39 protein-coding genes (2 of these 39 running past the window's edge) are annotated in these 57,671 nt (G+C 41.0%); 26 read left to right on the plus strand and 13 right to left on the minus strand.

The genetic code is table 11. The features are described 5' to 3' along the window. On the minus strand, nucleotides 1–767 hold the 5' portion of the coding sequence (gene yaaA, locus CIK00_RS07525) for a peroxide stress protein YaaA (RefSeq protein WP_101768283.1). Its footprint begins 7 nt before the window's first position; only the first 767 of its 774 coding nucleotides appear in the window; its start codon is at nucleotides 765–767; its stop codon lies off the left edge, out of view. A gap of 144 nt (nucleotides 768–911) precedes the next feature. Continuing rightward, a complete protein-coding gene (locus tag CIK00_RS07530) occupies nucleotides 912–2,327 on the minus strand; it encodes an alanine/glycine:cation symporter family protein (RefSeq protein ID WP_101768284.1) in 1,416 nt (471 codons plus the stop codon). A 463-nt stretch (nucleotides 2,328–2,790) separates the two neighbouring features. On the opposite strand from CIK00_RS07530, the gene CIK00_RS07535 reads away from it, so the two are divergent. After that, nucleotides 2,791–2,973, plus strand: a complete 183-nt coding sequence (locus CIK00_RS07535) for a DUF3545 family protein (protein WP_101768285.1) — start codon at nucleotides 2,791–2,793, stop codon at nucleotides 2,971–2,973. Between the two features lie 70 nt (nucleotides 2,974–3,043). Here the strand turns inward: CIK00_RS07535 and ung are convergent, their stop codons facing one another. Both ung and nfo read right to left on the minus strand, forming a co-directional pair. Continuing rightward, entirely contained in the window at nucleotides 3,044–3,706 is a 663-nt protein-coding gene (gene ung, locus CIK00_RS07540; protein WP_101768286.1) for a uracil-DNA glycosylase, read from the minus strand. 3 nt (nucleotides 3,707–3,709) lie between these two features. Then, complete coding sequence (nfo, locus tag CIK00_RS07545) at nucleotides 3,710–4,558, minus strand: deoxyribonuclease IV (RefSeq protein ID WP_101768287.1); 849 nt, start codon at nucleotides 4,556–4,558, stop codon at nucleotides 3,710–3,712. A gap of 362 nt (nucleotides 4,559–4,920) precedes the next feature. Here nfo and grcA point away from each other — a divergent pair, with 362 nt between their 5' ends. Beyond that, entirely contained in the window at nucleotides 4,921–5,298 is a 378-nt protein-coding gene (gene grcA / locus CIK00_RS07550) for an autonomous glycyl radical cofactor GrcA (protein ID WP_045039507.1), read from the plus strand. Nucleotides 5,299–5,396: 98 nt separating this feature from the next. Here grcA and thrC read toward each other — a convergent pair whose 3' ends face one another. From thrC to thrA, 3 genes are read right to left on the minus strand one after another with little or no spacing between them, the layout of a single operon-like run. Then, the gene (thrC, locus tag CIK00_RS07555) at nucleotides 5,397–6,689 is read right to left on the minus strand and encodes a threonine synthase (RefSeq protein ID WP_101768288.1); all 1,293 of its coding nucleotides are present in this window, start codon (nucleotides 6,687–6,689) and stop codon (nucleotides 5,397–5,399) included. A 2-nt stretch (nucleotides 6,690–6,691) separates the two neighbouring features. Next, nucleotides 6,692–7,648 (minus strand): homoserine kinase, encoded by a 957-nt coding sequence (thrB, locus tag CIK00_RS07560; RefSeq protein WP_101768289.1) that lies wholly within the window; start codon nucleotides 7,646–7,648, stop codon nucleotides 6,692–6,694. Between the two features lies 1 nt (nucleotide 7,649). Beyond that, a complete protein-coding gene (gene thrA, locus CIK00_RS07565) occupies nucleotides 7,650–10,109 on the minus strand; it encodes a bifunctional aspartate kinase/homoserine dehydrogenase I (RefSeq protein ID WP_101768290.1) in 2,460 nt (819 codons plus the stop codon). Between the two features lie 430 nt (nucleotides 10,110–10,539). Here thrA and aceK point away from each other — a divergent pair, with 430 nt between their 5' ends. Both aceK and CIK00_RS07575 read left to right on the plus strand, forming a co-directional pair. Then, nucleotides 10,540–12,270, plus strand: a complete 1,731-nt coding sequence (aceK, locus tag CIK00_RS07570; protein WP_101768291.1) for a bifunctional isocitrate dehydrogenase kinase/phosphatase — start codon at nucleotides 10,540–10,542, stop codon at nucleotides 12,268–12,270. Between the two features lie 152 nt (nucleotides 12,271–12,422). Then, on the plus strand, nucleotides 12,423–12,896 hold the full coding sequence (locus CIK00_RS07575; protein WP_101768292.1) for a hypothetical protein: 474 nt from the start codon (nucleotides 12,423–12,425) through the stop codon (nucleotides 12,894–12,896). On the opposite strand, the gene CIK00_RS07580 is transcribed toward CIK00_RS07575, so the two are convergent. Beyond that, the gene (locus tag CIK00_RS07580) at nucleotides 12,879–13,382 is read right to left on the minus strand and encodes a putative 4-hydroxy-4-methyl-2-oxoglutarate aldolase (protein WP_101768293.1); all 504 of its coding nucleotides are present in this window, start codon (nucleotides 13,380–13,382) and stop codon (nucleotides 12,879–12,881) included. The two genes, CIK00_RS07575 and CIK00_RS07580, sit on opposite strands and share 18 nt — an antisense overlap. A gap of 610 nt (nucleotides 13,383–13,992) precedes the next feature. Here CIK00_RS07580 and arcA point away from each other — a divergent pair. Beyond that, on the plus strand, nucleotides 13,993–14,712 hold the full coding sequence (gene arcA, locus CIK00_RS07585; protein ID WP_101768294.1) for a two-component system response regulator ArcA: 720 nt from the start codon (nucleotides 13,993–13,995) through the stop codon (nucleotides 14,710–14,712). Between the two features lie 61 nt (nucleotides 14,713–14,773). Here arcA and arcB read toward each other — a convergent pair whose 3' ends face one another. Beyond that, entirely contained in the window at nucleotides 14,774–17,131 is a 2,358-nt protein-coding gene (gene arcB / locus CIK00_RS07590) for an aerobic respiration two-component sensor histidine kinase ArcB (RefSeq protein WP_101768295.1), read from the minus strand. 142 nt (nucleotides 17,132–17,273) lie between these two features. After that, nucleotides 17,274–18,221 carry a TIGR01212 family radical SAM protein gene (locus CIK00_RS07595; protein WP_101768296.1) on the minus strand — a complete coding sequence of 316 codons (948 nt, stop codon included), beginning with the start codon at nucleotides 18,219–18,221 and terminating at the stop codon, nucleotides 17,274–17,276. A 519-nt stretch (nucleotides 18,222–18,740) separates the two neighbouring features. Between CIK00_RS07595 and gltB (CIK00_RS07600) the strand changes: the two genes are divergently transcribed. From gltB (CIK00_RS07600) to CIK00_RS07635, 7 genes are all read left to right on the plus strand, one after another. After that, a complete protein-coding gene (gene gltB, locus CIK00_RS07600; protein WP_101768297.1) occupies nucleotides 18,741–23,288 on the plus strand; it encodes a glutamate synthase large subunit in 4,548 nt (1,515 codons plus the stop codon). Continuing rightward, a complete protein-coding gene (locus CIK00_RS07605) occupies nucleotides 23,281–24,747 on the plus strand; it encodes a glutamate synthase subunit beta (RefSeq protein ID WP_101768298.1) in 1,467 nt (488 codons plus the stop codon). Before gltB (CIK00_RS07600) ends, CIK00_RS07605 begins: the two co-directional genes overlap by 8 nt. Nucleotides 24,748–25,146: 399 nt before the next feature. After that, on the plus strand, nucleotides 25,147–29,610 hold the full coding sequence (gene gltB / locus CIK00_RS07610; protein ID WP_101768299.1) for a glutamate synthase large subunit: 4,464 nt from the start codon (nucleotides 25,147–25,149) through the stop codon (nucleotides 29,608–29,610). Nucleotides 29,611–29,624: 14 nt separating this feature from the next. Then, nucleotides 29,625–31,034 carry an FAD-dependent oxidoreductase gene (locus tag CIK00_RS07615; protein ID WP_101768300.1) on the plus strand — a complete coding sequence of 470 codons (1,410 nt, stop codon included), beginning with the start codon at nucleotides 29,625–29,627 and terminating at the stop codon, nucleotides 31,032–31,034. 176 nt (nucleotides 31,035–31,210) lie between these two features. Further along, nucleotides 31,211–31,909 (plus strand): 5'-methylthioadenosine/S-adenosylhomocysteine nucleosidase, encoded by a 699-nt coding sequence (gene mtnN / locus CIK00_RS07620; protein ID WP_045039538.1) that lies wholly within the window; start codon nucleotides 31,211–31,213, stop codon nucleotides 31,907–31,909. 327 nt (nucleotides 31,910–32,236) lie between these two features. Continuing rightward, nucleotides 32,237–33,073, plus strand: coding sequence for a vitamin B12 ABC transporter substrate-binding protein BtuF (gene btuF, locus CIK00_RS07630; RefSeq protein WP_101768301.1), 837 nt, complete (start codon nucleotides 32,237–32,239; stop codon nucleotides 33,071–33,073). 124 nt (nucleotides 33,074–33,197) lie between these two features. Further along, nucleotides 33,198–33,809, plus strand: coding sequence for a trimeric intracellular cation channel family protein (locus CIK00_RS07635; protein WP_101768302.1), 612 nt, complete (start codon nucleotides 33,198–33,200; stop codon nucleotides 33,807–33,809). 96 nt (nucleotides 33,810–33,905) lie between these two features. On the opposite strand, the gene CIK00_RS07640 is transcribed toward CIK00_RS07635, so the two are convergent. Continuing rightward, nucleotides 33,906–34,526 (minus strand): DedA family protein, encoded by a 621-nt coding sequence (locus CIK00_RS07640; RefSeq protein ID WP_101768303.1) that lies wholly within the window; start codon nucleotides 34,524–34,526, stop codon nucleotides 33,906–33,908. A gap of 332 nt (nucleotides 34,527–34,858) precedes the next feature. On the opposite strand from CIK00_RS07640, the gene CIK00_RS07645 reads away from it, so the two are divergent. Then, a complete protein-coding gene (locus CIK00_RS07645; RefSeq protein ID WP_233426544.1) occupies nucleotides 34,859–36,148 on the plus strand; it encodes a peptidoglycan DD-metalloendopeptidase family protein in 1,290 nt (429 codons plus the stop codon). Nucleotides 36,149–36,245: 97 nt separating this feature from the next. Here the strand turns inward: CIK00_RS07645 and erpA are convergent, their stop codons facing one another. Continuing rightward, nucleotides 36,246–36,587, minus strand: a complete 342-nt coding sequence (gene erpA, locus CIK00_RS07650) for an iron-sulfur cluster insertion protein ErpA (protein WP_045036017.1) — start codon at nucleotides 36,585–36,587, stop codon at nucleotides 36,246–36,248. A 62-nt stretch (nucleotides 36,588–36,649) separates the two neighbouring features. Continuing rightward, nucleotides 36,650–38,065, minus strand: a complete 1,416-nt coding sequence (clcA, locus tag CIK00_RS07655; RefSeq protein WP_101768305.1) for a H(+)/Cl(-) exchange transporter ClcA — start codon at nucleotides 38,063–38,065, stop codon at nucleotides 36,650–36,652. A gap of 318 nt (nucleotides 38,066–38,383) precedes the next feature. Between clcA and hemL the strand changes: the two genes are divergently transcribed. The 13 genes from hemL to CIK00_RS07725 all read left to right on the plus strand — a co-directional run. Further along, entirely contained in the window at nucleotides 38,384–39,688 is a 1,305-nt protein-coding gene (gene hemL, locus CIK00_RS07660; RefSeq protein ID WP_101768306.1) for a glutamate-1-semialdehyde 2,1-aminomutase, read from the plus strand. Nucleotides 39,689–40,073: 385 nt separating this feature from the next. Beyond that, complete coding sequence (locus CIK00_RS07665; protein ID WP_101768307.1) at nucleotides 40,074–41,159, plus strand: AI-2E family transporter; 1,086 nt, start codon at nucleotides 40,074–40,076, stop codon at nucleotides 41,157–41,159. Nucleotides 41,160–41,314: 155 nt separating this feature from the next. Beyond that, nucleotides 41,315–42,334, plus strand: coding sequence for a 16S rRNA (guanine(1207)-N(2))-methyltransferase RsmC (gene rsmC / locus CIK00_RS07670; RefSeq protein ID WP_101768308.1), 1,020 nt, complete (start codon nucleotides 41,315–41,317; stop codon nucleotides 42,332–42,334). 269 nt (nucleotides 42,335–42,603) lie between these two features. Then, on the plus strand, nucleotides 42,604–45,981 hold the full coding sequence (locus tag CIK00_RS07675; protein ID WP_193435459.1) for a response regulator: 3,378 nt from the start codon (nucleotides 42,604–42,606) through the stop codon (nucleotides 45,979–45,981). Between the two features lie 746 nt (nucleotides 45,982–46,727). Beyond that, nucleotides 46,728–48,404: an ABC transporter substrate-binding protein gene (locus tag CIK00_RS07685; RefSeq protein WP_101768310.1), complete on the plus strand. Its 1,677-nt coding sequence runs from the start codon at nucleotides 46,728–46,730 to the stop codon at nucleotides 48,402–48,404. Nucleotides 48,405–48,550: 146 nt separating this feature from the next. Then, complete coding sequence (locus tag CIK00_RS07690) at nucleotides 48,551–49,537, plus strand: ABC transporter permease (RefSeq protein ID WP_101768311.1); 987 nt, start codon at nucleotides 48,551–48,553, stop codon at nucleotides 49,535–49,537. A gap of 2 nt (nucleotides 49,538–49,539) precedes the next feature. Then, a complete protein-coding gene (locus CIK00_RS07695; protein ID WP_101768312.1) occupies nucleotides 49,540–50,568 on the plus strand; it encodes an ABC transporter permease in 1,029 nt (342 codons plus the stop codon). Further along, nucleotides 50,568–51,542 carry an ABC transporter ATP-binding protein gene (locus CIK00_RS07700; protein ID WP_101768313.1) on the plus strand — a complete coding sequence of 325 codons (975 nt, stop codon included), beginning with the start codon at nucleotides 50,568–50,570 and terminating at the stop codon, nucleotides 51,540–51,542. Before CIK00_RS07695 ends, CIK00_RS07700 begins: the two co-directional genes overlap by 1 nt. A gap of 41 nt (nucleotides 51,543–51,583) precedes the next feature. Next, entirely contained in the window at nucleotides 51,584–52,579 is a 996-nt protein-coding gene (locus tag CIK00_RS07705) for an ABC transporter ATP-binding protein (protein WP_101768314.1), read from the plus strand. A 132-nt stretch (nucleotides 52,580–52,711) separates the two neighbouring features. Further along, the gene (locus CIK00_RS07710) at nucleotides 52,712–54,448 is read left to right on the plus strand and encodes a glycoside hydrolase family 9 protein (RefSeq protein ID WP_101768315.1); all 1,737 of its coding nucleotides are present in this window, start codon (nucleotides 52,712–52,714) and stop codon (nucleotides 54,446–54,448) included. Beyond that, the gene (locus CIK00_RS07715; RefSeq protein ID WP_101768316.1) at nucleotides 54,441–55,331 is read left to right on the plus strand and encodes a glucosamine kinase nucleotide-binding domain-containing protein; all 891 of its coding nucleotides are present in this window, start codon (nucleotides 54,441–54,443) and stop codon (nucleotides 55,329–55,331) included. Before CIK00_RS07710 ends, CIK00_RS07715 begins: the two co-directional genes overlap by 8 nt. Nucleotides 55,332–55,341: 10 nt before the next feature. Continuing rightward, nucleotides 55,342–57,270, plus strand: coding sequence for a beta-N-acetylhexosaminidase (locus tag CIK00_RS07720; RefSeq protein WP_101768317.1), 1,929 nt, complete (start codon nucleotides 55,342–55,344; stop codon nucleotides 57,268–57,270). A gap of 41 nt (nucleotides 57,271–57,311) precedes the next feature. Next, nucleotides 57,312–57,671 carry the start of a GH36-type glycosyl hydrolase domain-containing protein gene (locus CIK00_RS07725; RefSeq protein ID WP_101768318.1) on the plus strand. The gene runs 2,046 nt beyond the window's last position, so only the first 360 of its 2,406 coding nucleotides appear in the window; the start codon lies at nucleotides 57,312–57,314; its stop codon lies off the right edge, out of view.

A 57,671-nucleotide genomic window follows, 5' to 3' on the forward strand; every position in this document is an offset into this window, starting at 1 on the left:
TGTTCACGCTTAAACACTAACTCTGTCGATGTTGATTCTGCAGCAACAAAATAATAGCCGGCACAATCAAACTGTTGTAATTGAGCGATAGACGTTAATTGATTATCCAAAATATAACGTGCCATCATTCCACGGGCTCTTTTGGCATAGAAACTGATGACTTTATACGTCCCATTTTTACAATCTTTAAAAATAGGAGTAATTAATTGAGCGTTGAGTTTTTTGGGTTTAACTGCTTTAAAGTATTCATTGGATGCCAAATTAACCACAATATCATCGCCTTGTTCAGCGACGGCTAAATTAAGCTTCTCGGTAATAATATCACCCCAGAATTGATACAAATTACTGCCACGAGAGTTCGCTAAACGGGTGCCCATCTCTAAACGGTATGGCTGCATCAAATCCAGCGGCCGCAACACGCCATAAAGTCCAGATAACATTCGCAAATGCTGCTGTGTATAGGCAAACTGCGATTCGGTCATGGTTTCAGCTGCTAAGCCTGTATAAACATCACCTTTAAATGCCAAAATCGCTTGGCGAGCATTATCAACGGTAAATATTGGCTGCCATTCAGCAAAACGAGCCGCATTTAATCCTGCAATTTTATCACTAACCTTCATTAAGCTCGCAATACCCACAGGTGTGAGCTCTCGACAAACATCAATCAATTCAGCTGAATCAACGGTTAATTCAGGTAACGTGTAAGTTGTTGTCGCTAACGGGGAGGTATAATCTAACGTTTTTGCTGGTGATACCACGATTAACATAAGGCTTTTTCCTTTAAAGTCTGACCTATTTAGACTAACACCATCAATAACAAAAACCACGCATAACTGCCATGATTATGGCTATTTCATTAATAGATATAACAACGGTTAACGCACTCGATCTTGTGTTGATAATAATGGTAATTAATCCCAAATACCCGCTTCAAGTTGAGCGTGTAATTCAGGATAATCTTGACTATTAAACGTCGGCGTTTTACCTAATGCTAACTGCTTATTATAATCTTGTGCCAACTTAACCACCGTACCGGAAAGAAGCACTATTGCAACTAAGTTGATCATCACCATCATTGCCATTGAAATATCAGCCATTGCCCATACGGTAGGTAAATCAGCCAATGCACCAAACATCACCATGCATAACACTACGATTCGGAATATATTCAAACCCAATTTATGGTGCTGCTTTAAAAAAATCAGATTAGTTTCAGCATAAGAATAGTTTGCAACCAATGATGTAAAAGAAAAGAAAAAGATAGCAATCGCAATAAAAATCCCACCCCAATCACCCACTTGTGAGCTAATGGCTTTTTGAGTTAATTCAATACCCGTAATACTGCTATGTGGCTCATATTCGCCAGACATTAAAATAATCGCAACCGTTGCAGAACAAATAACAATGGTGTCTATAAATACCCCCAGCATCTGCACATAACCTTGTGACGCAGGATGTGGAGGATAAGGTGTTGCTGATGCCGCAGCATTAGGTGCCGATCCCATACCTGCTTCATTAGAAAACAACCCTCGTTTGAGACCATTAATCATTCCTTGAGCAATGGTATATCCCAACGCACCAGATGCAGCTTCTTCAAACCCAAACGCACTCCGGAAAATAAGCATTAAAATATGCGGTAACTGTTCAATATTACTGAGCATAATAAACAGTGCCAACGCCAAATAACATAGCGCCATGGCTGGTACTAAAATTTCAGCTGTTCGTGCAATTGTGCGCATGCCACCAAAAATAATAATGCCCGTTAATACCACTAAACCAAGGCCAACATATTGCGGTTGCCATCCAAAAGCGACATGCGTTGCTTGAGTAATAGAGTTAGCCTGCACGGCATTAAAGACTAAACCAAAAGCAATGATCAGACAGATGGAAAACATCACCCCCATCCACCGCATATCGAGGCCGCGCTCCATATAATAAGCGGGGCCGCCACGATAATTACCATCACCATCTCGAGTTTTATACAACTGTGCTAATGTACTTTCGGCAAAAGCCGTCGCCATACCTAGCATCGCAATTAGCCACATCCAAAAAATAGCACCAGGGCCACCTAATGTTAACGCAACAGCGACTCCTGCCATATTACCAGTGCCAACTCTTGCAGCAAGACTGGTACACAATGCTTGAAAAGATGAAATACCCGACGAGTCTGACTTACGGCTATTTTTCATCACTGCAAACATATGTTTAAAATGACGAAACTGAATAAAATTAAGACGATAAGTAAAATAAATGCCAATACCAATCAGCAAATATATCAATATCGACCCCCACAACAAATCATTGATAAAGTTAATTTGACTGGCCATATTCACACCTTTACAAATCGATAATTAGCAAAAAAAATAGCGCCAACATTGGCAATAATACGTTACAGGTATTTTTTATAATCTTATAAAATTCAAACTATAAGCTCAGTCACAAGGTACAAAGTTGTTATAAAAATAATAATCATCCAATTATCAGCATTTTTACAGTGTGTTACAAAACTTACAACCTTATATATTTACGGATTATCACCCGTTAAAAATTGATTTTATTTATACAATTAACCGTCTTAACGCAATATCGATAACTAAAACTATAAAAGCCCTATTTAACACTAATAATGGTTTGTTTTTTAATCTTTCACTCAACAACTGTGATATCAAGCACACAAAAAATTCATCTCTCAGTAACAAATGAGAAACAGTTCAATTTTATTGTTAGTCATTCTATGGTAATAAATACTCACATCGCTTACACCAAGCGAAAAGTAGGAATAGGTGCTTTATGGATAGCTTTGCATTCGATGATATGATGATAACGGATACAATTTCTCGTCGCTCTCGTGCTAAACCAGAAAAACGAAAGTGGCGCGAAATTGAAGCGTTGAAAGACCGTCAAAGACTACGTCGAGAACTACAAGATATGGATATGTGCGGTAGTTTCAAAAGTGATGATTTTGATTTTTAAATATATTATTAAAACGGCCAGCATTTATGCTGGCCGTTTTATTCCTAAAAACAATACTTTTCAAGATGGCTTATAATTGCCAATCAACTGATGATTTATTCATCATAGTCAATAAAGCATTGGTCTCTGAAAAATGCTTACAACCAAAAAAGCCACGATAAGCTGATAATGGCGATGGATGTGCAGATGTTAATACATGGTGCCGCTCAAGATCTATTTTTTTGCATTTCTTCTGTGCATGCGCGCCCCACAATAAAAAAATCACCCCTTCAGTATTGTCATTAATATATTCAATAGCGCGATCGGTAAACGTTTCCCAGCCAATTTTAGCGTGAGAATGGGCATTGCCTTGCTCAACTGTTAATACCGTATTAAGCAATAGTACCCCTTGCTGTGCCCATGATTGTAAATAGCCATGTTCAGGAATAGTAAAGCCTTTGATATCAGTAGCTAATTCCTTATACATATTAACCAATGATGGCGGCGTTTTTACACCGGGTAATACCGAAAAACTAAGACCATGAGCTTGATTAGGGCCATGATAAGGATCTTGGCCTAAAATCACGACTTTTGTCGCCATTAATGGCGTACTGAAAAAAGCATTAAACACATCATCTTGGGGAGGAAAAACAGTTTTACCCTCTGCACGAGCCGTAGCAACTGCTTGTTCAATATCATTAAAGTACGGTAATTGTTGTTGCTGCTCGATAAATGTTTGCCAGCTTGCCGTCATCGGTTAACCCTCTTGTTCAAAACTACGTAAAGTCGTAATTTCATGATGCCAGATATCAGGATTAATAGTTTCCAATATCAACGGCATATTATTAAATCGATTATCTTGCATTAAGAATCGAAAGCAATCCCATCCAATCATCCCTTCACCTAGACTATGATGACGATCCAAATGACTACCTAAATCCCCTTTAGAATCATTTAAATGCATTGCTCGCAAATATTGCATACCAACCACTTGATCAAATTCAGCAAACGTCGCTGCAGTCGCTTCCATAGTCCGTAAATCATATCCAGCGGCAAAGGTATGGCAAGTATCAATACAAACACCCACTCGATCTTTATCGTCAACTTGAGCAATAATTTCAGCCAAATGTTCAAAACGCCAACCTAAGTTAGATCCTTGACCTGCCGTATTCTCAATCACGGCGATCACATCATCCACTTGTTGATGAGCTAAATTAATCGATTCAGCAATCAGGGCTAAACAGGCCGTTTCTGATATTTTTTTTAAATGACTGCCTGGGTGAAAATTTAACAAATGTAACCCTAACTGCTGACAACGTTGCATTTCATCAACGAAGGCCAAACGTGATTTTTGTAACTTTTCGGCATCCGGTGATCCTAAATTAATCAAGTAAGAATCATGCGGTAAAATCGCGGTCGCATCAAAATTTAACTGCTGACATCGCGTCTTAAACGCCATAATAGCATCAGCATCTAACGGCTTAGACAGCCATTGGCGTTGATTCTTCGTAAACAATGCGAATGCATTTGCACCAATAGCCGTAGCATTTGAAGGGGCATTGTATACACCACCAGCAGCTGATACATGTGCACCAATTAGTTTCATAATAACTCCTACAAATAATAACCAAACAACATATTAATAACACTAATAGCAATGGTGATACTTAACATATAAATCCATAAAAAGTGACGCTTTATTCACCTTTTGCATATAAGCACACACTGTAATGTTGTTATTTTACAACAAAATAACATTCAACTTATTTTTTAAATTTGATATTTTTAGTTGATTCCCCAGTAAAATGCAGTTAGATTGACCTAGCTCAATAAAACAGCCCTATTATATTTAAGGTTTTTTGTTGTAACTTGATCTAGATCAATACACAAACATGCATTGAACGCTATATAATAGAAAGCTCAATACTAAAACGAATAAATTAACAACCATTTTCTTGGAGAAAAGTTATGATTACTGGTATTCAAATTACTAAAGCAGCAAACGATGATCTACTAAACTCAATCTGGATCCTAGATAGCGAGTCTAATGAAGCACGTTGTGTTTGTGCACCTGGCAGCTACGATGCTGACCAAATTATTGCACAAGCAGATCTTGGTGACATTGAGTACCGTGAACTAGCTATCGAAGCACCAACTAAAATTGAAGGTGGTCAACACTTAAACGTTAACGTTCTTAAGCGTGAAACACTACAAGATGCTGCTGCTCACCCAGAAAAATACCCACAGCTAACAATCCGTGTATCGGGTTACGCTGTACGTTTCAACTCACTAACAACAGAACAACAGCAAGACGTTATCGCTCGTACTTTCACTAGCAGCCTATAATTTTTAGCCTAGTGTAAGTGTCTTGATTTGAGCAAGATGCTGTCATAAAAAAGGAGCCCTGAGGCTCCTTTTTTGTATTATTTTGCACTTCAAGCTTATTATAATAATGGCTGAACAGAATACAAAACAGCCTTAATCGCAGCAAAATTATTAGCAGCATCTAAAGATAATAGCGGCAATGCATTATGTTTAGAGAGTGGCGCAGGCAGTGGCAGATCAGTACCAAGAATGTCATCAACCACGTCTTTAAACTTTGCCGGATGCGCGGTACACAAGAATAAACCCGTTTCACCTTCTGCTAATTGTTGCTCAAGCACATTATAAGCAATCGCACCATGTGGCTCACACAAATAACCATCGGCATACATTTGCTTTAATGTCACCGCCGTTTGTTGGTCATCAACCACGCCATAGCCTAGCTCGTCTAATCCCCACCCTTTAAGCTGACATAACTCTTCAATACGTGGCCAGTTATTGGGCTGACTAACGTCCATCGCATTTGAAATCGTGGCAACGGTCGCCTTTGGTATCCACTCTCCGGTTTGTAAATAACGTGGAACCGTATCATTAACATTCGTCGCCGCAATAAAGCGTTTAACCGGTAAACCTAATGATTTAGCTAATAGACCCGCAGTTAAATTACCAAAATTACCACTAGGTACGGAAATAACGAGTTGCTTACGCTCTGCTTTTGATAATTGTGAGACCGCCTCAAAGTAATAACAAATTTGTGCCATTAGACGACTAATATTAATTGAGTTTGCGGAATTTAAACCAATATCAGCCCGTAACGCTGCATCATCAAAAGCTTGTTTTACCAATGCCTGACAATCATCAAAAGTACCATTCACCGCCACAGTGGTAATGTTATGACCTAATGTACAAAATAGCTTTTCTTGCAGTGGGCTGATTTTGCCTTTGGGGTACAAAATCACCACTTGAATATTATCCATACCATAAAAAGCATGAGCAACCGCAGCGCCTGTATCACCAGAGGTTGCCGTTAGAATGGTAATGTTACCGTCACTATCGGTTACCGCCGCTAAAGATTGCGCCATAAAACGGCCACCAAAGTCTTTAAAAGCTAATGTCGGACCATGAAACAGTTCCAATGCATACACACCAGATTTAACCTGTTTAATTGGCGCAGGAAACTGAAACGCACTATCAACCATTTGAGTCACAGTTTCGCAGCTTAGCTCTTCGCCAATCAATGCCGATAAAATCTTGCTGCTGCGGCTCACAAAATCCATCGCGAGCAACGCATCAATGTCACCCAGTTGTGGTAATTGTGCTGGAAAAAATAACCCTTGTTGACGACCTAAACCTTGTCGCACTGCCTGACTAAATGACACTTGCTGTTGGTGTTCTTTCAAATTATATAACTTCATCGCTATAATTCACTCCCTGTGACTTTTGCACCTTGTTTATCTAGCTGACAAACATGCACAAATCCTTGATCATTTTGAATATAATTATCAGCTAGCCATTTAGCTAACCGCTGTGCGACCTCAAGATTAGTACAAACACTAAACATCGTTGGTCCAGAACCTGAGATACCACTCGCAATCGCACCCGCTTCTAACGCATATTTTCGAGCTTGATTAAAACGTGGTAATAACTTTTCACGATAAGGCTCTGCCACAACATCATGGATCATTTTGGCGGCTAACAAGGGTTGTTGTGAGTGGCAAGCATGGATAAACCCCCCCAGATAACGTCCATGTGCAATCACATCTTGGCGACGATATTGAGCAGGTAAAATTGCCCGCGCTTCTGCGGTCGGCACTTTAATCCCCGGATATGCCATCACCCAATACCAATCATCAAAACAAGGGATCTCTTGGCTGATAATATCCATTTCTTGGACCATAAATTGCAACCCACCGAGAAAGCAAGGCGCAACATTATCGTAATGAACACTGCCAGAAACTTCGCCTTCCATCTCCCCCATTAAGGTCAGCAATTCATTACTGGTTAATGGTTGTTGATGATATTGATTTAAAGCATCAAGCGCCGCCACAATGGAACATGCACTTGAACCTAAGCCAGAACCAATCGGCATGTTCTTTTCTAATGTGACAGCCACTGGCAATAACGTAATACCTTTATAATCCAATTCACGAGCAAACACTTGCCAACAGCGATACACAATATTGTCTTGTGCTTGTGGCGGTAACTTATCCACAAAAGCGCCGACACATCGCAAACTAAATGCCGACGTTCCCGCTGCAACTTCAACCCGATCCCCTAATAACGAACCATCAATAGGAGAAACTGCCGCACCTAACACATCAAAACCAACACTGACATTACCAATAGATGCTGGCGCATAAACAACAACACTCATGTTATATACCTCGCTTCCAACCTAAAGTACGCATTAGATCGGCAAATACACCGGCGGCAGTCACTTCAGTACCCGCGCCATAACCACGTAGCACTAAAGGAATCGGTTGGTAGTAACGGCTGTAAAACGCTAATGCATTTTCACCATCTTTAATTTTAAACATCGGATCATCAGGATTCACAGCTACAATCTTGACGTTACACTTACCATGATCAATCTCACCCACATAACGTAATACTTTATCTTCTTTTGCGGCAGTCGCAGCCAGTTCAGAGAAATACGTATCCGCTTCGGGTAAACGAGCCATAAATTCATCAACAGAACCCGAAGCATCAAAACCTGGTGGTAATGCTTGTTCTACCACTACATCGTCAAGCTCTAATTCTAATCCGGCTTCACGAGCTAAAATCAGTAGCTTACGCGCAACATCCATACCAGAAAGATCATCTCGCGCATCAGGCTCAGTAAAGCCATTATTACGCGCTACCGTGGTCGCTTCACTGAAACTCATGCCATCATCTAGCTTACCGAAAATATAAGATAAAGAGCCAGATAAAATCCCCGAGAAACGCATTAACTCATCACCCGCAGCCAGCAAGTTTTGCAGATTTTCAATCACCGGCAAACCTGCACCAACCGTGGTGTCATACATAAACTTACGATGACCCACTCGCGCAGCTTGACGCAATTGTTGGTAGTACGCCATGCTGGCAGTATTGGCTTTTTTATTCGGTGTAATAACGTGGAAACCCGTCGCTAGATAATCAGCATATTGCTCAGCAATGGTTTGATCAGACGTACAATCAATAATAACCGGATTAATAATATGGTTATGGCGCACTAACTCAACCATGCGTTGTAATTGCAATGGCTCATTAATCGCCCCCATCAAATCACGCCAGCTATCCAATACAAAACCATTACTGTTAAGTAATAACCCTTTACTGTTCGCCACACCACAGACACGGATCACAATCCCTTTTTGAGCTAATTTTTGTTGCTGGCGGTGGATTTGGTCAATCAATTCACCCCCGACGCCACCAACACCAACAACAAACACATCTAACGTATGTTGACTATTGAATAAATTCTCATGACAGGCTTTAACCGCTTCTGATACTTTATTTTGAGGAATAACCGCAGAAATAGCGCGTTCAGAAGAACCTTGTGCAATCGCTACAATATTGACATCGACTTCCGCTAATGCCGTAAAGAATCGCGATGCCACACCGTGTGACGTTCGCATACCATCACCGACTAACGTTACAATCGATAAATCATCACTGAACTCAACCGGTTCTAATAAACCTTCTTTTAATTCAAGTTCAAAACTGGCAATTAACGCTTTTTTTGCCACAATCTTATCGGCCGTTTCAATACAAAAACTAATGCTATATTCAGATGAGGATTGCGTAATCAGAACGACGGACACACCAGCCGTCGACATCGCACCAAACACACGCGCAGCCATGCCAACCATGCCTTTCATTCCCGGACCGGAAACGTTAACCATGGTCAAATCTTTTAAAGTAGTAATGCCTTTAATATCGAGCTGATCTTCACCCGTATCTTGACCAATGAGCGTGCCAGCACCTTGAGGGTTAAAACTGTTTTTAATTAAACACGGAATTTGAAATTGAGCGATCGGAGCAATGGTTTTGGGATGTAATACTGACGCGCCAAAATAAGAGAGCTCCATAGCTTCTTGATAGCTTAATGATTTCAATAAGCGAGCATCAGGCACTAAACGCGGATCACAGCTATAAACACCATCAACATCAGTCCAAATTTCACAACAATCGGCCCGTAAACAAGCCGCTAACACTGCCGCTGAATAGTCAGAACCATTACGACCTAAAGTCACTAACTCACCTTGAGCGTTACCCGCAGTAAAGCCCGGCATAATACAAACGTGACCAGTGGGTAGTGGGTTATTAAGAAAATGCTGTGTTGAAACTTCAATATCAACATGCGCTTCAAGGTAATCACCGTCAGCATGTAAATACTGTATCGGATCAATCAAACTTGCCGCCTGACCTTTAGCTTCTAATAATGATTTCATTGTTGCAATCGATAACCGCTCACCTTTACTGATCACTTTGGCGTACACGTTATCAGGGCATAACCCTAACAGTCTAATTCCATGAACATATTGCTGTAATTGCTCAATAGTCGTTGCTAATTTAGCCATTAATAATGGTTGTTCAAAAGCAGGTTCAAGTGCTTTAAGCCCATTAAAAAGATCATTAAAAACGGTTTCTAATGTCACTATTTGCTGAGTAGCAATGCCTGAAGTTACCGCACTTTCAATCACAGCAACCAAATTATTAGTAACCTTACCTGGTGCTGATAGCACCACCGCAACTTCACCTTGTTTGGCATTACTGGCAATAATATCTGCTGCTCTTAAAAATCGCTCTGCATCTGCTAGTGACGATCCGCCAAATTTAAATACTCGCATTCCCTACTCCCGAGTGACTATCCTGAACTACTTGCCTACCGACAAATATTACTCAATTGATGAATTTAAATTTAAAAAAAACCCGCAGCTCTTTATGAGTTGCGGGCTTGTTGTAATTCTGCGCATATCAGCCCGCACCAACACCGGTAATGTTAATGGTCATAATCGTGGTTGTGATGCTAGTGATACGGGATAGATTTACCATTATTGTCATTTCTCTTTACATGCTGTTACCTTACGATTGCATGAATAACAACATAGAGTCAATAAAGTTTTTACAATTATCACATAAAAATTACGTTATCGCATTCTGCTATCTTAAGCCTTTTAATGCTCAAAAAAACAACAATAATATTTGCAGTCCACTACAGAGCGTTGCATAGTAAATAAATAACGAACCATAATATTGTCATCATTTAAGGATAAACTGATGAGTGCAGCCATGGAGTCACTAATAGCACATACTATTTTACAAGGCTCTGACGCCATGTTTGGCCGCTTTCTTGACGTAACAGCCGAAGCGCAACAACGTTTTGAACACCAACAATGGTCACAAGTACACCAAGCATTAAAAACCCGCATCAGTTTTTATGATCATCATGTTGAGTTAGTCACTAACCAAATTCAAATCATGCTTGGTGGCCAATATGCTAATCAGATTTGTTTAACCGCCGTAAAACAGGCTTATCAGAATTTATTGGTTGATTATCCTCGTTATGATATTGCTGAAAGTTTTTTTAATTCGGTCTATTGCCGTATCTTTAAACACCGTAATATCAACCGCGATAATATCTTTGTTCATAGCTCACAACAGCACCGCATTCCAACTTACCCAAGCACATTAACCCGTCATTATCGTGTCCAAACAACAGTAGCGGCAATGATAGAAAGAATGCTTGATGATCAACCGTTTACACTTAATTGGAATGATAAGCAGCGTGATATTCAATTATTGGTTACCCACTTAGCAGCAGAACTAGGTGATAAGCTTGATCAACAATTAACCTTAGAGCAAATTCGCGAACCTTTTTATCGTAATAAAGCCGCTTATCTGGTTGGAAAACTGACTTTTGCAAACGGTGAGTCATTGCCTTTAGTGCTCCCCATACTCAATCATAAGGGACAGTTATTACTGGATGCGGGTATCTGTAACGTTAATGATGTCAGTGTTATTTTTGGCTTCGCCCGTTCTTATTTTATGGTTTATAGTCCCGCACCTGCTGCCTTAGTGCGATTTTTAGCCCAACTTCTACCCAATAAAAATTTAGCCGAACTCTATACGGCAATTGGCTGCCAAAAGCATGGAAAAACAGAATTTTATCGCCAATTTTTAGATCATTTAGCACACTCAGACGACCAGTTTATTATCGCACCGGGCATCAAAGGCATGGTGATGTCAGTCTTCACTCTGCCTTCTTATGATTTTGTATTTAAAATAATTAAAGATAAATTTGCACCACAAAAAGACATTAGCCCTCACGTTGTTAAACAAAAATATCAACTGGTAAAAGAGCATGATCGCGTCGGCAGAATGGCGGACACGCAAGAATACCGTCATTTCAGTTTTCCTCGCCACCGATTTAGCGACGAATTAATTCATGAGTTATTAACCATTGCCCCATCAATTGTTACGGTCACCGATGATGATGTGATTATTGAACACCTTTATATGGAACGGCGGATGATCCCGTTCAATATTTATATTGAAACTGCTAATGATGCAGATTTACGTTACGCGGTAAATGAATATGGCAACGCGATTAAACAATTAGCCGCCGCCAATATATTTCCAGGAGATATGCTATTTAAGAACTTTGGGGTTACCCGTCATAAACGCGTAGTGTTTTACGATTATGATGAAATTACTTATATGAGTGAAATGAATTTTCGAAAGATTCCTGTAGCGCGTTATCCTGAAGATGAAATGGCAGCTGAACCTTGGTATAGCGTTGGGATTAATGATGTTTTCCCAGAAGAGTTCCGTACTTTTTTATTGATCAATCCTAAAGTAAAAACATTGTTTAATGAATTACATCAAGATTTGTTTGAAGCCAGTTATTGGCAGCATTTACAAAATAATATAAGCCAAGAATTGTATCCTGATGTTTTTCCTTATCATGCTCGTCATCGGCTCCATATTAATATCAACAAACCACAATGATAATGAACAATTGTTATATAAGACGATATTACGCCTAAGTTGTGGCAACGCTCATACAATAGCTACCTAATGAATATTTATTACTTATAACACTTACTCTCAACGTAATATGACCTATGATTTAGAATAATGTCGATGTGATGGGAGTGAGCATGATTAAATATTACATAAGTATTGTGGGATTACTTATCGTGTTCAACATGCCAACAGCATCAGCAGCCGCAACAATAGAAACCAACCTAACTTATAATGGGGGTGAAAAACTCACATCTGGGTGGTTTTTATCATCACAATCACGCCAACAACGTTTTGATGTATGGCAAATAGACAGCGGCTACGCTTATTCAGTCACAGACAATACGCAACTGTATGTCAGCACCCATTTAACCACCAGTACCAACGCTCAACCAGCATCAAGTGGATTAACATCTGGGATTAAATACTCTGTATCATCACGCATCAGTATTAATAGCGCGATCACATCAGACACCGTTAATAATCACACCTCATTAGGGCTAGAACTGAGTAGCCAATATGATGTATCACAAAAAGTAAATGTCAGGGCAACCGTTGATTATGCTGAACTTGAAAAAATCATTGAGCTAGGCTTAGGGTTCAGTTTTTAATACGCTCAAATCTAGCGCTTTACTTGCCAAAATAATCCCATTTAAATCAGCATAAATATAATCATTTGGATAAATTGGAGTATCTGCAATATTTAATACAACATTATTTTCACCCATCTGACGCTTATCTGTTTTAATTGGGCATGCCGCAAGAGCTTTAATACCTAATGGTAATTGTGCCAATATCTCAACATCTCTAATAGCACCATGCACAATAATTCCTTGCCAATTGTTTTTGATGGCTAATAACGCTAATTGATCACCAAATAACGCTCGGCGACAACTACCATGACCATCAATAAACAATACCTTACCACTACCGTCGATTGATAATAAATCACGCACTAAACTGTTATCTTCAAAACAGCGTAATGTCACTATTTGCCCCCAAAATGGCGAATTACAACCATAATCACGTAATGTTAACGGTAGCAAACGAATATCTTGCGCATAGTAGTCGCATAAATCTGGTAATAAATCCTTCATTAATCTTCTCCTATCACGGTAAAACAAACAAAAACATGTAAAACTGACCGTATTTCTTAACAATGACCACAATATTAATTTATGAGATATTTTTTACTGGTATCTATCAACCATAATGAGTGCCAACCCTAATTGATACTGTTACAATATTTAGAGAAAGATGAACTATATGTTGTGTTTTTTATTATCATTAAGCTTAAATATTAGTCAATGGTATTGAGTTTTGTATATTATGATTACTATCATGACACTTTTTATCTACTTAAAGATAAAAGTTAACTAAACTCTGAAATATAACAACTGTTCCTCTCGCTGTTTGATATAAATCAACAAATATATAAATAATCAACATCAAATAAGCTCTCCACATTGTTAGCGAGCTGTTAAGTGAATACAATTGTTACATTATCAGGGAGATTGTAGCCAGCACCCCAAGCTTTATGGGGGATTTCAACATCTAATGCATGTTGAATGAAAGGATGGTGTACCACATAGGTTGTAACAATAAAGTGTTTATTTAAAACATTTTGCCTATATGTGAATTTTTTTTATAGAATTTAACTATTCTGTGATTAACCAGATTTAGTTTCTGATATTAGGTACTGCCAAAATGCAAACCCCTCACATTCTGATTGTAGAAGACGAGCACGTAACACGTAACACTCTAAAAAGTATTTTTGAAGCAGAGGGTTACACTGTATTCGAAGCAAATGATGGCGCAGAAATGCATCAGATGCTTTCTGAAAACCCTGTGCATCTCGTTATTATGGATATTAATCTTCCAGGAAAGAACGGTCTTCTACTTGCGCGAGAACTTCGCGAACAAGGCGATATGGCATTAATGTTCTTAACTGGTCGTGATAACGAAGTTGATAAAATTTTAGGCCTTGAAATTGGTGCTGATGATTACATCACAAAACCATTCAACCCGCGTGAATTAACAATTCGTGCTCGTAACCTATTAACTCGCGCAATGAACCAAGGTCTTCCAGCTGAAGACAAAAAATTGGTTGAACGTTACGAGTTCAATGGTTGGTCATTAGAAATCAACAGCCGTTCTTTAGTAAGCCCAAGCGGTGAACAATTCAAATTACCTCGTTCAGAGTTCCGTGCTCTACTGCACTTCTGTGAAAACCCAGGTAAGATTCAAACACGCGCTGATTTACTAAAGAAAATGACGGGTCGTGAACTAAAACCACATGATCGTACTGTTGATGTGACTATTCGTCGCATCCGCAAACACTTTGAATCAGTAGCTGATACTCCAGAGATTATCGCAACTATTCACGGTGAAGGTTACCGCTTTTGTGGCGATTTAGGCGAAGAGTAATCTCTTTACTAATCAAAGAGTTAAATAAAAAGGCGACCATGGTCGCCTTTTTTATTGCTCGTTACTGCTGATTTAGCCATGTTTTGAGTACATTAATGTCATCTTGATAGCTATATTTAATCTCATCAACCCAATCATTAATATTCTCCCACCATGCAGGTAACTCTGGTGATTGTGCTTTCTGAGCTATTTGCTGAATATGTTTCAGACCGATAGAGCCCGCAGCACCTTTGATCTTGTGCGCTTCAAATTTAATCCCATCTTGATCTTTTGCTGTCATATTTGAATCTAAAATCGCAAGGTAATCTGGCATCATTTTCTCAAACATTGCAATACTGGTATATACCGGCTCAGTACCAACGATTTCAACATATGAGGTTAACATTTCTAAATCTAATAATGTGTCAATCACACTGCTATGAGTCATATTACTATTATCAATAACATCTAAATCTGTTGCTTGAATTTCATGGCTACAACTTAATACAAGATTTTCAATAACATTAGTAATGGCTTTAACACTCAACGGTTTATTCAATACTTCATCCATGCCTTTAGCAAGATACTCCGTTTTATCGTTAACAACATTAGCCGTTAATGCTACTAATGCAGGTAGATCTTGATACTGTTGACGTAATTTTTGAGCAACATCAAATCCTGTCATATCAGGTAACTGAATGTCCAATAACACCAAATCATAATCTTCAGGTTTAAACATCGCTAATGCTTGATCGCCACGCATTGCTACCGTCACCTCATGCCCTAAGCGCTCAAGTAATGATTTAGCCACTACAATATTCAGTTCAATATCTTCCACCATGAAAATACTTAAGCCTGTCATTTCTGGACGCACATCAGTCACAACATGTTCTTCAATCACCGTTTCAACTAATGGCACCTTAATTTTAACGGTAAATGTACTACCAGCACCTACTTCAGAGTCGACACTAATCTCGCCGCCCATTAAGTGAACTAATTGCTGTGAAACAGCTAAACCAATCCCAGTACCTACCGCATGTAAATTATCGTCACCTTGTTGGACTTGATAATACATTGCAAAAATATTATTAATTTCAGTTTTAGGAATACCAATACCACTATCTTCTACTTCAAAAATAATATTCGCATCATGATCATGGATTTCACTACTAACAGATAATACAACACCACCTTGTTTAGTAAATTTGGTCGCATTACCAATCAAATTCCATAACACTTGTCGTAATCGAGTACTATCAACTTCAATATTTTGTGGAAGTTCAGTCAAACATTCTAAATCAAATCGTAGTCCTTTTTGCTCGGCCATTAATTGTGAAATATTACCAATGTCTTCAATAAACTCATGAAGATCTAATGGCTGAGGCAACAATTCTAAACGACGACGATCTGATTTATCTAAATCTATAATGTCATTAAAAATATTACCTAAAGTAATCGCACTAACATGCACCGTTCTTAAATAACCACGTTGTTCATCGGTTAACTCAGTTTCTAATAACATACGGCTTAGTCCGACAATGCCATTTAGTGGTGTACGTAGTTCATGGCTAATCGTCGAAATAAAAGCGGTTTTATCACTACTGGCTTTTTCTTGTGCGTCTTCGTATTGCTTGCGTTCAGTAATATCGCGTCCAAACCCCATCAGACCTAAACGTTTACCATTACGGTCATAAAGAGGCACTTTACGTAATTCAAACAACGCTTTTTTACCATTAGGATAATCCAGCCACTGTTCATCTGTCATGGCGGTATTATCATCAAATAATTCTTGGTCTGTTTTGAGAATATGCTTAGCAACCTCTGCCGGATAAACATCCCATGGTGTTAGTCCAACTAATTCTTTTTCACTCTTACCGACTAATTCAGCCATCGCACGGTTACAACCTGAAAATTGATTCTTCTCATTACGGTAGTAAATCAAATCAGGAGAGGCATCTAAAAATGATTTTAATAATGCACTTTTTTCAGCAACAGCCAATTGCGCATTCTCACGTTGATAGACTTCATTTTCTAAATCTTGCATTGCTTCTTCGCGCGCTTCTTCGGCTTTTTCTCGCTCTTCAATTTCAGAATTTAGCCGCGAAACATTCGCTTGTAACTGTTGATTTAGCTCCATATCCCGCGCACGCATTTGTTCAAGTTTAGTCACTAATTTAGATAATCGTTGCCGTGAGTCTTCTAATTGATCGACCACTACTGACAGAAAATACACCGCCCATGGGGTAATACATAAACCAAACGTAACTGAACGAATAATTTCAACGTCACGCATTGTTCCTTGCAATAAAAGCGTTACGCTAATTTGTACAACCAACGCTAACGCAACTAATGCTGCCGCCAATAATAAGCTAAAACGGAAGATGCCTAATTTCACTAATAAATCGACATAAAATTGGGCTAAAATTTTGACTTGCTTCATCAATGAATACCAATAAAAAGAGCCTCGCCACGATGGCGAATACTATTGTTAATAATAATCGCTCTCGCCGTCAGTACCTAAGCGAAAACAATAAAGTTTTATTATGACGCACAAAAAAAGCCTACTTTAAAGTAGGCTTCATTTAATTATTATTATGCAATATAGGTAATTGATACACGAAGGGATTATCTAAGCCACTCCCTTGAGCGCCATGCTTATTAAGAAGATTCTCAATATCCATCATCGCTAACCAACGATTTTCACACCACATTGGCGCCAGCAGTGTTGGTCGACGTGCACTTGCCGCGACACGATGATAAATCACCTCTGGCGGCGTAAAACGGATCATCTCACTCGCAATATCGGTATAAGTTTCAATACTGATCGGTTGTAATCGCCCCGCTTTAAAGGCTTGTCCCATTTTACTACCTTCAACTATATGTAACGGGTGCAATTTAATCCCATCAACACCGACCTCAACCACTTTATTTAATGTCATCAAATTATCGGCCTTAGTATCACCAGGCAACCCAACAATTAAATGGGTACAAACTTTAATACCTAATGCACGCGCACGCTGAGTAATATCAGCATAACAAGCAAAATCATGACCTCGATTAATCCGTTTAAGGGTTTTGTCATTCGCAGTTTGCAAACCAAGTTCAAGCCAAATTTCATAGCCCTGTTCTACATAACCAGCAAGCAATTCTAATACTGCATCAGGCACACAATCGGGACGAGTACCCACACATAAGCCAACAATATCAGCTGATGTTAATGCTTGTTCATACATCATTTTTAAGCTTTGAACTTCAGCATAAGTACTGGTGTAAGCCTGAAAATACGCTAAATAACGTTTTGCACGATGGATCTCTCCAGCACGAGCCGTTAATTGTTGTTGGATTGGTACAAACTGATTATTTTCATCCGCAAATGATGCAACATTACAAAATGTACAGCCTCCACGACCAATAGTGCCATCACGATTAGGACAGCTAAAGCCACCGTGTAAGGTGAGTTTATGAACTTTCTCACCATAACGATGTTGAAGATCTTGCCCAAAAGTATTGACGAGTTGATGCAATTGCATAGTATTACCTAGCGTTTAAAACAATGAATAATCTACGTCAACGCAGACCAATAAACAAAAGAGCCGCAACATATCATCAATCACCATAGCGTAGATTGTGCTAAAACAAAGAACGCCCTCTCTATGGGGTTTCGTCATCACTTTACGCACTCATTTAAACAACATAATTACATTTTAACAGGCTTCATTTATACATTGATTATGTTAATTTTTATTGGTAATTAATGTATCAAAATTGTAGGATGGTTACACTTGCGTTTAATTTATAAACAAAAAAAGCCCTGCAATTACGCTATTTTGACGTGATTAATCTGGTTATTGAACCATAAGTAACGTGTTTATGGCAGTTAACCGTAATACAACAGCATTAAGTTTGTGAATAAAACCAATTTCATCGTCATAAACACGCTCTCAATGATACAGGACAGGAGTCCATCTCAATGTACATTGATTGTGCAAATAAATTAGGGATAACCAAGTCTTAGGAATATGGCTTGATGTAACTGGAAGGATGTATCTATGACAGCTCAAGAGCATAACGCTCAGGGACTTTATGTGCCTGAATTAGAGCACGATGCCTGTGGTATCGGCTTTGTTGCCCACCTTAAAAACCGTAAATCTCACCAAATTGTCACCCAAGCTCTCGATATGCTTGCGCGTATGGAGCACCGTGGTGGTCAAGGTTGTGACCCGAGTAGTGGTGATGGGGCCGGCATCTTACTGCAAAAACCCCACGAATTTTTATTAGAAGAAACCGTTAAGCTAGGGATGAAATTACCCGCTTTTGCACAATATGGTGTGGGCGTGGTGTTATTCCCTAAAGACGAACATAAACGTCAGCAATGTCGTGATATTCTTGAGCGCAATGCCAAACGTCTTGATCTAGAAATTATTGGTTACCGTGTACTTCCGGTTGATAATTCAATGATCGGCGAAGATCCACTAAGTACTGAACCTCAATTTGAACATGTATTTATTACCGGTGGCGTCAATTTAGATCCCGCCGTATTAGAACGTAAACTTTACGTATTACGTAACTATACCGTACGCGTCTGCTTAGAAAGCGTGTCTAATATTGGTGATGATTTCTACATCAACTCACTGTCTTATAAAACATTAGTTTATAAAGGTCAGTTAACAACTGCCCAAGTACCACAATACTTCCTTGATTTACACAATCCAGCAATGGTAACCGCCTTAGCGTTAGTTCATTCCCGTTTTTCAACTAACACTTTTCCTCGCTGGCGATTAGCACAACCTTTCCGTTACATTGCCCACAACGGTGAAATAAATACCGTGCGCGGTAATCTTAATTGGATGAAAGCCCGTGAAGCTATTCTTGAATCTGACTTATTTAGCCACCAAGAAATCAGTATGTTGCTGCCAATTTGTCAGGAAGGCAGTTCAGATTCGTCCAACTTTGATATGGCACTTGAGCTATTAGTGCTTTCTGGCCGTAGTTTGCCGCATGCTTTGATGATGTTGATCCCTGAAGCATGGCAAGAAAACACCAGCATGGATCCTAAGCGACGCGCTTTTTATCAATACCACGCCAATATTATGGAACCGTGGGATGGCCCTGCGTCTATCTGTTTTACTGATGGCGTACAAGTGGGTGCAACCCTAGATCGTAATGGGTTACGTCCATCACGCTATACCGTGACTAAAGATGATTTCCTGATCATGGCATCAGAATCAGGAGTGGTAAAAATTGCCCCAGAAAATATTCAGTTCCGTGGCCGTTTACAACCGGGGCGCATCTTCGTTGCCGATCTTGAACAAGGTCGTATTATTTCAGATGAAGAAGTCAAAGATAGTATCGCGACCTCACAGCCATATGAGCAATGGATCAAAGATAATTTACTGACACTAAAAACACTGCCAGATGCTGACAACATGTACCACCAGCCAACCCCTGAGCGTTTATTGCATCATCAACAAGCTTTTGGCGTTAGCTCAGAAGAAGTTAACGATATTATCGTACCGTTAGCCAATACAGGTTATGAACCACTTAGCGCAATGGGTGCCGACTGGCCATTAGCGGTGTTGTCACACCAATCACAACACTTATCGAATTACTTTAAGCAACTGTTCGCACAGGTAACCAACCCACCGATAGATCCTATCCGTGAACGAATGGTGATGTCACTCAATACCTACCTTGGTAAAGATCAGAATTTACTGACAGAAACCTCTGAGCATTGCCATAAAGTCGAACTTGAATCACCGGTACTATCAAACGCTGAGTTAGAAAAAATTCGCGCAATTGATAACGAACATCTGCAATCAAAAACATTGGATATTGTGTTTCGAGCCAGTGGTGAACAAGGCAAACTTGATCGCGCCTTAAAGCGTATCTGTCAGTATTCTGAAGATGCGGTGATTGATGGTTATTCAATCATTATTTTAACGGATCGTGCGGTTAACTCTAACCATGCCGCCATCCCCGCGATGCTTGCCGTGGGCGCTGTTCACCATCACCTGATCCGCAAAGGTTTACGCGCTAAATGTGACATTGTGGTTGAAACCGGTGATGCCCGTGAAACCCACCATTTTGCGACTCTTATTGGTTATGGTGCCAATGCGATTAACCCTTATTTAGTCACTGAAACACTGGTTGATTTACAACATAAACGTAAACTTGACCCTGAGCTGCCAACCGATACTTTATTTGATAATTACCGTAAAGGGATTAACGGCGGACTACTAAAAATCTTCTCTAAAATGGGAATTTCAACGTTGCAGTCTTACCATGGCGCACAGATTTTTGAAGCGCTGGGTATCAGCAAATCCGTGGTTGATAAATACTTCACCGGTACTGTTACCCGTATTCAAGGGTTAACCATCGATGATATTGCTCAAGAAGTACTAGTACGTCACCGTGTTGGTTACCCAACCCGTGAAATCCCATTACAAATCCTTGACGTGGGCGGTGTCTATCAGTGGAAACAACGCGGTGAAAAGCACCTGTTTAACCCTGAAACGATTTCATTATTACAACAATCAACCCGTAACAAAGATTATGCTCAATTTAAGCAATATACCAAAGCGGTTGATGATCAAGGTGACAATGCCGCGACATTGCGTAGTCAGTTAGATTTTGTCAACAATCCAGCCGCGTCAATTGCACTGGAAGAGGTTGAATCACTTGAGAAGATCCTCAAGCGCTTCGCAACGGGTGCAATGAGTTTTGGTTCGATTTCTTATGAAGCTCACTCTACTTTAGCTGTAGCCATGAACCGCATTGGCGCTAAATCTAACTCAGGCGAAGGAGGTGAAGACCCTACCCGTTTTGATAAAAAAGATAACGGCGATTGGGAACGTTCAGCGATTAAACAGGTGGCATCAGGTCGTTTTGGGGTTACCTCATATTACCTCACCAATGCTGCTGAACTGCAAATCAAAATGGCACAGGGCGCAAAACCCGGTGAAGGCGGACAACTACCCGGCGACAAAGTCGATGACTGGATTGGCGCAACCCGTCACTCAACCCCTGGGGTCGGCTTGATTTCACCGCCACCTCACCACGACATCTACTCTATTGAAGATTTAGCCCAGCTGATTTTTGATTTAAAAAATGCTAACCGTGACGGTCGCGTTAATGTCAAATTAGTCTCAGAAGCGGGTGTTGGAACCATCGCTTCAGGCGTTGCCAAAGCCAAAGCCGACGTTGTACTTATTGCAGGCTTTGATGGCGGTACTGGTGCATCACCAATGTCATCAATTCGCCACACCGGTTTACCATGGGAACTTGGCTTAGCTGAAACCCACCAAACACTGCTTAAAAATGGTTTACGTAACCGAATAGTAGTGCAGTCTGATGGGCAAATGAAAACCCCACGTGACCTTGCCATTGCGACCTTACTCGGCGCTGAAGAATGGGGCGTAGCAACCGCAGCACTGGTGGTTGAAGGCTGTATCATGATGCGTAAATGTCATAAAAACACCTGTCCAGTTGGGATTGCGACTCAAAATAAAACCCTCCGTGAGCGCTTTGATGGTCGTGTAGAAGATGTCGTCACCTTCTTCCAATACATGGGTGAAGGTTTACGTGAAGTGATGGCTGAACTTGGTTTCCGTACCATTGATGAAATGGTCGGCCAAGCGCAGAAGCTTAAATTGCGTGATGATATCGGCCACTGGAAATACAAAAACCTCGATCTTAGCCCAGTACTGCACATTCAACCGCCACGTGCTGAAGATGGCATTTATAACCAACGCCAACAAGATCATGGTTTAGCAAACGTATTGGATCGCACCTTGATTCGATTAGCACAACCCGCATTAAGTGATGGTGAAGCGATAACGGCACAACTACCGATCATCAACACTGATCGTAGTGTCGGCACTATGCTGTCTAATGAAATATCAAAAGTCTATAAAGACCAAGGCTTACCACTGCCAATGACGGTCAAGTTTAACGGCTCTGCTGGTCAAAGTTTTGGGGCTTTCCTTGCAAAAGGGGTCCACTTTACCGTCGAAGGCGATGCCAATGATTACTGGGGTAAAGGCCTTTCTGGCGGTACGCTAGTGCTCTACCCTGATCGTCAATCCGATATTATTGCCGAAGATAATATTGTGGTCGGTAATGTTTGTTTCTATGGCGCGACTTCTGGCGAATCTTATATTCGCGGCCTTGCAGGTGAACGTTTCTGTGTTCGAAACTCAGGAGCTAACGTTGTCGTTGAGGGCATTGGCGATCACGGCTGTGAATACATGACAGGCGGTGTAGCCGTTATTCTGGGTCAAACCGGACGTAACTTTGCCGCAGGCATGAGTGGCGGGGTCGCTTATGTGTGGGATCAATTTGGGGATTTTGAAACCAAGCTCAACGCTGAATTAGTCGACCTTGATCCTATTGAAACTGAAGATAAAGAATTATTGCTCGATATGTTAACCAAACATATTGAATTAACGGGTAGTACGGTCGCAGAACTGTTCTTGTCTAACTTTGAGGCTAATCTCAAACAGATGATGAAAGTGATGCCAAGGGATTACAAAGCCGTACTACAACAGCGTCAAGCTGCCGCTCACAACAAGGAAACGTTGGAGGCCATCAATGGGTAAGCCTACGGGATTTTTAGAATTTGGGCGCGAACTGCCAAGTAAGTTAGATCCAAGCGTTCGTATTCAAGACAACAAAGAATTTGTTCTTAACGAAGAATTTGGTGACAAAATTCAAGAACAATCATCACGTTGCATGGATTGTGGTGTACCTTTTTGTCATAACGCATGTCCGATTGGTAATATTATTCCTGAATTTAATGATGCGGTTTACCGTGATAGCTGGGAAGAAGCGTGGAACATTTTAAGTTCAACCAATAACTTCCCAGAATTTACCGGTCGCGTCTGCCCAGCCCCTTGTGAAAGTGGTTGTGTGCTTGGTATCAATCAAGATCCAATCACCATCTGTAATATTGAAAAAACTATTGTTGAAACCGCTTATCGTAACGGTTACACCAAACCTAAAATTCCACGTTCGCGGACGGGTAAAACCATCGCCATTATCGGTTCTGGTCCTGCGGGGTTATCTGCCGCTGAACAATTAAACAGTGCAGGTCATACTGTTACCGTGTTTGAGCGCGATGAAAAAGTGGGCGGTTTACTGCGATTTGGTATTCCTGACTTTAAGCTTGGAATGGATATTATTGATCGTAAAATTGACCTGATGGCGCAAGCTGGTGTGAAATTTGAAGTCAATGCTCATATTGGGGTCGATATTAACGCCCAACAGTTACGCCAAGAATTTGATGTTATTTTGCTAACCGGCGGTTCAACTGTCCCGCGTAATTTACCTATTCCTGGGCGTGAGCTTAATGGGGTTCATTTTGCGATGGACTTTTTAGCCCAAAATAACCGCCGTGCAAATGATATGGATCTCAAAACAGCTGAAGTGCATGCGCAAGATAAGCATGTCGTTGTCATTGGTGGTGGTGATACAGGATCAGATTGTGTCGGTACTTCCAACCGCCATGGTGCGGCAAGTATTACTCAAGTTGAAATCATGCCATTGCCGCCAGAGCAACGCCCTGCCAACCAACCGTGGCCGTCATACCCGATGATCATGAAAACTTCGACATCGCATGAAGAAGGTTGTGATCGTTATTGGAATATTCTTACCAAAGAATTTATTGATGATGGTAATGGCAATGTTAAAGGGTTACGAATCGCTGATATTGCATGGCAAGAAGCAAAACCCGGTGCAAGACCAAACTTTGAAGAAGTGGCAGGAACTGAACGCATCATCGCTTGTGATATGGCCTTTCTAGCAATGGGATTTTTACACCCAGAGCCAACAGGCGTGTTAGCACAGTTGGATATTAAACTCGATGATCGCGGTAATGTTACCACTCAGAATTTCGCCACCAGCCAAGCTGGCGTATTTGCCGCAGGTGATATGCGAACCGGACAATCATTAGTGGTTCGTTGTATTAACGAAGGTCGTGAATCAGCACGGTCAATTGATAACTACTTGATGGGTAACTCCCATCTCGAAGCGAAAGCGAATTCTTTGATGCTTTCGTAATCTTTATTATTATTTGATTCAACTGAAAAATTTAAAGCCAGCGCATTAACGCTGGCTTTTTATTGATTACAGCTCAGACGATTATTTTATTACACAAATTTATAACATCCCACCTCGTAACCCACCAAATTTAGTCATTTTTTAATCTAAAAACACAGTAACTAACCCTTAATTAACACTCGAAAAAACTTACAGCTGTAATGAATATAATTTTATTTCAGACAGTTAAGGTTAATAAAAACCAGTTAATGGTTATAAATATCATTTGTTAGCAATATTTGACCTTTTTGTAAATTGTCGTTAATTTGAAATGTCGTAGGAGGCAAAATGCGCGATCAATCTTGATTTCCATTTTGCAGTAAAACTGTTTACAGCAAACAGGAGCAAGGGAGAATTGCAATGTCACTGTATAACCCATCACTAGAAAAAGATAACTGTGGCTTCGGTCTTATCGCCCACATTGAAGGCGAAACTAGCCATAAACTTGTTCGTACCGCAATATCTGCCCTCGATCGCATGACTCATCGAGGAGGAATTGCTGCGGATGGGAAAACTGGCGATGGCTGTGGTTTATTAATTAAAAAACCTGATAATTTTTATCGTATTATTGCCGCAGAAAAGCAGTGGAATTTATCGCGTGAATTTGCAGTAGGAATGATATTCCTCAGTCAAGATCCTGTCCTCGCTCAACATGCACGTGAAATTATCAACGAAGAGTTGATCACCGAAACCTTATCCATTGCAGGTTGGCGTGAAGTGCCGATCAACGCCAGTGTTCTCGGTCCGATTGCCCAACAATCACTGCCAACCATTGAACAAGTGTTTATCAATGCCCCAGCAGGATGGAAACCACGGGACATTGAACGTCGGCTTTATATTGCTCGGCGTCGAATTGAAAAACGTATTACAGACGATAAAGATTTCTATATTTGTAGCCTTTCAACCCAAGTTACGGTCTACAAGGGGTTATTCATGCCCGCTGATCTGCCTAAATTTTATCAAGATTTAGGGGACATTCGATTAGAGTCATCAATCTGTTTATTCCACCAACGTTTTTCAACCAATACTCAGCCACGATGGCCATTAGCGCAGCCTTTCCGTTACTTAGCCCACAATGGCGAAATCAATACCATTACCGGTAATCGTCAATGGGCACGCGCACGCGCTTATAAATTTAGTTCACCATTATTACCTGATTTAAAGACAGCAGCGCCATTTGTTAATGAAACCGGATCTGATTCATCCAGCCTTGATAATATGCTGGAGCTGTTTTTAGCCGGCGGTATGGATCTCTTTCGTGCGATGCGAATGCTCGTGCCACCAGCATGGCAAAATCACCCTGATATGGATCCCGCATTACGTGCTTTTTATGATTTTAACTCCAAGCACATGGAACCATGGGATGGCCCCGCAGGCATTGTAATGTCAGATGGTCGTTACGCGGCGTGTAACCTTGATCGTAATGGCTTACGCCCTGCGCGTTATGTGATCACTAAAGATAAACTGATCACCATCGCTTCTGAAGTCGGCATTTGGGATTACACCCCTGATGAAGTGGCAGAAAAAGGCCGTGTCGGCCCCGGTGAGTTATTGGTTATCGATACAAAATTCGCCAAAATCTGGCATTCACAAGATATTGATAACGAACTGATGAGCCGCCATCCGTATAAGCAATGGATGGATACTCATGTTCAACATTTAGTGCCCATTGAACAGTTAGATGATAGCCATATAAGCCAACGTAGTTTGGATGACAATCAGCTTAATACTCACCACAAACAATTTAATGTCAGCCGTGAAGAACTCGATCAAGTGCTGCGGGTTATTGGTGAAAATGGTCAAGAAGCCACAGGATCTATGGGTGATGATGCACCGATGGCAGTATTGTCATCGCAACAGCGCCCAATCACCGATTATTTCCGTCAAATGTTTGCGCAAGTGACTAACCCGCCGATCGATCCTTTGCGTGAAAAACATGTGATGTCCCTTGCGAGCTGTATTGGCCGTGAGATTAATGTGTTCTGTGAAACCGACAGTCATGCTCAGCGAGTGGCATTTAAATCACCCGTTTTACTCTATTCTGATTTCAAACAGTTACTCGATCTCGATCAGCAATACTATGCCAGCAACCAGCTTGATATTAATTTTGACCCGCAACAAACGGATCTTGAGCAAGCCATTGTCAGCCTCTGTGATAAAGCGCAGCAGTTAGTCAAACAAGGTGCAGTTCTGATTGTGTTATCCGATCGCACCATCAGCAAAGATACTCTACCCATTCCAGCTGCGATGGCAGTGGGTGCCATTCAACGCCGATTAGTCGATAACAATTTACGTTGTGATACCAATATTGTGGTTGAAACCGCTACCGCACGCGATCCGCATCAATTTGCAGTGCTGTTTGGTTTTGGCGCTACGGCGGTTTACCCCTACCTTGCCTATGAATCATTAGCAAAAATGGTTGATAGTAAGGTGATTGATAAGCCATACCGCGAAGTGATGACTAATTATCGCGACGGGATCAATAAAGGCCTGTTTAAGATCATGTCCAAAATGGGCATCTCAACCATTTCCTCTTACCGTTGTTCAATGTTATTTGAAGCGATTGGCTTAGGTAATGACATTATTGAACTGTGTTTCAAAGGGGTTTCAAGCCGTATTGCTGGCGCTGATTTTAGTGATATTCAACAAGACTTGCACAACCTTGCACGTACAGCATGGCTAAAACGCAAACCGATTGATCACGGCGGTTTACTTAAATATGTTCATGGCGGCGAGTTCCACGCTTATAACCCTGATGTGGTTTCGACGCTACAAAAAGCAGTAAAATCTGGTGATTATCAAGATTACCTTGTTTTTGCAGAGCAAGTAAATCACCGCCCAGTGGCTGCGATTCGTGACTTATTGACCTTAACGGATAACCACAATCCAATTGCGATTGAGAACGTAGAAGCCGCAACGGAATTGTATAAGCGCTTTGACTCAGCAGCGATGTCGATTGGCGCGCTAAGCCCAGAGGCACACGAAGCCTTAGCGATTGCGATGAACCGTTTAGGCGGCTGTTCCAACTCAGGTGAAGGTGGTGAAGATCCACGCCGTTTTGGTACTGAGCGTAACTCACGCATTAAGCAAGTAGCTTCCGGTCGCTTTGGCGTCACTCCGCATTATTTAGTCAATGCTGACGTAATCCAAATTAAAGTCGCGCAAGGGGCAAAACCCGGTGAAGGCGGTCAGCTTCCGGGGCATAAAGTCACCACAGAAATTGCCAAGTTACGCTTTGCCGTACCTGGGGTGACCTTAATTTCACCGCCACCACATCACGATATTTATTCGATTGAAGATCTGGCGCAGCTAATTTTCGATCTCAAGCAAGTCAATCCAAAAGCCTTGGTGTCTGTCAAACTGGTATCAGAACCCGGCGTCGGCACTATCGCGACGGGTGTTGCCAAAGCCTATGCCGATTTAATCACTATTTCAGGTTATGACGGTGGTACGGGCGCAAGTCCACTTACGTCAGTCAAATATGCGGGTAGCCCGTGGGAACTTGGATTGGCTGAAACCCAACAAGCATTGGTGACGAATGGCTTACGTCATAAAATTCGTCTGCAAGTGGATGGCGGCTTAAAAACAGGCCTAGATGTCGTTAAAGCAACGATTTTAGGGGCAGAAAGCTTTGGCTTTGGCACTGCGCCAATGGTGGCGCTTGGATGTAAATATCTGCGTATTTGTCATCTAAACAACTGTGCAACGGGCGTTGCGACTCAAGATGAAAAACTACGCCGAGATTTCTTTAAAGGCTTGCCAGAACAGGTAATGAATTACTTTATCGGTGTCGGCGAGGAAGTTCGTCAATTGTTAGCCCAACTTGGGGTTAAACAATTAATAGACTTAATCGGTCGCACTGATTTATTGCAACAACTTGAGGGCTTTACTGCCAAACAATCAAAACTGGATTTAAGTCCTTTATTAGTTGCACCAACACCACATGCTGGCAAAACCGTGTATTACAGTGAAACCAATAGTCCATTTGATGATGCACAGTTAAGCCAGCAGTTACTAGAACATACGCTAAGCGCCATAGAAACGCGCAGCGGCGGTGATTATCACTTCCCTATCTGTAATACCGATCGTTCAATTGGCGCGCGCTTATCCGGTGAAATCGCCCTTCGTTATGGTAACCAAGGCATGGCTTCAACACCGATCACGCTCCACTTTATCGGTACGGCGGGGCAATCCTTTGGGGTCTGGAATGCGGGCGGTTTAAACCTTAATTTAACCGGCGATGCTAACGATTATGTCGGTAAAGGCATGGCGGGAGGAAAGATTGCTATTCGTCCACCACTCGGCTCAGCGTTTAAATCCAGTGATGCCACCATTATCGGTAACACTTGTTTATACGGTGCAACAGGCGGCAAGTTATTTGCCGCAGGTAAAGCAGGCGAGCGTTTTGCGGTGCGTAACTCAGGTACGATTGCGGTAGTAGAAGGGGCTGGTGATAACGCGTGTGAGTACATGACGGGCGGTATTGTGGCTATTTTAGGTAAAACAGGGGTGAACTTCGGTGCCGGAATGACGGGTGGTTTTGCGTATATCTTAGATGAAGATGGTGATTTTACAGGACGCGTAAACCCTGAGTTAATTGAAGCAGTCGCACTTGATCAACTCAAAATCCATCAAGAACATTTACGCGGATTAATTGATCGTCATCTGCAAGAAACAGGCTCAACCCGTGCTAATGAAATTTTGGCTAACTTTGACCAATGGATACCAAAATTCTATCTTGCGAAGCCAAAGTCAGCGGATATCAATACGCTGTTAGGCCATCAAAGTCGTTCAGAATCTGAACTACGTCTTCAGGCACAATAAGGGAGGGAAACCAAATGAGCCAGAATGTTTACCAATTTATTGATGTCGAGCGTATCGACCCACCTAAAAAAGCGATTCAAATTCGAAAAATCGAGTTTGTCGAAATTTATGAGCCCTTTACAGAGCAACAAGCAGGAGCACAAGCAGACCGTTGCCTCGATTGTGGTAACCCTTATTGTGAGTGGAAATGCCCCGTGCATAACTACATTCCACAATGGTTAAAGCTTGCTAATGAAGGCCGAATTATTGAAGCGGTAGAGTTATCGCATCAAACCAATACCCTGCCAGAAGTCTGCGGTCGGGTTTGCCCACAAGATCGCTTATGTGAAGGGGCATGTACCCTTAATGACGATTTTGGTGCGGTCACTATCGGTAATGTTGAAAAATACATTACTGATAAAGCGTTTGAAATGGGGTGGAAACCCGATATGTCAGGCGTTGAACTCACTGATAAAAAAGTCGCCATCATTGGCGCAGGTCCAGCAGGACTGTCATGTGCTGATGTGCTGGTACGTAACGGCGTAAAACCAGTGGTGTTTGATCGCTACCCTGAAATTGGCGGCTTATTGACGTTTGGTATTCCTTCGTTCAAATTAGAAAAAGATATTATGGTCAATCGCCGTCGTGTCTTTAGTGAAATGGGGGTTGAGTTCCAGCTTAATACTGAGGTGGGTAAAGATATCAGCATTGACACTCTGCTCGCTGATTATGACGCGGTTTTCTTAGGGGTCGGCACCTATAAAAATATGCGCGCAGGGCTAGATAACGAAAATGCCATCGGAGTCTACGATGCGCTACCGTTCTTAGTCTCTAACACTTATCGAGTGATGGCGCTTACACAACCACAACCGTTTATTGATATGCAAGGCAAACGGGTTGTCGTCCTTGGTGGTGGTGATACCGCAATGGATTGTGTTCGTACCTCAATTCGCCAAGGCGCAAACAACGTTATTTGTGCTTATCGTCGTGACGAAGCCAATATGCCAGGATCGAAGCGTGAAGTGAAAAATGCGCGAGAAGAAGGGGTTAACTTTATGTTTAACCTGCAACCATTAGGTATTGAGGTTGATAGTTCAGGTAACGTGATTGGCGTTAAAGTCGTAAAAACCGCCTTAGGTGACGCTGATGCTGCGGGTCGTCGACGCCCTGAACCCGTTGCCGACAGTGAACATGTCTTAGCGGCTGATGCGGTGATTATGGCATTTGGTTTTCAACCACACGCCATGCCTTGGCTCACACCTTATGATGTCGAGCTCGATCAATGGGGTCGAATTAAAGCGGCTGACACTGAGTTTGCTTTCCAAACGTCAAACCCAAAGATCTTTGCTGGTGGTGATGCGGTGCGTGGTTCTGATTTAGTCGTCACTGCCATTGATGAAGGTCGAAAAGCCGCTGATGGTATTCTCGATTATTTAAACCTGTAACTGACCTCTCCATTAACACGTGTTATCAACACAGCAGTTATCTCTAATAACTGCTGTGACGTTACAACGGTTAACAGTGTTTAGACGAGAGTTTTGGAATAATGATTATGGCTCATGCTACAATCTTAGCCATATCAGCACGGCAAGTGCACCTCATCAATAAAGAGATACCATTCATGAAAATCGGCATTATTGGCGCGATGGAACAAGAAGTTGCCATCCTTAAAGATCAACTTACTGACTGTGAAACCCATAATACAGCAGGTTGTACTATCTACACTGGTAAACTAAACGGTGCGAACGTAGCATTACTACAATCAGGTATTGGTAAAGTATCCGCAGCAGTAGGTACAGCTATTTTACTTGAAATCTTTAAGCCTGATGTAGTGATTAATACCGGTTCTGCTGGCGGTTTTGAATCAAGCTTAAACGTAGGCGATGTGGTTATTTCAACTGAAGTACGTTACCACGATGCTGATGTAACAGCATTTGGTTACGAAATCGGTCAAATGGCACAACAACCTGCCGCTTTCCTGTCTGACGAAAAATTAATGTCTGTTGCAGAACAAGCACTAGCAGCATTGCCACAACCACCCCACGCGGTTCGTGGTTTGATTTGTACTGGCGATGCTTTTGTATGTTCAGCTGAGAAACAAAACTTCATCCGTACCCATTTCCCAACAGTGGTTGCGGTTGAAATGGAAGCCGCTGCTATTGCGCAAGCTTGTCACCAATTCAAGGTTCCATTTGTGGTTGTTCGTGCAATTTCTGATGTTGCAGACAAAGAATCACCAATGAGCTTTGATGAGTTCCTGCCACTTGCAGCACAGAGTTCTTCTGTAATGGTTGCTAAAATGGTTGAATTGTTAAACTAATAACATCAATGAGATGATAACTACTGATAACAACTTCGGCATTTATCGCCTCATTAACAACCAATGGCTCCCTGCTCGCTTTATGGGGAGCTTTATTACTACATTGGTTATTACCCATCCCCTCTACATTACATCTATTGTGTATCTGGCACCGTCTAGCATTATTAATTACCGCACGGGTCAACCACTCATAACAACGATTATTAGCTCGCCTTGTCTCTCGGCGATACTGCATCTTGCACAAATACAACAACTCATAACGCAACGCCTTTATGTGTGGCTCGCAGTTGAAAGTTTATTACTATATTTTTTTTATGGAGTTTTATAGTGCGATTCTTATGTTTACTTATATTCGTTATAAGTACCATTACACCTAGCGTTGCGGCAACGTTAGCCCAACAAACACAACGTGTAATTAGTTTATCGCCTCATACCACTGAAATGGCTTATGCGGCTGGATTAGGAAATAAACTCATTGCCGCCAGTGCTTACAGTGATTATCCTCCCGCAGCTAAAAAATTAGAGCGAGTGGCAAATTATCGCGGTCTTAAAATGGAGCGTATTTTAGCCCTAAAACCTGATTTGATTTTAGCTTGGCAAGGCGGCAACCCTAGCCGAGAATTAGCCCGTTTAGAACAACTGGGGATTAAAATACTCTATTCAAACCCAAAAACATTGGCCGATATTCCCAAGACATTAGAACAACTGGGGCAATATGCCGATTCACCACAACCTGCACAGCAAGCTGCCACTGAATTTAGACATCAGTTACAACAATTAAAAATAACCAATCACAATAAACCTAAAGTACGCTATTTTTATCAATTAGGTTCAACGCCGTTAATGACCGTTGCCGATAGTGGCTGGCCAAGTCAGATTTTTCAATTTTGTGGTGGCGAAAATATTTTTGCAAATAGCAGTGTGGCCTACCCACAAGTTAACCAAGAGCAAGTGATTGTTCGTCAACCTCAAGTGATATTTAGTGCTCAACCAATCGCTGACACTCAACAATTATGGGCGCAATGGCAACACCAACTAATTGCAATAAAACAACACCATCTTTACCGACTTAATACTAATTGGTTAAATAGACCAACACCACGAACATTACTTGCCATTAAACAAGTCTGTGGATTACTCAATCAAGTACGAGATGATCACTAATCACAGTATGGATATAAAGCCTGTGAATAACGTCACAAAGCATTTTATTACTGTTGTGCGTTACGTATTTATTTGTACAATCTCTGCCGCTTAACTCAACTTCATTATTCTTGCAGGAACAGAGATGCTTATTTATTTTCTCGATATGTTTGGCACTGCCATTTTTGCTGCATCAGGTGTACTTATGGCTGGACGGTTACGCATGGACCCTTTTGGTGTCGTCGTTCTTGCCAGTGTAACGGCGATTGGCGGTGGTACTATTCGAGATATGGCATTAGGGGCAACACCGGTTTTTTGGATCCACGATACCAACTATTTATGGGTGATTTTTATTACTTGCGTTATCACTATGATAGCCGCTCAACGACCACAACGAATGCCATGGTATTTTTTACCCGTAGCCGATGCAATTGGACTTGCTGTGTTTGTTGCGATTGGCGTTGAGAAATCATTACGTTATGGTGCATCGCCATTAGTGGCCGTTATTATGGGGGTGATCACTGGATGTGGTGGGGGAGTTATTCGTGATGTTTTAGGTCGTGAAGTACCGATGATTTTCCGCACAGAGGTTTATGCTACGGCTTGTATTATTGGCGGTACCATTCATACCCTTAGTTTATCTCTGGGTGTCCTACCGTCGATGGCAGCGATCATGGGGATTATTACTACCTTATCAATTCGTTTAGCCGCTATTCGCTGGAATCTTTCTTTACCTACTTTTGCTCTGCGTAATTAACTAAACAACGATCACACGTCTATAATAAAAAACCGCCAGCTAACACTCTTTCGCGTTAAATACTGGCGGTTTTTTTATCATTCAAATAGCAGACTTTTATTTTTCAATCACAACTCTATTACGCTGAAAACGGCGGTAAACCAACCATATTATTGCGATAATAATCACTGCGACGACAACCCAACATTGCGTTTGATATTTATGATAAAACGCTAAAATAGGCGCAACTTCATCACGTAAATAAGCAGGCGCAACACCAAACACAAGCAACCAGACGGTTACCGCTAAAAAGTTTCCTGTAAAAAATAATTTTGCGGGCATGGCGGCAATACCACAGCCAATACACATGAATTGTTTAATGCCTTCGACAAAACGGCTAATAATCAGTCCTAACATGCCATAGCGATCAATAAAGCCATGCAGTTTGGTTAATGTTTTAGGTTTAATCCATTGCTTGTGAGTTAGCACGTGACCAAATTGACGTCCAATAAAGTAGCCGATGCTATTACCAATAAAGCTAGCTCCCCAGCCAACCATCAGTACTGCAGGTAATGACATTTTTCCTGATGCCGCTAATAAACTTGCCACGACTAATAATGACTGTCCTGGCGCAGGGATCCCCATGCCCTCAACCGCAATCGCGAGAGCTAAAATATAATAACCATATTGCTGCAGCAATGGCGTGAGTTCAGTAATAATATGTTGAATCGATTCCATGGCTAGTCAGTCTATGTCAGAAAAATAAGGGTTGATTTGTGATGATAGACTGAATTTAATGAAGACTCTAACGATCAAAGCTAAAAATTAAGCTTACTAAAATGAACCTATTCAAAAAAAACCGCTCTCAATAAATAAGAATACTTTTTACAACAGAATCAGTAATGACTAAACGCTGCTGTAAAAGTAACTATTTTCGGTCATTCCGACAAATTTATAAAAAACAACATTGGTTATTTTAACTTCAATAGCACCTGATATTGAAAGCCGTTACACTCAATATTATTTGTTTTTTATTTACTCTCATAATGAATGGAAGCTCATCACCTCGTATGCCAAAAATAAATAAAATACTGATAGGGATAATCAGTAGTGCGATTATTGCCCTCATTATGGCCCCTGATATTTATGCAGAGCCACCCACTAAAACTGAGTTTACGTATCAATTAGGTCAACACTATCCGCTCGTTTTATCTCAAACATCAGTGATAGCCACCAAACCGCTAGCAGACTCTCCATTAGTATGGAAAACACACACCATCAAAAATGGTGAGAGCTTAGCCGTCGCGTTTGATAAAGTAGGCTTAGATAGTGGACTATTACATCAAGTCGTTACCACCAATAATAAAACTAAAAAGCTGATCGCATTAAATCCAGGGGATAATTTGCGTTTTGGCTTTAACAGTTCAGGTCAACTGATTGAATTACATCAGCCATTAAATAATCTTGAAACCTTAATGGTAAAGCGTAAACATCATAACGATGATTTTAGCGCAACTATTGATAAACAGCAGATTGAAACCCAAGCTAACTATGCTCAAGCAACCATTAACTCTAACTTTTGGAGTGCGGCAGATAAAGCGGGATTAACAGCCAATCAAATCATGGAAATAGCCGCGCTGTTTGGATGGGATATTGATTTTGCACTCGATATTCGCGCTGGCGATAAATTTGAGGTGCTATTTGAGCAACATTACCTTAATGGGAATGCAATTGATCACGGTAATATTCTTGCCGCCACGTTTACCAATATGGGACAAACATTTACTGCAGTACGCCATCAAGACGGTAAATATTATGATAAAAATGGCCTAGCAATGCGTAAAGCCTTTCTACGCTCCCCGATTAACTTCCGTTATGTCAGTTCTAACTTTAATCCGCGTCGACTACATCCGGTAACCAAACAAGTCAAAGCTCACCGTGGCACTGATTATGTCGCTCCTGTGGGCACACCAATCTGGGCTGCGGGTGATGGCATGGTTATGGAATCAAGCTATAACCAATTTAACGGTAACTATGTCTTTATTCGTCATAATGGCAACTATGTCACTAAATACCTTCATATGACTAAACGGATGGTCAAAACAGGACAACGAATAAAGCAAGGACAAACGATTGGTACTCTCGGTGGTACGGGGCGCGTCACCGGTCCTCATTTACATTATGAATTTCTAGTCAACGGTAGCCATCAAAACCCACGGACGGTAGATTTACCCCAAGCGCATTCGCTTGCAGGCTCGGCTCAAACCGTGTTTAAACAACAAGCGAGTAAGCAACTTGAACAAGTTAACAGTTACAGCCATTTATTAGCTAAAAATGCCATTTTATTACCTCAAAGCTAATATATTGCTTTCATTCTTGATCATTACCAACATTGATCGTTACTAACAAAAAAAGCCGTCAATAGACGGCTTTTTATAATACATAATGCTCAACGCACTAAACGCTAAATGACGCGCCACAACCACATGTTGTGGTTGCATTCGGGTTATTAACAAAGAAGCGTGAACCTTCTAAGCCTTCAGTATAGTCAACAACACCACCGACTAAATACTGTAAACTCATTGGGTCAACAACTAATGTCACACCGTTATTTTCTATCGTCATATCGCCATCATTGACTTTTTCGTCAAACGTAAAGCCATATTGAAACCCACTACAACCACCACCAGTAATATATACCCGTAGTTTTAATTCTGGATTTTCTTCTTCAGCGATAAGCGTTTTCACTTTATTCGCAGCCACATCAGAAAAAGTCAGCGGCAAATTAACATCGCTCATTACAAAACCTCTCAAATACTTCCATTAATTAAAAGTGATTATCTAATACCTGACTATTTTGTTCAAGTATTAGCCGTCTCAACTGGAGCATCATGTGGTGAATCGTGACCTAATTTTTCTTTTTTAATGGTGCGGTGAAGTAATTGGGAGTAAATCGGTTGACCACCAAGCATTTGAGCCATCATAGTCGCACCCAATGTTGTCACCACTAAAGGTAAAATAAGGTGATAGTTATTAGTCATTTCGATAACCAACAAAATACCCGTAATCGGTGCGCGCACTGTTGCTGCAAATAATGCCCCCATACCTGCAATAGCAAATAAGCCAGGAGCAATATCTAAATGAGGATAAATACCTTGTACCACAATACCAAAAAACGTACCAAACAATGTTCCTAATGCCAGCATCGGCGCAAAAATACCACCGGGAGCACCAGAACCAAAACATAATAATGTTGTTGCAACACGCGCAAAAAACAACAGCAACAACATGTTTAAACTGTAATCACCATTAGTTGCCGGTGGAATAAGAAAAATACCGCCGCCAGTCAGCTCTGGAAAATAAAGTAATAATAGACCAAAACAGCCACCTAATAAGCCACCAGTAATTAAATAACGAGTGCGATTATTATGGTGAATAGTAACAAACCAATCTAATGTGAAAATAATTAAGCGGTTAAAAACAACCCAAAAACCACCGAATAACAACCCAAGCACCAAGAATAGCCATAACGAATTAAGTGCTGGCGCATCATATTGCGGCATAGTAATAACCGCACTTTGACCCGAAATAAATCGGAACACGATAGTCGACATCATTGCTGAAATCATTACACATTTAACAGAGATCAAACTGTAACGAAATTGTGGTCGCATCTCTTCAATAACAAACATAATACCCGCCATTGGGGCATTAAAGGCAGCAGCCAAACCACCAGCAGCACCAGCAGCCAATAACGAGTGGCGACCTTCTTTATCTTTTAAACGGAAAATATCTGAAATCATACGACCGATATTACCGCCCATTTGTACCGTCGGACCTTCGCGGCCTAAAACCATACCTGAACCTAACGCGCCTAAACCACCGAAGAATTTAACAGGAATAACTCGCCACCAACGGACAGGACGCATTTCATCCATTGCGCCTTCAATTTCAGGAATACCAGAACCGCCGGCTTCGGGGGCAAAACGGCACACTAAAAAATAACCAATAAAGGCTAATGTACCGCTGACAATAAATGCAGCTAACCATAACGGCAGCACACTTGTAATTTCATCACGTAGCCAGACAGTACGTTGTTCACTCACCCATCGCACACCAATTTCAAATAGTGTACCGACCAAGCCAGCAAGACTACCAACGAGAGCTGAAAGAAATAGAACAGAAATAGGGGTTTTATCTTTGGTCAAAAAACGCCTCACCAAACCACTCGGTTGGAGATGGGAAGGTATATGAAAACCGCGCGATTTTTCAGTCATTAGAAAGCCGTTTTATATAAATATAATGCCATTACAGCGGAGGATGAAGATAGGATCAATACTATAGCCTAATCCAATGTGGTTATGATTTACACTGCTAATGTTGAAAAATAGCTTTGCAACTGTGACATGTTTCTCAAAATTAGAGTGTTTGTTTTTAGATTAGCATTCATTTTAAACAGTAAAATGACTCTATCTTCAGCACCACTTTAGGTACAATAAGGCAGTTTCATTCTCCACACTTCCCTACCTATAATTAATTAGGATCGAAATTTCTGTGGATTAAATCATCGCCTTACTTTTTTTATAGGATTTAACATGAGCAAAACGAGCAAGTCAGCTGATTTATTTGCTAAAGCACAACAAAAAATCCCAGGTGGTGTTAACTCACCAGTGAGAGCTTTTGCTGGCGTTGGTGGTACACCATTATTTATTGATCGCGCTGATGGCGCTTATATTTTTGATGCTGATGGTAATGCGTATATTGATTACGTTGGTTCATGGGGACCGATGATTCTGGGTCACAATCATGCGGCAATTCGTGATGCCGTTATTCACGCAGCCCAGCAAGGTTTAAGCTTTGGCGCACCGACAGCAATGGAAATAACCATGGCTGAGTTAGTATCAGAACTTGTACCGTCGATGGAAATGGTACGTATGGTAAGTTCAGGTACAGAAGCAACCATGAGTGCCATTCGTCTTGCTCGTGGCTTTACTGGTCGTGATAATATTCTTAAATTTGAAGGTTGTTACCATGGTCATGCTGATTGCCTATTAGTAAAAGCAGGTTCAGGTGCATTAACGCTTGGTCAACCTAGCTCTCCGGGTGTTCCAGCTGATTTTGCTAAACATACTTTAACCGCAACTTACAACGATCTAGATTCAGTTCGCGAAGCCTTTACCGCGCAGCCAGATCAAATCGCTTGTATTATCGTTGAGCCTGTTGCTGGCAACATGAACTGTATTCCACCGGTAGCCGGCTTCCTTCAAGGTCTACGTGAAATTTGTGATGAATTTGGCGCACTATTAATTTTAGATGAAGTAATGACAGGCTTCCGCGTCGCACAAGGTGGTGCTCAAGCGTATTACAATGTTAAACCTGATATCACAACGTTAGGTAAAATCATCGGTGGTGGTATGCCAGTGGGTGCTTTTGGTGGTCGTCGTGATGTGATGGAATTTATCGCACCAACAGGCCCTGTATATCAAGCTGGCACGCTATCAGGCAACCCTGTCGCGATGGCAGCAGGTCATGCATGTTTAACCGTATTAATAGAAGAAGGCAATGAAAAGCGCCTTGCTAATACCACTAAACGCTTAGCAAACGGCTTTAAAGCACTAGCTGACAAACATGGCATTCCATTAGCTGTAAACCAAGTTGGCGCAATGTTTGGCTTCTTCTTTATTGATCAAGACAGTGTGACTTGCTATGACGATGTGACTAAATGTGACATTGAACGTTTCAAACGCTTCTTTAATTTAATGTTAGATAAAGGCGTGTACCTTGCACCTTCAGCTTATGAAGCTTGCTTTACGTCCCTTGCACATAACGATAAAGAAATTGATGCCACGTTAGAGGCTGCAGATTTTGCATTTGCAACACTTGCTGCTGAAGCAAAATAGCCTTCTTTTAAAAAATAAATAAGACAATGTTGTTAAAAACATTATTTTATTAATGCTATTATGCAAAAAGGTCACTCGCAGTGACCTTTTTTACGACTGGCGTTTAATATGACGTTAATCAACGAGAACCAATGAATAATATATTCTATTGGTTACTATTTACTGCCAAAAATAAACTGAAAGTCCAACAACCAGTACTAAAACAATTAGCACTAACGGTGGTTTACGTTTTTTTTTGTCATCACAACCACAATTACAACATCCCATAAGCTATCTCCTCGATAAAGGCTATAATCATCAAATTCCCAGTGATGATTATAATGATAATCTTTATCAATTACAGTGAGAATGACTTTTATCGATGGATTTAAAAAGGATAAATACCGTGTCTCACCCGTTTAAGGTAGAACCACGTCACTGGATGCTGATAGTGGCACTCTTTGTCGCCTCTTATGCCAGTTATAAATTGATTGAACCTTATTTAGGTCCGATTGTGTTAGCGTTTATTATTTCTTTATTATTCACACCATTACATAAACGCTTACTAGCCAGAATGCCAACGCGTGAAAATACCGCGGCAATGCTGTCATGTTTTATTATGACGGTGATTATCGTTATTCCTATTTTAGTGGTTTTTTCATCGATCGTGCATCAAGGCACTACCGTATCAAAAGAAAGCTATACATGGTTAACAACCGGCGGACCGAAAGAACTGTTTGCCCACCCTTTTGCCCAAAAAGCACTCGCGCTAATCGATAAATACTCACCATTCCATGATTTTGATCCTCAAGTGATCATTCAGAAAATAGCGACCACAGCCTCTCAAGTTGGCTCACAAGCACTTAATATCAGCGCTAAAATATTAGGTGATGCGACGAATTTATTAGTTAACTTCATGATGATGTTGTTCGTGTTATTTTTCTTACTTCGTGATAACGATAAAATGATCGCTGCCATTCGCCACGTTATTCCATTATCTCGTAGTCAAGAAGACACCATCATGAATGAGGTAGAGCAAGTGGCACGATCTGCCGTGCTCGGTTCTTTCTTAACAGCACTAGCACAAGGACTTGCCGGTGGATTCGCTATGTGGCTATGCGGATTCCAAGGCTTATTCTGGGGTTCAATGATGGCCTTTGCTTCATTAATCCCCGTTGTTGGTACTGCTCTGATCTGGATTCCTGCATCATTGTATTTACTGTTGGTGGGTGATTGGGAATGGTCACTGTTTCTTGCTTGTTGGGGCGTTCTTGTTGTCGGTTCTATCGATAACATTGTTCGCCCACTATTAATGCAAGGTAGTTCAAGTATGAATACCTTATTGATCTTCTTTTCAATTATTGGTGGTATTCAATTATTTGGCTTAATTGGCATGATCTATGGTCCAATTATTTTTGGCGTAACATTAGTGTTGTTTAAAATGTATGAAGTTGAATTTCAATCCTTCCTAAAACAACAAGATAGTAATTAATCTTAAGTAATTACTCACTAGCTTGCCGTTATTCTTAACGACAATAACGGCGGCTTATGATTATACCTCTTCTATTAGCTGCGCCTTTCCATCTGACACTATTTATGGAACAATCCGCGCTCCTGAACCATGATGTCTATTTTGAGGCCAGTTAAATGTCTTATTCCCCTGCGAGCCAAGTGGTTGCTCGTCAATCTGAATTTTTTGAAAATCGCAAAGTCCTTATTGCTGGCGAACTAAATGATACCTTTGCCTCAGAATTACTCACAACAGCACAATCGGTAACAGTATTTACCACCAATTATGGTTACGTAGGTGACATTGAGCACCATCAAGCAATTGACTGTCATTTTGGTACTGAACTTAATGCAGAGCTAGATGTTGATATGATTCTGCTTTATTGGCCAAAAGCAAAAGCCGAAGCTGATTATTTATTATCAATGTTATTGAGTAAGTTTGCGGCTGGCATTGAAATTTGTATCGTAGGTGAAAACCGCTGTGGCGTCAGAAGTGCAGAAAAAATGTTTGCGCAATACGGTCCACTAACCAAATACGACTCTGCTCGTCGTTGTAGTTTCTATTGGGGACGTTGCGATACTCCCGCTCCCACTTTTGATATCAATAAATGGTTCCGTAGCTATCCGATTAATATTGCAGGTGTTAATTTAACAGTGCGTTCATTGCCGGGCGTATTTAGCCACGGTGAGTTTGATAAAGGCTCAGAACTATTACTTAATAATTTACCAGCCCTTAACGGCCGTGTACTCGATTTTGGTTGTGGTGCAGGTGTTATTGGTGCCGTAATGAAAGCCAAATATCCACAGATTGAACTAGATCTATGTGATATTAGCGCACTAGCTATTGAGTCGGCGAAAGAAACATTTAAGGTTAATAATCTAACCGCCAATTTTATTGCTACTGATGTTTATAAAAACATTAATGGTCCTTACCGATATTTAATCAGTAACCCGCCATTTCATTCTGGCTTAAAAACATTTTATGCCGCCACTGAAACGTTTATTAATCAAGCCCCTCAGTATTTACGTCATGGTGGTGAATTAGTGATTGTGGCTAACTGTTTTTTACAATACCCACCATTAATTGAAGCTAGCCTTGGCCAATGTGAAATCCGTTCTCATACTAATAAATTCAATGTATATACGGCAAAAAAATAACTAACCATAAGCAATAATCAAAATCTCTATTTTATAAAGGGCAGTCAATACTGCCCTTTTTTATAACGTTAAATTTGTTAATTTTGTGCCTCTTGACACGATTCCATTCCTAGTAACTTGATTCATAATAAAAATCCAGTATAAACACGATTACTCATCACATTAAGATATTAACAATTAGGACAACCGTTAATATAATAATGTCTATTTTAACGTGGTTACATTTATCGTTAAAACCGTAAATATTAACATCTTATTCAGGCACCGGAATGCAGAATACTAAACGCTTTAAACGTCTTCAGCACACGCTTATGCTGGCATTTTTAGTCCTCAGTATCACCCCATTGATATTGTCAGCACTCTATTTTCTTAATTCTCACACTAAAGATTTAGCAGAACAAAGCATCAACCACCTAGCTTCATTGCGTGATAATAAACATAAACAATTACAGAGTTTCTTTACGGCTAAAGAATCTGAAGTAAAAAGCTTTGCACGCTCAGAATTATCAAATAACAGCGGCGGAAGATTTTACGGTTTAGTCGGAGCATTCCATCAACTGGGTAATATTGACTCGCAACTTAACGCCCAAGGGCGAGCTAATTATTTTAATTTAACGTTAACCACAAAAGGTAATCAAAATTCCGATCGTGGATACATTGGTCACGAACGGTATCGATTAATGTTTAAGCGTTATAATGCCGTGTATAACGAGTACCTTAAACGTTCCGATTTCAAAGATATTATGTTGGTCGATATCTCAGGTGATATTGTTTACTCGGTTAAAAATCATGATCTTTTTGGTGTTAACCTATTAGCCAACAACACGTCACATCTTGCATTACAGCAAACATTTAAAGCCATTAAGACTAAAACAAAACAAAGTCAAAATAGCCCCGAACAAGTACCCGTCGTATTTACAGATTTTAGTGCTCATAGTCATAATAATGACACTACCGCTTGGTTTGCCGCACCGATCATTCAACAAGGCTATCTTCATAGTTATGTCTTTATGGAGCTTAGTAACAAAAAAGTCACTGAGCTCATTCAAGATAATACTAACCATATTCAAACGCTATTAGTCGGGAGCGATCATCAACTACGCTTTGAGACTAATTCACCATTACCAACACAATTACAAAGCCAAAGTATTGATCAAGCACTTGCGGGTAAATCAGGCATTGGTAGTTTTATCAACTACGAAAACATCCCTGTCTTAGGTGCTTTTTCTCCGCTGAAGATTCTAGGTCATCACTGGGCATTAGTAGTTGAATTTCCAGAAAAAGAAGCATTTGCGCGCATATTTGAATTAGAGAAAATTTTTGTCGCAGCCATGGTTACTGCCATTATTTTAGTTATTATTACTTCACATTGGTTATCTAACTCGATCACTGCACCGTTATTACGCTTAACGTGGGCGGCAGAAAAAGCCTCCGGTGGTGATTTAGAACAAAAAATTGATGGTACTGAACGCCGCGACGAAATTGGTCGTCTTGCGATCAGTTTTGCCCGTATGCAGCGTTCAATCAGTGAAAAAATCGGACTAATTAAGCAACAAAATAAAGAGTTAGAACATAATCTAACCATTATTCGCCAACAAAATAATGAACTGCAAACCGCAGATAAAATGAAAGATGAATTTCTTGCCACCACCTCGCATGAATTACGTACCCCATTACACGGTATGGTAGGAATTGCAGAATCGTTGTTAGCAGGTGCTAACGGCGCATTACATCAATCACAACGACGCCAATTAGAAATGATCATCAATAGTGGCCAACGCTTAACCACACTGGTTGATGATCTGCTTGATTACCATAAAATGCGCTATGGTGATCTCGATATCAACCATCAAGCAGTTGATATGTCGGTCGCTATTCGACTGGTATTAGAATTATCTAGCCACTTATTAGGTAATAAGCCGATTAGAATTATTAATCAAATACCAGCAGATCTACCGTTAGTCGATGCAGATGAACAGCGCCTAGAACAAGTGCTGTATAACTTAGTCGGAAATGCGATTAAATATACTTCTGAAGGTAAAATTATTTTATCAGCAACAGTATTAGAGCATCAATTACGAATTCAAGTGGTTGATACAGGACAAGGTATTCCCAGCGAACAACTGGAGCATATTTTTGAGCCACTCATTCAAGCCAATACTGGATCGGCAAATTACCGTCAGGGCGCTGGGCTTGGGCTATCGATTAGTCGTCAATTAGTTGAACTGATGGGAGGACGGTTATATGTCAGCAGTCAACAAATGGTCGGCACTACATTTAGTTTCACTCTAAATTTAGCCAATGCAAACCAAATAGCAGCAATGGCTGCCAATCCGAATAAAAATCATTTTAAAGCTCCGTTATTAAATACTGCTAATTATGATGCCTCCGATTTACCCGAAAACCCAGACGGTGAATTATTACTGATTGTTGATGACGAACCCGTCAACTTACAAATATTAACCAGTTTCTTACGCCTTGCTGGTTACCGAGTCCAAACAGCAGAAAGCGGCCCGCAAGCATTGGCATCAATCGCTGAACAACAACCCGATCTGGTTTTACTTGATATTATGATGCCAGAAATGAGTGGTTATGAAGTATGTACGATACTACGTAAAGATCACTCTCTATTAGCCCTTCCCATTATTATGTTATCAGCCCTTGGACAAATACAAGACCGCTTAAAAGGCTTTGAGTGTGGCGCGAATGACTACTTAACAAAACCATTTAATAAAGAAGAATTAATTGCGCGTATTCGTGCTTATTTACAGGCAGGAAAAACTGAAATTGAGCGCCAGAAAAATCACGCATTAGAGCAAGAAATTCACCGCCGCGAACAAGTTGAAATGGGACTAATTGAAACTCAAAGTCGCTTACTTGGATTACTCGACTCAACCAATGAGGCGATTATCTGTGTTCAGCAGGAAGGTCGAATTCGTTATGCCAACAGTGCTGCTGGTAAGCTATTTAAACGCGCGCCTGAGCTATTAGAACGCTATACCATTGACGATATTCTAGCGACCCCATTACCTGAAATTGTGGCTGATAATCATCATTTTAATGGTCATCTTAGCTATTACATTGGTGATCACAAACAACAGTTAATGACCGATGTGATCAACTTACCCGTTGAATCAGGCCTTAAACAAATGTTTGTCTTTGATAGCCAAGGGCCCTCTGCTGATCATCGTATTAATCTGCTTGAAAATGCGATTGATGTATTGTCTGAATTTGTATTTAATGGTGATAAAAATAACCTTCAACAACTGCGAGAGTTAGGAGGGGAATTCACCCGTTTAGCCGATAAATTAGGTGATGGTGAACATAATAAAACCGAAATAATTCGCCAATTATTAGTCGATGCCATGAAAGCGACCTTGGTATTCTGGGAAGCTGAATCACACAAAAGTAAGTTTGAATTAGCCGAAGAAAGTGGCTTATGGCGTGTTTATTTAGATCGCAGCACCCTTCAAACTCGCACCTTAGATAAATACCTTCAACTTGAAACACTGCCTAAAACACCCCGTTGGCGCACCGTAATAAATACCATGGATTACGTATTAGAACGCTGCCCACAATCAAATACAGCGCGCCAAGAACTGGTTGTCATACGCGATAAATTGCATCACATTATTAGTCATAATTAAATAAAGACACTCATCTAGCATTGCATTAAAAAGGCTCTCTAAGAGCCTTTTTTATCGCCTGAAGATACCGTATTAAATAACGGCCACACAACTGAACATAATCATGAGAAAAACAATCACCACGTATTGATTACTACATTATCCGCACTAACAATTAACCATAATTACTTTTTTAATACTCAAAATAATCACGGTTAAATCCGTATAAATGATCAATGTCACACTCTCATTAATGGTTAAAATTGAATCACATTCATCAAAAAATACCTTTATTTAGCTCTCAGAATAATTTTTTTTAGTTTATGAGAACCGAATCACAACAAACTAACACGTCAAATTTTACGCATAAAAATAAGCATAAAATATCATATGCGTTACATCACACCTTATTCTTTACAGAAAGAAATACCAATATAAACAGGGATATAAAGATAGTAAGCGCTAGCATTTGAAATGTAACAACACCTCTCATCTGTGATACTTAGCACGCTATTTACTAAATACTCAATCATATAAAACAGCAAAATTAACGTTTTTGACGGTAAATATATTAATTTTAACGTTTTTGACGGGCGACCACGTTGACGATTAGACCAATCCAGCCAATATTGAAGCCACTGAGAACCTACAAGGCCATTCAATGGTTCAGCGTTACTCAGTTCCAGTGAAGTAGGTTTACAGTGCTCCAATGACGGAGCTCATTTTTATTTCCATTAGTGAAACAGAGCTAAGAGTAAGGAACAGCTATGCTTGCCAATATAAACAAAACTAAGTTAGCACTTGCAGTCGTTGCTGCAGCAACCGCTTTTACAGCACCCGTTGCTACTGCATCAGAAAAAAGCCAGCTAACAATCGTGCCCGATTTTTACCCTACAATGGTACGTAACTTTAACCCGTTTTTAGCAACAAACCTTCGTACAACAACTGAGTTCGTTTATGAGCCATTGGTTATCTTTAACCAAATGCATGGTAACGAGCCTGTTATGCGTTTGGCAAAAGACTACTACATGTCTGATGACCTAATGAAGGTAACATTTGAAATTCGTGATGGCGTGAAATGGTCTGACGGTAAAGCCTTCACAGCTGAAGATGTTGTTTACTCTTTTGAGCTAGTAAAAGACAAGCCTGAACTTGACCAAATCGGTATCAACAAATGGGTTAAATCAGTTAAGCAAGATGGTAACAAGGTTATCTTTGATCTAACTGCAGCTAACTCAAACGTACCGTTTGAAATATCTAAAGTGCCTGTTATTCCGAAGCATATTTGGAGCAAAGTAAAGAACCCTACAACGTTCACTAACGAAAACCCTGTAGGTACTGGTCCATTTACAGAGATCGAGATATTTACTCCTCAGCTTTACGTTCAATGTCGTAACCCTAACTACTGGGATAACGCAAATCTAGACATTGATTGTTTACGTGTACCTCAAATTGCAAACAACGACCAACTACTAACGAAGATCATCAATTCTGAGCTAGATTGGACGTCATCATTCATTCCTGATATCGACAGCACTTATGCTGCAGCAAATCCAAACCACAAATACTGGTATCCTGCTGCTGGCACAATGTCATTCATGTTGAACTACAAAACGCCAAAAGCGGGTAACAACGAAGCCATCAATAATGTTGATTTCCGTCGTGCATTCTCTATGGCAATTGACCGTCAAACTATCATCGACATCGCGTTCTACGGCGCGGGAACACCAAACGATTACGCTTCAGGTCTAGGTGATAGCTTCAAGTCATGGTCTGACGAAGCGGTACATAATAAGTACAAAGCTTTCAATACATACAACATCAAAGGCGCTAAAGACCTTCTTACCAAAGCGGGCTTTAAAGACCTTGATGGTGACGGATTTGTTGAGTCACCAAAAGGTGAAAAAATTGAACTTGAAGTTCAATCACCAAACGGTTGGACTGACTTTAACAACACCGTACAGCTAGGTGTTGAGCAGCTTCAAGAAGCAGGTATTAATGCTAAAGCACGTACGCCTGATTTCGCTGTTTACAACGAGTCAATGCTAAAAGGCACTTACGATGTAGCATTTACTAACTACTTCCACGGTGCAGATCCACACTTATACTGGGACAGTGCATACAACTCACGTCTACAGAAAGGTGACGGTATGCCACGTTTCGCTATGCATTACTTCCAAAATGCACAGTTAGATTCGCTATTAGACAGCTTCTACAAAACAGCTGATAAGGGTGAGCAAATCAAGATTGCTCATAGCATTCAGAAAATCATTGCGGAGAACCAAGTAACAATCCCAATCATTTCTGGTGCTAACAACTTCCAATACAATGAAGGTCGCTTCACTGGTTGGTGGAACGAGAAGAACCCTAAAGGCCGTCCAATGGTATGGGCTGGTGTTCAAGAGCGTCTACTTCAAGTTCTAGACCTAAAACCAAAAGCATAATTTCTGCTTAAATTTGCGGTGCACGCCTTGTGCACCGCCTCTTCCCTCTAATCCTTTTTGCAATCAAAGGTATGGCGTTTGCGTCAGGGGGTTTTACGTCCTGAATTCAGCTCAGGAAGGCAAGCTGGATGTGTAAGGTGTGAGTTATGGGATTCTTTTTACGTCGTTTATCGTTTTATTTTATCGCGCTAATTTTCGCGGCAACGCTAAACTTTATTCTTCCGCGTGCGATGCCAGGTGACCCAGTTACCATGATGTTCGCAAACGCAACCGCACAGGTTACCCCTGAGCGTATCGCTGCTATGCAGAAACTATTAGGTTTTGTTGATGGTCCTTGGTATGAGCAATACTACACGTATATAGCAAACGTATTTACGTGGAACCTTGGTACTTCAATTAAATTTTACCCATTATCAGTAAATGATTTACTCGGTGGTGCAATTGGTTGGTCGCTATTTTTAGCGGGTTCTGCCGTTATTATTTCATTCTGTGTCGGTTCAGTTTTTGGTATTTTTGCAGCGTGGAAACGTGGCAGCAGTTACGATACTTTTATCTCCCCAGGAATGTTAGTTATTCAAGCCGTCCCGCCCGTTGTTATTGCAATGCTGGTAATGTTTACCTTTGCAATTGGCTTACAGTGGTTCCCAACAGGTAATGCATATACTGCTGGTCTTGTTCCTGACTGGAGCAGTTTTGCATTCTATAAAGATATACTTTATCACGCAGCCCTACCCCTTTTCTGTGCCACGATTATTCAAATTGGCGGCTTTCTAATTGGTATGCGTAACAACATGATTAACCTGTTAAACGAAGACTACATCACGATGGCTAAAGGAAAAGGCCTCAGTGAAAACCGGGTGGTATTCAACTACGCAGCACGTAACGCAATGCTACCAAGTGTGACAGCATTATCTATGGCGCTAGGTATGGCTATCGGTGGTCAGCTTATTATCGAAATGATTTTCAACTACCCAGGTTTGGGAACGGTAATGTTAAATGCTATCCATTCTCGTGATTATCAAGTACTGCAAGGTCAGTTACTGATTATGACGATGTTTATGTTGTTCTTTAACTTTATGGCCGACATCCTAATTGTTGCGTTAGACCCTCGTCTACGTAAAGGAGGCAAGTAATCATGAAAGCCTTATTTAAATTACTCTCTAGCAACCCTAAAGCAATGTTTGGTCTCGGAATTATTATTCTCTTTATTCTAGCAGCTGTATTTGCCCCCTTAATTACACAATATGAGCCAGATAAAAGAACTGGCAATCCACATGAATACCCTGCTTTTATTGTAAAAGCAGCACAAGATAATCCAGAGGGTTGGATTGCTACAAACTTAGCGACTAATAATCGTACGTTATTGATGTCAAAAGACGCCGATCACGTATTAGGTACATCACGCATGGGTCGTGATATCTGGTCTCAACTTGTTTATGGCGCACGTACTTCACTCGCTGTTGGCTTTGGTGCGGGTCTATTAGTCTGTTTCTTAGCAACGATTATCGGTATTTCAGCGGGCTACTTTGGTGGCCGTATTGATGAAATTCTCACGGCATGTATGAACATTATGTTGGTAATGCCACAGCTACCGATTCTATTTGTTATCGCAGCCTTCGTTGGCCAAGCAGGACCACTGACCATTGCCATTGTTATTGCTGTCACCTCCTGGGCATGGGGTGCTCGTGTAGTACGCGCTCAAACCTTATCGATTAGAGAAAAAGAGTTTGTAAAAGCTGCTGAAGTATTAGGTGAATCATCAAGCCGTATTATCTTTGTTGAAATTTTACCTAACCTTATCTCTATCGTGGGTGCAAGCTTCATCGGTTCAGTCATGTACGCCATTAACGTAGAAGCAACGCTTTCATTCTTAGGCCTTGGTGATCCAAACGGCATTAGCTGGGGTGTGATGCTATACAACGTTCAAACATCATCTTCAATGTTAGTCGGCGCTTGGTGGGAAGTATTAGCGCCTTGTATCGCACTGATATTTATCGCGATTGGCCTTGCTATGTTGAACTTTGCGGTTGATGAAATAGCTAACCCGCAGTTACGTTCACATAAAGGCATGCGCCGTTGGAAAAACCTTGCAAAAGAAACAGCAAAACAAGCACAACAGGTTGATATTATTCCTCAACCAGTACTAGAAGGCGGGACTAAATAATGACCGATCCACAAATCTCAATTCGTAATTTATGTGTTGATTATATTACAGACGCAGGTGATGTCCGTGCGGTTAACAATGTCAGTTTTGACATTGGTAAAGGTGAAATTTTTGGTCTTGCTGGTGAATCTGGTTGTGGTAAATCAACCATTGCTTTCTCCCTGATGCGCCTGCATAAGCCACCAGCATTCATTACCGGCGGTGAAGTGATTTTTGATGGTCATGGCGATATTTTAAAGAAAACGGAGATGGCAATGTCAGCCTTCCGTTGGAGTGAAATGTCAATGGTATTCCAAAGCGCGATGAACGCATTGAATCCCGTATTAACCATGGAAGAGCAATTTTGTGACGTAATCATGCGTCATACCAATATGAACCGTAAGCAAGCTATTCGCCGTGCTGAGGGATTATTAGAAATTGTTGATATTCACCCAAGCCGTTTACGTGATTATCCGCACCAATTCTCAGGTGGTATGCGTCAACGTTTAGTGATCGCCATTGCGCTAGCGCTTAATCCAAAGATGATCATCATGGATGAGCCAACCACAGCATTAGACGTAGTCGTACAACGTGAAATTCTACAAAAAATTTATGCACTAAAAGAAGAGTTTGGCTTCTCAATTTTATTTATCACCCATGATTTATCACTGATGGTCGAGTTCTCTGATCGTATCGGCATCATGTACTCAGGTGAATTAATTGAAGTGGCACCATCTAAGCAAATTCTTGAAACACCGTTCCACCCATATACCGAAGGCTTGGGAAGTTCATTCCCTCCATTAACAGGCCCTAAAACACGCTTAACAGGTATCCCAGGTAATCCTTTGAATTTACTTGAAATACCACAAGGTTGTCGTTTTCAAGCTCGCTGTGGGAAAACCCACCCCGCCTGTTTCAGCACCCCAACCCAGTTAAGCCAGATTGAACCAGGACGTTTATCAAACTGCCACCTATTTACCAATACAGGTAATTAGCAGCAACACATCGCATTTATAGGCAGTATTTAGGAGACACTATGAGCAAGCCTGTTGGAACACCGATTATCGAAGGCATAAATCTAATTAAAGATTTTTCGGTAAACAGTAACTCACTTAAAAAATCAAAGATGCGTGCAATTAACGATGTGTCTTTCAAAATGTACAAAAGCCGTGGCTTAGCTGTGGTTGGCGAATCAGGCTCTGGTAAATCAACCACCGCTAAAATGATTGCTAAAATGTACGCCCCTAGCGGCGGTAAAATTGATTATTATGGACGTGATATTCAGACCATTACTAGTCGTGATGATCTAATGAAATACCGTCAAGGGGTACAAATGGTATGGCAAGATCCGTTTGGATCTTTAAACCCTACTCATACTATTTTTCACCATATTGCGCGTCCATTACTGATCCACAATAAAGTCTCACCCGGTAATAAAAAAGAGCTTGAAGAAACCGTTTACAGCTTACTTGAGCAAGTGGGGTTAATTCCGCCAAAAGCAACAGCAGAAAAATTTCCCCACCAGCTTTCTGGTGGTCAACGCCAACGTGTTAACTTAGCCCGTAATATCGCAGTCGGCGCAGAAGTAGTACTGGCTGATGAACCAACCTCAATGCTTGATGTTTCCATTCGTGCGGGTGTTCTTAACCTGATGGAAGAGATGAAATTTGAGCGTGAAATGGCGCTACTTTACATCACACACGATATCGCAACAGCACGTTACATTGCTGAAGATCTTGCAGTTATGTATGTCGGTCACATGGTTGAATGGGGTGATACTGAACAAATTATCCATAACCCACAACACCCATACACCCAGTTATTAGTTTCAGCGGTACCCGATCCAAGCAAATCAATTCACACCAAACTTAAAGGTAATAAAGGTGAAATTCCATTATGGACGCCTGACAGTTTTGGGTGCCCGTTTGCGGGTCGTTGTATGCAGGTAACAGAGAAATGTCGCGAAAAATTACCTGAAATAACGCAGTTATCTGACAACCACTTTGTCCGTTGTTACTTATACGAAAACTAAGCAATAAAACTTAAGCTACAAAATTAAGCACTAATAACACTTTTACTTTTATTTCCATGTTATTTGTCGCACCAGCCGTTCAGTGATGGTTCCCACAAGGAGCCATCACTTATTAGCGACATTGGAGGCCTTATGCAGCTGTTAATTAATCACCTTGGTTATGAACGCTTTAATACAAAGCACGCTTTATTACAAACAACCTCTCAAACACTATCAGGTCAAGCCGAATTAGTGTGCAATCATACTAACCAAACTATTATGCAACTGCCAATAACAGCATGTGGCACCACCGCACAATGGCATACAGGCAATATTTACCAGATTGATTTTTCTGCTTGCCAAGATGCAGGCGAATATCGCATTCGTTACACCAATATTGAATCAACGGTTTTCAGCATTGCTGAAGGCCTATTAATGCAACGTACTTTCAGTGATGTTCTACATTATTTCAAATCACAACGTTGTAGCGGCATTTATGATCACGCAGACAGCCAAGCGCGATTACTCAATAGCGAGACTCAAGTTGATGTTCATGGCGGTTGGTATGATGCATCAGGTGATGTTAGTAAATATTTAAGTCATCTTTCTTACGCCAATTATCTTAATCCCCAGCAGATACCGATGATTGTTTGGAACATGCTCAAAGCTTATGAAATCGCAGAAGATCAACCTGATGTTGCCGATTTCACCCGCGTACGTTTATTAGAAGAAGCATTATTTGGCGCTGACTTTTTAATGCGTATGCAAAGTGATGACGGTTTCTTCTATATGACAGTATTTGATAAATGGAGCAAGTCGCCAACACAACGTGATATCTGCGCTTATGCAACCCAAGATGGCGTCAAAACGGATGACTACCAAGCCGGTTTCCGCCAAGGTGGGGGCGTTGCAATTGCAGCATTAGCCGCAGCCGCTCGAATAACAACCTTACCGTCTTGTAGCCGTATTCCCCATAATGACAACGTACAAAGTGAGGCATATTTGCAAGCAGCAGAACGTGGCTATTGGCATTTAAAACAACACAATATCAATTATCTCAATGATGGTACTGAAAATATCATTGATGAATACTGCGCATTATTAGCCGCAGTTGAGCTTTACCGAACTACATTACAGAATCGTTACTTAACGGAGATGCGTGAGTGGGCGCACCGTTTAAGCCAACGTCAAATGTCAGATCAACACATTAACCACTACTGGTCAGCAACCGCTGATGGTAGCCGTCCTTATTTCCATACCGCAGAAGCAGGCTTACCTGCGATTGCCTTAATGCAATATTTAGCCGCAGAGCCGGAAACAAAACAGCAGCAACAATTACACCCAATACTGGTGAATGCACTTACTTTTGAATTAACGTTAACCGCTGAAGTTAACAACCCGTTTGGCTATCCACGCCAATACACTAAGGCTGTTGATGGCGATAAACAAACCGCTTTCTTTGTCGCCCATAACAATGAATCAGGCTATTGGTGGCAAGGTGAAAATGCTCGAATCGCCTCTTTAGCAAGCATGGCATTTATGGCACAAGATCACCTCACTGATGCCGCATTAAAGCAACAATTAATGCACTATGGTCAGCAATTGATGAATTGGATTTTAGGCTTAAATCCATTTGATATGTGCATGTTAGATGGACATGGCCACAATAACCCCGATTACCTTCCGCAGCTTGGTTTTAGCAATGCTAAAGGCGGTGTTTGTAATGGCATTACTTCAGGTTTTGAGAACGAACAAGATATTGCCTTTAATCCAGCAGCACAAAAAGATGACATGTTACAAAATTGGCGCTGGGGAGAGCAATGGATCCCTCATGGTGGTTGGTATTTATTAGCTACTACGCTGCAATTTAAGGAACGTCACCATGGTTAATTTCCCTTATCGTTATCTCGTGGGTATTGATGGTGGTGGCACTTCTTGTCGCGCTCGTATTTGTGATTTAGATGGCAATATTTTAAGTGAAGCCAAAACGGGTAGCGCTAATATTTTGCTTGGTAGTGACATCGCCATGGCATCAATTCAACAAGCGATTACCCTTGCAGCTCAACAAGCACAATTAACTACCGCTGATTATCCAACGATGTCTGTCGGGTTGGCACTGGCTGGCGCGGAACAACAACAAGCTTGGCATGCTTTCATGCAACAACCTCACCCTTATGGCGCGATCACATTAAATACTGATGCTTACGGTGCTTGTTTAGGGGCTTGGGGCGGTAAAGATGGCGCGATTTTAATTGCAGGGACTGGCTCTTGCGGCATTTTACTGCTGAATGGCAACCAACATATTGTCGGCGGACGTGAATTTCCTATTTCAGATCAAGGTAGTGGAGCCGTGATGGGGTTGCACCTAATCCAACAAGTGCTACTCAGTGTTGATGGTATCGTGCCAAAAACAGAATTAGCCCACCATGTATTAACCCATTTTGATCATGATATTGATGCCATTGTTAGCTGGTCAAAAACAGCTCGACCTTGTGATTATGGTCAATTTTCACCGGCTATTTTTAGCTTTGCTGAACGCAATGATCCACTCGCTATCTCACTGCTACAACAAACAGCTGCTGATATTGAAATGTGGATGCAAGCATTAATATTCCGTGGCGCGCACAACATTTGCCTAATGGGAGGCATTGGTGAACGTATTCAAGCATGGCTAACCCCACCAATGCAACATCGTCTAGCGACACCACAGGGTGATGCAATGGATGGTGCCATTGCAATGACGCGCAGCAATCACAATTTATTTGTACGTTAGGGAAGTATAAATGACTTATCGTCTTGATTTTACAGTAATAGAAAAATATGAAGGCTATTGCCGCTATGCATTAAGTTTACATAACTTAACCGACCAAGCACTGCATGGATGGTCACTGTATTTCTTTATAAGCCGCTGCATTGATCCGGCCTCCGTATCTGTGGGTAATATTAGCCAAATAGGTAGCTACAGTTGCCTATCACAATTACCGCCGTTAGCGGCTAATGGGCACTTTTACACTGAATTTACCATGAAAACCATGCCATTTAATCTTCATGATGATGGTATTCGTGAAGCCTTTATTGCACTTGATAATGATCAGCATCAGATTACGCCATTAAAAGTTTACACCACCGCGATTAACTTAGATCAAGAGTCGATCGAGCGTTACTGTACCCCATTACCTAACGTCGGTTGTGATATTGCATTAATCCCACAACCTAACCAGTTAACTCGTCTTCACGGTGAATTCGTTTTTAATCAAACCACCGCAATTGAAACCCCGCCAGCTTTAGCACAAGGGGCGATCAATTGGTTAAGTGCTGAATGTAAAAAACATTTTAATGAAACAATGCCTATTCACCCTCAGGGAAATATTCATTATCAAGTCAGTAATGACATTATCGAACACGGTTATCAGTTATTGATCGAAACCGATAATATTTGGATCCAAGCCAGTTCCTCAACAGGATTTGTGCATGCGACTTCAACATTATTACAATTGTTACCTAACAGTCCCAGTCATACCTCCAATGCGACTTATTGCGTGCCTATGGTAGAAATCACCGATCAGCCACATTATGGCTATCGTGGCATGATGCTTGACTGTGGTCGTCATTTTCACCCCGTCGATCGTATTAAACATCTATTAGATCATCTTGCGCGTTATAAATTTAATACTTTCCATTGGCATCTCACTGATGATGAAGGTTGGCGTATTGAAATTGATGCCTACCCTCAATTAACAGAAATTGGTGCATGGCGTGGCCCTAATGAAATTATCGCCCCACAATTTAGTCATATTGATCAACGTTATGGTGGTTTCTATACCAAGCAAGACATTCGCGATGTGATTGCTTACGCCAGCGATCGCGGTATCACTATTATTCCTGAAATTGATATGCCCGGTCACTGCCGCGCCGCCATTTTATCCTTGCCTAAACTATTAAAAGATCCTGATGATCATTCGGTATATCGCAGCATTCAAAACTACCCTGACAATGTTTTATCACCAGCATTGGCAGGTACTTACACCTTTATTCAAACAGTATTAGATGAAATTTGTGCTCTATTCCCTGCCCCATTTGTACATATTGGCGCAGATGAAGTACCAAAAGGGGTGTGGTCTGACAGTGCCGCTTGCCAACAATTAATGGCCGACAATAACTACCACGACCCCATGGAACTCCAAGGGCATATATTACGTTTTGCTGAACAAGTATTACGCGAAAAAGGCAAACGGATGATGGGTTGGGAAGAAGCGACCCATGGTAATAAAGTCAGCAAAAACACCGTAATTTATTCTTGGCTTAGTGAAGAAGCAGGCCTTGAATGCGTTAAAAATGGGTTTGATGTGGTAATGCAACCCGCACAATCTACCTACCTCGATCTAGCCCAAGGTTACTCAGCAGATGAAGCAGGCGTCGATTGGGCAGGTAAATTACCACTGGATAAAGTTTACAATTATCACCCACTTAGCATGATCGCTGCGGAAAATTCTGAGCGACAGCACATTTTAGGTATTCAAACAGCACTTTGGTCAGAATTAATAAATAACCAAAGTCGATTTGAATATATGATTTATCCGCGCTTATTAGCGGTATCGGAGATCTGCTGGAGCAAACCACAACATCGTAACTGGGATGACTTTAAAGCTCGCTTGAAAGGTCAACTTAACTATCTAGACAAGGCGGGTATTAATTACCGCCACTGTGAATAACCACGCACACAGTAAAGTGAATATTTTAAGGATTAGAAATAATGAAATACGGTTATTTTGACAATAGCAACAAAGAGTACGTTATCACTCGACCTGATGTCCCAGCACCATGGACGAACTACCTTGGTACCGAAAAGTTCTGTACGGTGATTTCACAAAATGCAGGTGGTTACTCTTTTTATAAGTCACCAGAATATAATCGCGTTACTAAATTCCGTCCCAACGCGACATTTGATCGCCCAGGACACTATGTTTATTTACGTGATGATGCGACAGGTGATTACTGGTCTATTTCATGGCAGCCAGTCGCTAAAAGTCTTGATGAAGCGAAATATGAAGTGCGTCACGGCTTGTCATACTCAAAATTTGCGTGTGAATACAATGGCATTTCAGCTCAGAAA

The sequence above is a fragment of the Photobacterium carnosum genome, from assembly GCF_002849605.1.
Classification (GTDB): Bacteria; Pseudomonadota; Gammaproteobacteria; order Enterobacterales; family Vibrionaceae; genus Photobacterium; species Photobacterium carnosum.

Excerpts from the sequence above, each read along its gene's own strand:
- mtnN (WP_045039538.1), top strand. The coding sequence starts at position 31,211 with ATGAAAATCGGCATTATTGGCGCGATGGAACAAGAAGTTGCCATCCTT.
- nfo (WP_101768287.1), bottom strand. The coding sequence starts at position 4,558 with ATGAAACTAATTGGTGCACATGTATCAGCTGCTGGTGGTGTATACAAT.
- arcA (WP_101768294.1), top strand. The coding sequence starts at position 13,993 with ATGCAAACCCCTCACATTCTGATTGTAGAAGACGAGCACGTAACACGT.
- CIK00_RS07595 (WP_101768296.1), bottom strand. The coding sequence starts at position 18,221 with ATGCAATTGCATCAACTCGTCAATACTTTTGGGCAAGATCTTCAACAT.
- thrA (WP_101768290.1), bottom strand. The coding sequence starts at position 10,109 with ATGCGAGTATTTAAATTTGGCGGATCGTCACTAGCAGATGCAGAGCGA.
- CIK00_RS07695 (WP_101768312.1), top strand. The coding sequence starts at position 49,540 with ATGAAAGCCTTATTTAAATTACTCTCTAGCAACCCTAAAGCAATGTTT.
- CIK00_RS07705 (WP_101768314.1), top strand. The coding sequence starts at position 51,584 with ATGAGCAAGCCTGTTGGAACACCGATTATCGAAGGCATAAATCTAATT.
- grcA (WP_045039507.1), top strand. The coding sequence starts at position 4,921 with ATGATTACTGGTATTCAAATTACTAAAGCAGCAAACGATGATCTACTA.
- thrC (WP_101768288.1), bottom strand. The coding sequence starts at position 6,689 with ATGAAGTTATATAATTTGAAAGAACACCAACAGCAAGTGTCATTTAGT.
- CIK00_RS07675 (WP_193435459.1), top strand. The coding sequence starts at position 42,604 with ATGCAGAATACTAAACGCTTTAAACGTCTTCAGCACACGCTTATGCTG.
- CIK00_RS07575 (WP_101768292.1), top strand. The coding sequence starts at position 12,423 with ATGATTAAATATTACATAAGTATTGTGGGATTACTTATCGTGTTCAAC.
- CIK00_RS07530 (WP_101768284.1), bottom strand. The coding sequence starts at position 2,327 with ATGGCCAGTCAAATTAACTTTATCAATGATTTGTTGTGGGGGTCGATA.
- CIK00_RS07690 (WP_101768311.1), top strand. The coding sequence starts at position 48,551 with ATGGGATTCTTTTTACGTCGTTTATCGTTTTATTTTATCGCGCTAATT.
- CIK00_RS07640 (WP_101768303.1), bottom strand. The coding sequence starts at position 34,526 with ATGGAATCGATTCAACATATTATTACTGAACTCACGCCATTGCTGCAG.
- CIK00_RS07580 (WP_101768293.1), bottom strand. The coding sequence starts at position 13,382 with ATGAAGGATTTATTACCAGATTTATGCGACTACTATGCGCAAGATATT.
- rsmC (WP_101768308.1), top strand. The coding sequence starts at position 41,315 with ATGTCTTATTCCCCTGCGAGCCAAGTGGTTGCTCGTCAATCTGAATTT.
- CIK00_RS07535 (WP_101768285.1), top strand. The coding sequence starts at position 2,791 with ATGGATAGCTTTGCATTCGATGATATGATGATAACGGATACAATTTCT.
- aceK (WP_101768291.1), top strand. The coding sequence starts at position 10,540 with ATGAGTGCAGCCATGGAGTCACTAATAGCACATACTATTTTACAAGGC.
- ung (WP_101768286.1), bottom strand. The coding sequence starts at position 3,706 with ATGACGGCAAGCTGGCAAACATTTATCGAGCAGCAACAACAATTACCG.
- CIK00_RS07645 (WP_233426544.1), top strand. The coding sequence starts at position 34,859 with ATGCCAAAAATAAATAAAATACTGATAGGGATAATCAGTAGTGCGATT.
- thrB (WP_101768289.1), bottom strand. The coding sequence starts at position 7,648 with ATGAGTGTTGTTGTTTATGCGCCAGCATCTATTGGTAATGTCAGTGTT.
- CIK00_RS07715 (WP_101768316.1), top strand. The coding sequence starts at position 54,441 with ATGGTTAATTTCCCTTATCGTTATCTCGTGGGTATTGATGGTGGTGGC.
- CIK00_RS07685 (WP_101768310.1), top strand. The coding sequence starts at position 46,728 with ATGCTTGCCAATATAAACAAAACTAAGTTAGCACTTGCAGTCGTTGCT.
- arcB (WP_101768295.1), bottom strand. The coding sequence starts at position 17,131 with ATGAAGCAAGTCAAAATTTTAGCCCAATTTTATGTCGATTTATTAGTG.
- clcA (WP_101768305.1), bottom strand. The coding sequence starts at position 38,065 with ATGACTGAAAAATCGCGCGGTTTTCATATACCTTCCCATCTCCAACCG.
- CIK00_RS07615 (WP_101768300.1), top strand. The coding sequence starts at position 29,625 with ATGAGCCAGAATGTTTACCAATTTATTGATGTCGAGCGTATCGACCCA.
- hemL (WP_101768306.1), top strand. The coding sequence starts at position 38,384 with ATGAGCAAAACGAGCAAGTCAGCTGATTTATTTGCTAAAGCACAACAA.
- erpA (WP_045036017.1), bottom strand. The coding sequence starts at position 36,587 with ATGAGCGATGTTAATTTGCCGCTGACTTTTTCTGATGTGGCTGCGAAT.
- CIK00_RS07710 (WP_101768315.1), top strand. The coding sequence starts at position 52,712 with ATGCAGCTGTTAATTAATCACCTTGGTTATGAACGCTTTAATACAAAG.
- gltB (WP_101768299.1), top strand. The coding sequence starts at position 25,147 with ATGTCACTGTATAACCCATCACTAGAAAAAGATAACTGTGGCTTCGGT.
- CIK00_RS07605 (WP_101768298.1), top strand. The coding sequence starts at position 23,281 with ATGGGTAAGCCTACGGGATTTTTAGAATTTGGGCGCGAACTGCCAAGT.
- CIK00_RS07720 (WP_101768317.1), top strand. The coding sequence starts at position 55,342 with ATGACTTATCGTCTTGATTTTACAGTAATAGAAAAATATGAAGGCTAT.
- gltB (WP_101768297.1), top strand. The coding sequence starts at position 18,741 with ATGACAGCTCAAGAGCATAACGCTCAGGGACTTTATGTGCCTGAATTA.
- CIK00_RS07700 (WP_101768313.1), top strand. The coding sequence starts at position 50,568 with ATGACCGATCCACAAATCTCAATTCGTAATTTATGTGTTGATTATATT.
- CIK00_RS07635 (WP_101768302.1), top strand. The coding sequence starts at position 33,198 with ATGCTTATTTATTTTCTCGATATGTTTGGCACTGCCATTTTTGCTGCA.